Origin of the sequence: Vibrio sp. A2-1, from assembly GCF_021728355.1 — a bacterium.
Classification (GTDB): Bacteria; Pseudomonadota; Gammaproteobacteria; order Enterobacterales; family Vibrionaceae; genus Vibrio; species Vibrio splendidus_K.
The window spans coordinates 748,969-806,639 of record NZ_JAKKCO010000002.1; the positions used below are offsets into that span (position 1 = coordinate 748,969).

Here is a 57,671-nt window from a genome sequence, read left to right on the forward strand (position 1 = left end):
AGAGGTAAAATAGACTTCCCATGCCATGGAAAGAATATCGAATGTAATAACAGGTGGGAGTTGCTCAAACGAAAGAATGTCTTTGCTTATACCAACGAGATCTTTCGGCAAACAAGGGAAAAGTGGTACCTTAAGAAGCGTGTGCATTTGAGACAAACGCTCAAAGAAACCATCTTGAAGCTCTACCTCTTTATCAGCGACGACGCTCATCCATAAAGCTTCATAATCTCGCTGATTCAACGGCTTGAATTCAATTTTATAACCTAAACGACGTAAAAATGCAGGGTCGCTTATTTTCTTGGGATTTAGATTGGTAGAAAAGGCAAGCGTTAGAACAAACGGCATCGTGATTTGCTGGCCATTAGGTAGCGATAAATAATCAAAGGAATATTCCATTGGTACAATCCAACGATTAAGCAAAGCATCGACAGGCATGGGCTGACGACCAAGGTCATCAATGATAAAAATCCCATTATTTGCCATCATTTGTACAGGCGCTAACCAAACACGACTGTTCTCAGAATGATTAACTTCAAGCATATCCATAGTCAGTTCTCCACCCACCTGAATATTCGGCCTTTCACAATTAAGCCAACGCTTGTCGTATTGATCTTTGAGGGAAATACTCTGATCGCTGCCATTACTATCCAACGGTTTATGATGTTGTGCGGAAAATACCTTAATGATATTACCTAATGCATAAACGGCATAAGGAATGAAAACAGACGTATGCAGCGCATTGACAATACGTGAAGCTACAAATGTTTTACCCGTCCCCGCATGCCCATACAGCAACAAGGCACGCCCGGAATTGATTGCTGGCCCCAATACCGAAATCATTTTGTCGACACCATATACATCATTCAGTGCTGCTTCGACATGTGGCCGAGTCACTAGCTCTGCTCTTAGATCCTGCTGCTTGACCACATCACTATATTGAGTAAGTGAAACGGGGGCAGGACCTAAATAAGCATCACGTTTAAAGGCAAGATCAGCTTCTTCAAGTCCTTTCTCAGAAAGGGAATAGCGAACGTGACTATGAGATGCAGATGAGAGAGAAAGGTTAGAGGTTGGTTGAAAAACTTCAATCAATGACTTTGTTCTCAACACAGCCAACGCACTTTCAACAATATGTGTCACAACACACAAATAGTTAGAAAGCTCTAAAACATCCGACTTGGGGTAGGCTGACAGGTGCTTCAACACAAGGTTTTCTATAACAACTTCAGGAACACCCAGCATATCAATAGATGTAGGAACGGCTGGGGCTGAAATTTGAGGCTTCAAAGTTGTTGGAGCAGTACGCCCTATAATATCCATATATTATTCCTCTCCATGAAGCTAACCAACAACAGATTTAAGTAAAGTAGCTATACATCGCCAATCCCATGACAACAGAGGGTGCAAAAGGCATCGTCACCTTATTTGAATACCTAGCGTGCAAACTCGCACTTTCATCTAATACTGGTGCCACTCCACCAAGCACAATCAGCTTATTTTCAAAATAGCCTTTGATGCTAAGACTGTTCGAGTTGGAAAAGTTATATAGCAGGTAGAAAGTCCCGATCACTCCAGAAGAGAGTAAGATAAAATACGACGCATCAAGTAATTGTCCCCACCCGAGATACATCCCCACAATACCTAATAATTTCACATCTCCTGCAGACATAGCTCTTAAAAAATATAAGAGTAATCCAAAACAAAAAAACACCACGAATCCAATGAAGGACATTAAAAAAACATCAAAGGTGTAACTGCGGTTAAACATTGATAAAAAGTACGCAAACAAAAACAGTATCAACATTTTGTTTGGTATACGATGTTTCTCAACATCGTATACCGAAACTGCAATTAGCAATGCCCAAAAAACTGAAGGCTCATTAATCATATATTCTATTTATACACTCGATATAATGCTTTGAAATTTAATCAGTAAGGCTGTTGCCATCCCAGAAAAAACCAATCCAACAGCAAGAACAAGCGAGGCTGCACCAATCACATACTCAACGGTAGTTAACCCCGATTGTCGTTTCCGTCTATTGTCATTCATAACGTCAACCACTAACCAACGTTGGCAACAATAGCGTTCAGTTTAGTTGACAACGTATTTCCCAAACCTGAAAATACAGTTGTTAAACCTAATACTAACAACGCCGCACCGATTACGTACTCGATAACAGTCAACCCTTCTTCATCTTTCATGAATTCTTTACAATTATTCAAAAACTTATCCATGAGAACCTCTCCTTGATTTACGTATCAGGCTTTGTTTACCTGTAAACTAAATCTAGAGGTGAGAGATATATTCGGTTAGGATTTTTTTGCCATTCACTTGCACTTTTTTGTGGTACTTCTAATCTAATTGTTACGTATAGTAATTTAGCTAAATTTAAACCCACATTTAAATATGAAATAGAGTTGGTATTTATATGAAAGTAGTAACACCTTTATTATCAGATAAGGATAGTGACTTTAACGCTGTTATTATCAATAAAATAAGCCACTACTTTCCTATTGAAAACTTTGGACAAGATATATCTATAATCAGTAACTTAGATGTAAGGTTAGTGTTTTTTATATTGAATAAGCCAGATAAACTTCAACTACTTACAATGGCTTTAGCTATTTGCGAGAACCTAAATAAAAGAATAGTTCTTATTTGCTCAGACCCGTTACCTAATATCGTTCGAAATCATAAGAATATATTCTTTATTATCGAAACAAACAGTAAACATCTGACCAGTACATTCGAAGAACTTAAGAGTAAAACACAGCATATCTTCGAGCCTCATTTTGATCTCGACCGAGATACAAACAACAACAATCAATTACCTGCAAAGTTGTTTACCTCTGAAGTCGTTAACTTCGTTATGGACAACATCAACAAAGAAATCAGAGAAACAGAAATCGCAGAAAAGTGTCATTGTTCAACAACCTACTTTTCTAAGAAGTTTCATCTACACTTTGGGGTAAGCTTTAGAGACTTTGTGTGCGATAAACGAATCCTGTTAGCCAAAAAGTTAATCGAAGCCGATACCGAATCAAAAATAGCTGTTATTTCTTACCAATGTGGATACAAGGATGTGTCGTATTTTTCAAGAATCTTTAAGAAAAGGACCGGAGTAACACCCGCAAGTTACAGACGTGCCTGCACGGATAACAGAAAACGCTAATTTTACTCCCTAAAAGAAAAAATCATGGTACATTTAACATGATTTTAACAAAAATAACTTAGCGAAAAACATGGAGTTAGACAATGATTCAGCCTAACGAGTTTAGCCAAGAAAAAGCAACAGCTCTCCCTACACCCAATGACATGATTTTAAAATGGGCAGAAGAACGCCCAGATGAAGTCTATTTAAAACAAATCATCAACCGCCAATTTGTTGAATTTACTTATAAAGAAGTGGCCGACAAAGCACTAAAACTGGCGTCAGCATTAGAAGGATTCGGGGCCCAACCCGGCGATCGAGTCGCTCTCGTTTCAAAAAACTGTGCAGAGTGGTTTATCTGTGATCTTGCCATGATGTTAGGAGATTTTGTCAGCGTCCCAATCTTTCCAACAGCGGGTGCAGACACCATTCAATACTGTATTGAACACAGTGAAAGTAAGATCGTAATTGCAGGTAAGCTTGATGATCCTAAAGCTACTCAAAAAGCACTCGATGATAATCCGAGTCTAATTAGTATCTCGTTACCCTACGATACTGCCGCTAAGTGCCAGCACACTTTTGAGCAACTTATCGAGACACATGAACCCTCAACCAAACGACCTCAGCATCACGATGATAAGCTGATGTCGCTTGTGTATACTTCGGGTACGTCTGGGTTACCGAAAGGCGCAATGCTCACGTATGGTGCCTTTACATGGTCAGTTCAGAGGTTAATCGATCACATTGGTATCCAACCCGGCGATCGCCTGTTTTCTTATCTACCGCTTGCCCATATAACCGAACGAGTGTACATCTTTGGTTCTTCAGTGATGGGTGGGGTGGTTACTGCTTTCCCTGAATCTTTAGACACATTTATTGATGATGTAAAAATGCATCGTCCAACTTTGTTTATTTCAGTTCCTCGTTTATGGACTCTATTCCAACAACGAATCCAAGATAAGCTTCCACAGAAAAAACTGAACTTCTTACTTAAAATTCCGTTCGTGAATAACCTCATTAAGAAGAAACTGGCTGATGGTCTGGGGTTAGACCAAGCTCGCGTTCTTGGCTGTGGCTCAGCTCCGGTATCACCAGCTCTACTTGCATGGTATGAGAGTGTTGGCCTACACATTACCGAAGCTTGGGGAATGACTGAGTCTTTCGCCTACAGCACGATTAACCACCCGTTTAGAGCAGACAAAATTGGCACTGTAGGTAATGCTGGTCCGGGCATTGAACTCAAAATTGCAGAAGACGAAGAGATTTTAGTTCGAAGCAAAGGCATGTTCTCTGGTTATTACAAAAATGACATTGCAACTCAAGAATCTTTTAACTCAGAAGGTTGGCTTCATACGGGTGATATTGGTGATATTGACAGCGAAGGCTATTTAACGATTCGTGGGCGTAAGAAAGATACCTTTAAAACCGCGAAAGGCAAGTTTGTCGCTCCTGTACCAATAGAAAATAAACTCTTTGAGTACAGTCGTGTCGAAATGATGTGTTTGATAGGCTTAGGCTTACCTGGCCCTATCCTGCTCGTAGTACCGCATGACTTCCCTAATTTTGATCGGGCTCGTTACGAAAGAACAAGCAAACGCGTCATTGAAAAAATGAACGAACAGTTAGCTTCGCATGAGAAGATCAAAGGCGTACTGATGATTAAGGAACCATGGAGCATCGATAATGGTGTTCTTACTCCAACTCTCAAGATAAAGCGACACATCCTTGAGCAGAAATACCATGAAGTCGGTCATAACTGGCCGAAAGATAAATTGGTAGTTTGGGAAGAGTAATCAAAATAGAGAAGGAGCCTGTACGGCTCCTTTTTTGTAAGCTCAACTTATAGGTATTTAGTGTAATCAGCCGCATCATTGCTCCCATAGTCCAGACCTATGTCCTCCCTCATTCGACTGCTCAGCGTTTCCGAACTAATAACTTGTCTCGATTTAGCCGTCTTACTCACCTTGGTTATATCATTAACTTTAAGCATCTGATTAACAAATCTGCCGACCCAACAGGTTATTGTTTTCATTTTCTCTCTCTTGTATTCCTTGTTTATTTGTCGCTATTATGGAAATAACCTGTTCGATAAGCGAACAACCATTGTTAACAAGGACTATAAGCTGAGATTATGGACAATAGACTGCGCCACCTTTCTGGTCTCCGTTATTTTGAAGTTGCAGCACGCTTAAATAGCTACAGTAAAGCTGCTGAAGAACTGTTTGTTAGCCAAGCAGCCGTCAGCCAAAAGATCCGCCAGCTAGAAGAACAGCTTGGATGTAAGCTTTTTATTCGTAAAGGACGCGTAATGGCCTTAACACAAGAAGGACGTACCCTTTTTAAGCATGTCTCGGACGGGTTCGAAGAGGTAATCGTAGGATTAAATAAGATCCAATCAGAGCCCCTTCAAGGCGTTCTTGTTGTTAGCAGCCCTCCTTCATTTGCTTCCCGCTGGCTGCTGCCGAGGCTTTGGAAATTCTCAGTCAAACACCCTGAGATTCCAATTAAGGTGCTAACAGCGTCTGATACCCCAAATTTAAAACATGGTGAGATTGATGTGGCTATTCTGCAAGGCGAAGAGCTATGTGTTGAGGAAGGCTTGACTCTTGAGATGCTAATCAACGAACCCATCTATCCTTTTTGCTCACCTGAACTCGCCAACTCTTTAAAGTTCACGTCACCTGAACAATTACTCAAATGTTGGTTAATTCAATTTAATAGCGGATGCTTCCCTTGGGAAGAGTGGTTCAAACAAGCCAACATATCCACTCAAGGCAAAACAATGCAATGGATGGAAGTAGGTACCTTCGATATGGGGTTAACGACTGTCATGGCTGGACATGGGGTCTGCCTTGCTACAGATAGCTTGGCTGGTGATTTTATCGAACGTAACCTACTCGTTAAGCCATTCAATATTGGGATGACTCCCGGTGTTCAGGTCAATCTCTGCTTTGATCCTAGCTCTCCAAGAAAAGAGCGAGTGACTGCGTTTACTCATTGGTTACATGAAGAAGTAAACGAGGTATTGGAGAACTAGCTCTGCCTATCAGCTTCTGAAATAAACAGTTCCCCAATAACTAAATACAGAATAGCAACGTAACTCTTCCACGCCGACAAAGCTATGTTGAGTAAAAGCTATGTTGGGTAAAAACAGCGTTAAATAAAATCTACCTTGAGTAAAAGCTACGCTGCCCTGACTCACTCCCAAAACGATTTCTTCAGTTCTTGATCGACTTGATCCTGCGTAATCCCGACATCTATCAATAAATACTCTGGTAACTCAGACAGCTGCTTTCTGGTTCTACGATTCTGAAGATAACGCTCAAAGTTAGAATAGAATTTCTTAACTGATAACGATGACAAAAATGAATGGTTGGTATTTTCGGTTGCTGTGATCGTATTCATAGCCTTTCTCCTGTTGATCTTTCGCTTTGTTATGGTCAATAATTAACCAACAGAGCAACATCGACAAACGATAGATACTGGCATTCAGTTAAGGAAAACTAATGTGAGAGAACGAACCCCACCATTTCAAGGGATCTATTACTTTTACACTGCAGCTGAAACTGGCAGTTTTAAACTCGCGGCTGAAAAGCTGTTTGTCACGGCAGCCGCCGTCAGCCAACAAGTTCGCCAACTTGAAGAGTGGTTAGGTGCAGACTTGTTTATTCGCCAGCACCGAAAAATAGTACTCACTCACGAAGGTGAAGTACTTTACCTGCAAGCTAAGAAAGGCTTTGCCCACATTCAAGATGGTGTGAGGCGAATTAACCAAGACCCAAACCCTACTCAACTTTCTATTTCAACCGTGCCATCATTTGCCCAACATTGGTTGGTTCCTAGAATTGGTGACTTTCGCGATCGCCACCCTGACCTATCCATGCTGATTGAACCGACCAATAAGCTAGTCACGTTTGAAGATTCTAATGTCGATGTCTGCGTTCGGTATGGTCACGGTAACTACCCAAATATCGAGTCTCGTTGGTTAATGGACGAGGTGGTTTACCCAGTTTGTCACCCGATTTATCAAGAGAAGCATGGGATCCATGACATTGACGATCTGCATAAAGCTGAATTGATTGAAGATCGATGGCCAGATATGGATTGGAATCTATGGCTAGACATTGTTGGAGCGAAGGCTGGACGCTCATCATTGCAATTTGATGGCTCGCATTTTGTTTTAGAAGGTGCATTATCCGTACAAGGCGTTGCTCTTGTGAAGCACAGTTTGGTGTATCGGTATTTGCAGGAAAAGAAACTCGTTCGAATCGGTAACATCGCACTTAAGCCCAAATACAATTACTTCCTATGTGCGCCAGCTGGATACTTTCATCGCGAGAAAATCAAACGCTTTGAAGCTTGGATGCAAAGTCAGGTTCAGTTATTTGGAAATAAAGGTCGAGAAGAACTAACTATTATCGAGACAGATTACCAACTTAAATGGTCTGATAATTCATAAAGCGAAACTGGTATACTGAGCTCAAATAAATGGCGAGAACATCTCATGACACAAGAAAATAACCCGCTTCACGGCATAACACTGCAGAAGCTACTGACTGAATTGGTTGAGCATTACGGTTGGGAAGAGTTGAGTTATATGGTGAATATCAACTGCTTTAAAAAAGACCCAAGCATTAAATCTAGCTTAAAGTTTTTGCGTAAAACAGACTGGGCTCGAGTGAAGGTTGAGTCGATTTACATTGAGCTAAAACAGAACTCTTAGTCTTAGTCTTAGTCTTAGTCTTAGTCTTAGTCTTCCAAGAGTAAGATAACAAAAAGCCCCGCAAGCTTTCACTTGTGGGGCTTTTTTAGTTAATTTAGAAAAGAGCTAATTACTTACCAGCTTCTTTTTCTGCTTTAACTTTAGCGATTACTTCTTCTGCCACGTTCATTGGACATGGAGAGTACTGTGCGAATTCCATAGAGAATTGGCCACGGCCTGAAGTAATTGTACGTAGGTGACCAATGTAACCAAACATTTCTGAAAGTGGTACGTCAGCTTTAATACGAACGCCAGTTACGCCAGCTTGTTGATCTTTGATCATGCCACGACGACGGTTAAGGTCACCGATAACATCACCAACGTGATCTTCTGGAGTAAATACGTCAACGTTCATGATTGGCTCAAGAAGTTGCGCGCCAGCTTTAGGCATAGATTGACGGAATGCACCTTTCGCTGCGATTTCAAATGCGATTGCAGATGAATCGACTGCGTGGAAACCACCATCGTAAAGTTCAACTTCAACGTCTAGCGTAGGGAAGCCAGCTAGTACGCCGTTTTCCATCATGCCACCAAAGCCTTTCTCAACAGCAGGCCAGAATTCTTTAGGTACGTTACCGCCAACAACTTTTGAAGAGAACGTAAAGCCAGAACCAGGTTCGCCAGGCTTGATACGGTAATCGATCTTACCGAATTGACCAGAACCACCAGACTGTTTCTTATGCGTGTAGCTATCTTCAATTGCTTGAGTGATAGTTTCACGGTAAGCAACTTGAGGAGCACCAACTGTTAGGTCAACGCCGTAAGTACGCTTAAGGATATCTACCTTGATGTCTAGGTGAAGCTCACCCATACCTTTCAGGATAGTTTCGCCAGTTTCTTCGTCAGTTTCAACTTGGAAAGATGGATCTTCTGCAACCATTTTACCGATAGCGATACCCATTTTCTCAGAACCGCCTTTATCTTTTGGAGATACAGCGATAGAGATTACTGGAGTTGGGAATACCATTGGCTCAAGCGTTACTTGATCTTTAGGATCACATAGAGTGTGACCTGTTTGCACGTTCTTCATACCAACGATCGCAATGATGTCACCAGCTTGTGCGCTAGTTAGTTCGTTACGGTCATCAGCTTGCATCTCAACCATACGGCCAACACGCTCAGTTTTACCTGTGAATGAGTTAAGAATCGTGTCGCCTTTGTTCAATTTACCAGAGTAAATACGAACGAAAGTTAGAGCACCGAAACGGTCATCCATGATTTTGAATGCAAGCGCTTTAAACGTTTCTTCAGTAGAAACGATAGCGTGGTTGCCAGTTTCTTCACCGTTCTCGTCCATTAGAGGTTGAGGATCAACTTCAGTTGGAGAAGGTAGGTAATCTACAACAGCGTCAAGAATGATTTGAACACCCTTGTTCTTGAATGCAGAACCACAGTAAGTTGGGAAGAACGCTAGGTCACGAGTACCTTTACGGATACAACGCTTGATGTCTTCGATAGAAGGCTCTTCACCTTCCATGTAAGCTTCCATTAGGTCATCGTCTTGCTCTACAGCAGTTTCGATTAGCTCTTCACGGTATTGCTCTACGTCGTCTACCATGTCCGCAGGAACATCTAGAATTTCGTAGTTTTCAGGAAGACCAGTGTCATCCCAAACGTATGCTTTACGGCTTAGAAGGTCTACAACACCCACGAATTCATCTTCGCGGCCGATTGGTAGAACCATAACTAGAGGAGTTGCACCTAGAACGTTTTTAACTTGGTCAACAACGTTGTAGAAATCTGCACCCATACGGTCTAGTTTGTTAACGAAGATCAGACGAGATACTTCTGATTCGTTAGCGTAGCGCCAGTTAGTTTCTGATTGTGGTTCAACACCACCAGAACCACAGAATACACCGATACCGCCATCAAGTACTTTAAGAGAACGGTATACTTCAACTGTGAAGTCAACGTGTCCAGGAGTATCGATAACGTTTAGACGGTGACCGTTCCAGAAACAGCTTACAGCTGCTGATTGGATAGTAATTCCGCGCTCAGCTTCCTGTTCCATGAAGTCAGTAGTTGATTCGCCATCATGTACTTCACCAGTCTTGTGGATCTGACCAGTTAGCTTAAGGATACGCTCAGTGGTAGTTGTTTTACCCGCATCAACGTGCGCGAAAATACCAATGTTTCTGTATTTCGATAAATCTGCCATTGTCTTACTCTGTTAATAGGATATAAAATGCGCGCAGAGTATATCACAATCTGTGAAGACTGATAGCTTTGCATGCATTTGGGACTAAAAAACTTTGCCTTTTTCTAACATATAGAAAAAGGCAATCTGTAGAAACAATCTAAATGATTGTTAAGTTTAGTGCTAACTTAAAGCGAAAATAGCGTTTAAGTAAGACTGAATTTCTGCTGTATAGAGTAGCTGAAGTGAGCTCAATTACAACTCATCAAAAGCATTAATTGCTTCTGATAATTTTTTCACACCGTGGATCTGCATTCCTGGAATGCCCCCTTTTGGCATGTTGGCCGCCGGAACAATCGCTCTCTTAAAGCCATGTTTAAATGCCTCATTTAAGCGCTCTTGCCCGCTCGGTACAGGTCGAATCTCACCCGCTAGGCCTACTTCGCCAAAAACCACCACATCTTTTGGTAATGCGCGGTCTCTGAAACTAGAAAGTAGTGCCATCACCAATGCGAGATCGGCACTGGTTTCGGTTACTTTAACACCACCGACGACATTCACAAACACATCTTGGTCAGCCATTTGTAAGCCGCCATGTTTATGCAGCACGGCTAATAACAGTGAAAGCCTGTTTTGCTCTAGACCAACAGCAACACGACGCGGGTTAGCAAGCTGGGAATAGTCCACCAGCGCTTGGATTTCAACAAGAAGTGGGCGCGTCCCTTCCCAAACCACCATCACTGAACTGCCTGAGGTTTCTTCTTCACCGCGAGACAAGAAAATAGCCGATGGGTTGCTGACTTCTTTTAGGCCTTGGCCTGTCATTGCAAACACACCCAACTCATTGACCGCACCAAAACGGTTCTTGTGACTGCGCAGCGTTCTAAAGCGGCTATCGGTTCCGCCATCTAACAGCACGGAACAGTCAATAATGTGTTCCAGTACTTTTGGCCCCGCTAATGTGCCGTCTTTAGTTACGTGTCCCACCAAGAACACCGCAACGTTGTTCTGTTTCGCATAGCGCGTTAATGCGGTTGCTGACTCACGAACTTGAGCAACACTCCCTGGCGATGATTGAACATCAGCGACATGCATAACTTGGATTGAGTCGATAACCATGATCTTAGGTTGCTCTTTTTCGGCAACCTGACAAATCTTATCAACATTGGTTTCAGAGAGCATTTTGAGATGTTCTTTCGGTAAACCGAGTCGAGAGGCACGCATCGCGACTTGTTGCAGTGATTCTTCACCAGTGACATAAAGTGTTGGCAACTGAGAAGAGAGCTGACACATGGTCTGCAATAACAGCGTTGATTTACCGGCACCAGGGTTACCACCAATCAGAATTGCAGCGCCAGGTACGACACCACCACCGAGCACGCGGTCGAGTTCTTTGAAACCACTGCTAAAGCGAGGGACTTCTTGCAGGTTAATTTCCGATAATGTCTGAACGCTCGATTCTGTTGCCCCACCCGCGTAACCACCACTGAGTCGTTCATTACGCGCAACTTGAGGTGAAGCAGCTAGCCTAACTTCTGTAATCGTGTTCCAAGCACCACATGCATTGCACTGCCCCTGCCAACGTGGAAAGTCAGCACCACAATCATTACACACATAAGCTCGCTTTGCCTTTGCCATAAAACCTCAATAATTTGCTTGGTAACTGGAAATGTTGCTATTTTGTGACCCTGTTGACCGTACGCATGAAAATAAAAGTTGCAGTGGGGCCACGAATACCTAAAGATCAAATACAACTTGTCGATAACAATAATGCACCGTCCATTCTAACAAGAAAAGTATGCAGCAATCTGAAATTCTATCTGTAGCAGAACGACTTATCCCGGCCTACCACGCTGAGGACTTTGAATTCCTTCTTTCTCAAATGACAGAAGGCGAATCGCCGTCTCTAAAGCTGCTTGTTAAAATGGAATTGAATCGTATCATGGCTCCGTGCACAAAGAGCATTGATTTACGCGGACGTATTGACACTGAATGTCGTCAATTTACGTTAGATGGTCGTAAACACTGGCTTGATGATATTGCTTTGAACGCGTATCAACGTGGTACTAAAAAGTTTAAAGGCTATACAGAGGGCGCGTGGGAGTTAGTGATGACTCCGCGAACTCAGCCACTTCGTAATATAGTTAAAACCTCGTCTCAACATAATCAAGATCTCACTAACGCTAATAGCCCGTATGAAGCGGAAGCCATTAACCTCGGTTACGACTTAAAGCGTCAAGAAAACAGACTCAAAATTAGCTCACAGGTTGAGATCACCACATCTAAAGGCCAAAGCCTACACGGTGTGACGGTTGATATTTCCCCGTCGGGTGCAAAATTCAAGGTACCGAGCGCCTTTAAGTACAACCTCGGTGAGATCATCAGCGTTAAGTTCACAGAGCTTATCGAAAAGTCGCAAGAAAACGATGTTTACCAAGCGGTCGAATTCCGCGTTCTGGGCATTGATGAGTCTTACGAGAATAATGCCGTCAAATTCTTAAGAACCATCAAGGTAAGCAATAACAATATTGTAGCCCGCTTGCTTGATGAGTCTTTGAATAGCTCAAGCAAGAAAACTAGCCATGAGAATCAAGATAGAATCATTCGAACTCGTACTCGAGGTATCGAACACACCTATCTCAAACACACCTGTAATCTTCCTCTTTTCTTTAGCGGCAGTGAGCTAAAGCTTGCTCTACTTACGGATAACAACCATCCGCTGTGGCAATACTGGCACGATGAGCGAAACCAACAAGCACTGGGTACCCTGTTCAACGAACAACGAATGAACTTGCTGGCTAAACCTGGCGTAAAGGGAACCAGTAACGTTATTTACTCGTTTACTCATGAGCATCAAGACAAGACCTTGTTCTACTCAATGATGCTTCCTGAAGCCTCTCGTGAGCAAAGACAGTTGTTCTGGCACATCGGTGGTAAACGTAAAAGCTGGAAGGCGTTCAAGTTCTCGGTGTTCGAACTTTCAGACACCGAGCGACAAGCCTTAGCCAAGCACTCGGATACGTTAGCTCAAAGCTCAGCACAACTGACGCATTGTGGGATTTTGCAAGAGATTGGCGATCACGAAAGTGCAGCTGACTATCTATTGAGTGAAAAACCGCGCATTCCAAGCAGTGAACTGAACCGCTTCCGTCACCCGCGTTCTGTAGTGGGAAATATTCAAAGTATCTACTTCGACTCTCAAACTCGTCGCAAAGAACCGAGGTATCAATTTAAGTCACCGTTACAACTCACCTCACAAGATGGCGCTGCGGCTAACGGACATACCTTAGATATATCAAAACGTGGACTCAGCATTGCTCTTGAGCATCCGATGGTACTCAAGATTAATGACCCAGTATTAGTAAACTTCAATGAACTGCAGCTCTACGACAAAAACCTGCCATTAAGCACCGTGCCTTACCACGTGATTCGAGTCAGCCCGAATGGTCGCAACGTGCAGTTGGTTATCGCAGAGAACACGAAGACAATGCGTACTATCGCCTTTCTCAATGGGCTTATCGATCAGAACCAAAGCAAGTTGATTAAGAAGAAAGAGATACTGCCAACACACTCTCTGCTCGAGTCTCTACACAACATTTTGCTGAGCAAGATGGTCAGCAACCCAATATTCATTGATAAACCGGGCTCAACACTGCGTTGTAAGATCATTGGCGTAAACTTTCCGCTGAATAAACACTTAGCACTGCTCGCTAAACTTGGCCATAACCAAAAGTTCTCACTCGAACCTATTTTCAAAGGGCACTCTAACTCGCTGTTGGCTGAACCACTGAAAAGAATTGAAGGTGCTGAGCCTAAACACCATGATGTCTATATTGCTGCGGTTAAGTTTGGCGACAAGATCCAATCCGTACACACGAAGTTGGTCAAAGACTTCGCCTCGGCAAAGGAACGTATCTTATTCATCAAGAAAGCTCAGCATTTAGGTGACGTGTATGTACTACGAGTCACTACTGCACCTATTTTTAATCCGCTAACGAGTTTATTCCAGTCTGATTTAGAAGAGCTCTCACGCATCAGCATGCACCAAGCTAAGAAGCTAGAAAATGAGGTCACAGCTTTTATTGGTTATGGTGAGATAGAAGATATTACCGATGAAGTGTTGATTCGATTGGAGCTGACTCGCTAACCTACAGCAGCGTCTTAACTTGAACATGAAATAGAAAAAGCAGGCTGATAGCCTGCTTTTTTGTATCCGTTATACCGTCTTAAATATGACTAAGGCTTCGCTTGCCAGCTGATTTTTTGCTGCTTAGCTAACACACCCGACAAGATGCAAAGTACCCCGCCTAAACCGGCATAACGCACAGCGGTTTGAGCTTGTTGCTCTACTTTTGGTTTCGCATGGTAGGCGATGCCTAAACCTGCAGAACCCATCATAACCAAGTCATTAGCACCATCACCAACGGCAACAGTGTTATGCAGTTCCAATTCGTACTCTTCAGCCAACTCTACCAAGATATCCGCTTTAGTCTGCGCCGAAACAACATCACCTAAGACTTCACCCGTCAATTTACCATTGATGATTTCAAGCGTGTTTGACTGAGCGTGGTCAAGATCAAGCGTATCTTTCAGATAGTCAGAGAAGTAAGTAAAGCCACCTGAAGCAATTGCCGTCTTCCAACCAAGCTTATTCAGAGTATTCACTAGCTCAACCAAGTCTGGCATGAATGGCAATGATTGACGCACTTGCTCCAAAATAGATTCATCCGCACCTTTCAGTGCGCCTACTCGTTGACGTAGGCTCTGTTCAAAGTCGAGCTCACCTTGCATTGCTCGCTCTGTGATTTCAGAGACTAATTCCCCCACTCCAGCTAGCTTTGCAATCTCATCGATACATTCAATTTGAATCGCTGTGGAATCCATATCCATTACAATCAAACCTGGCTTAGATAGGTCTGGGACCTCGCTAAGGCAAGCATAATCAAGCTTTAAGGCCTGTAGGATTTCTTCGTGTGCTGGTGTTAGGTTGCCTGACATCAAAGCCACTTCATAATGCCCTACCTTCCACGTATCAAGAATGGTGTTGTAAGTGCCTGTGAAAAAATCGATGTCATCGAATGATTGTGGTGATAGATACTCACCGAATACAATCCAGTTGGCTTTGGCTTTAGCGAGTTGAGAAGCGAAACGAGTCTCGGGGAGTCGAGCTAATAATGTCGTATGCCTTTTTATCGGCAGATATTTCTGAGCGTCCATGTGTATGATTCCTAATTAACTATGCTAAACGTTAACCTATTGCAATTTGAAAACGCAAGTCTCAATATGTCTTAATCATAACATTTGTTTATTTCAGGCTTCGTGAAACATGAATGAATCATTGTTCTCAATACGTAACGCTTTACGAATGCTAGCCCTCATTTTGCTGGCTACTATGTTCGTTGTAACGATTAAAAATACAGTCGTGATCAGTAAAGGTAACGAGAAGATCCAAGCAAAGCAGCTAGAAACGCTGACTAAATTGCTTATCTCTCAGGCATCCCTCTCTGCCAGTAAAGCGATCACACAACAAGACCAAGAGCGACTGCTTGATCTCACCAATCAGCTGTCTCAGGATCGCTTGGTATTCGATACCACGATATACGATGCAGAGGGGATTCGACTGGCTTCGAGTGAAAAAGCACTCTCAGTACGCGAAGTTCTAGGCTTAGATACGCCACTTTCAACAGCAAGTATCGGCAGACAGCAATTAGTTGAACCTATCTACTCTCCAGAGAAAGCGATCATTGGATTCATTCGTGTGACCTTTGAAACGGGTAAGATGACGGCGATTTCTGATCACCATTATCGTAAAAGTGATCGCTACATGATCGGCATGGTGTTGATGGGGTTTGTCAGTGGCGTGCTGTTTGTCATGCTCATTCGTAGAAGAAAAACAAAGTCTGGTGAGAACTTGCTGCTTAAGAATGCAAACTCATAGGCTTTGTCATAGGACCTTGGGACCTTGGGCTCTTGGGCTTTTGACCTTGGAATCATGAAATAAAAACCTCGGATTAGGCAAGGTGAATTATTTCGATTGAAATCACATAGCCTTCAGAATCCAAGAAATAGCGCTCAGTAATACATCATTACCAATAAAAAGCCCCGACGCTCAGGCAGCAACGGGGCTTTTTGTTATCTGTTAGCTTATCAAACTATAGAAAAATGATTATTCTTGGTCACCAAGCAGCACAGAGTCTAGTGCGATAACCATCATGTCGTTGAAGGTCGTTTGACGCTCATCTGATGTGGTTTGCTCACCAGTTTTGATGTGATCAGAAACAGTACAAATAGTCAGAGCTTTTGCGCCGTATTCAGCACACACACCATAGATACCTGCAGCTTCCATCTCGACGCCAACAATGCCGTACTTATCCATCACCTCAAACATCTCTGGATCTGGCGTGTAGAACAACTCTGCCGAGAACAGGTTACCCACTTTTACGTCTACACCACGCGCTTTTGCTGCATCTTCTGCCGCACGCACCATTTTGTAATCTGCGATAGCCGCGAAGTCATGACCTTTAAAGCGAATACGGTTCACTTTTGAGTCAGTACACGCGCCCATGCCAATCACCACATCACGCACTTTGATATCTTCACTCACTGCACCACAACTGCCGACACGAATGATCTTTTTCACACCAAAGTCTTTGATCAGTTCAGTCGCGTAAATAGAACAAGATGGGATGCCCATACCGTGTCCCATTACGGAAACCTTACGACCTTTGTAAGTACCCGTGTAACCAAACATATTACGAACATCACACACCTGAACCACTTCTTCTAAGAAGGTTTCAGCGATGTATTTAGCACGTAGCGGATCGCCTGGCATTAGAACTACGTCAGCGAAATCACCCATTTCAGCATTAATATGTGGAGTAGCCATTGAAAATATCCTTAATCTCAAAACAAAAAAGAAGAGAGAGGTTTCCCTCTCTCTTAGTTAACCATTACAGAAAGCTTGTACCGTATCCCATTGGCGATGTGCCAAAGTATGACGCTAAGCTTTGACCGATATCAGCGAAGGTATCACGACGGCCTAGAGAGCCTGCTGGAACCTTGTTACCGTAAACAATCACAGGGATATGTTCACGAGTATGGTCTGAACCCGGCCATGTTGGGTCACAACCGTGGTCTGCAGTTAGGATAAGCACGTCATCTTCTTTCATCATATCGATGATTTCATTGATGCGGCCATCAAAGTACTCAAGCGCAGCTGCGTAACCTGCAACATCACGACGGTGGCCGTATGCTGAGTCGAAATCAACGAAGTTAGTGAACACGATAGTGTTGTCGCCCGCTTCAGTGATCGCTTCTTTAGTTGCTTCAAATAGCGCTGGAATACCTGTTGCTTTGGTTTTCTGAGTGATACCACAACCTGCGTAGATGTCAGAGATTTTACCGATTGAGTGAACGTTGCCGCCCTTCTCATCAACCAGTTTCTGAAGTACCGTCGCCGCTGGTGGCTCAACAGAAAGGTCACGACGGTTACCAGTACGTTCGAATTGACCTTTACCAGCACCAATAAACGGACGAGCAATAACACGACCAATGTTGTAGTCAGCTAGCTCTTCACGAGCAATCTGACAAAGATCTAATAGGTTTTGTAGACCGAATGTCTCTTCATGACAAGCGATCTGGAAAACAGAGTCTGCAGAAGTGTAGAAGATTGGCAGGCCAGTCTTCATGTGTTCTTCACCTAGGTTATCTAGGATTTCTGTACCCGATGAGTGGCAGTTACCTAAGAAGTCAGATAGACCAGCACGCTCAAGGATGCGATCTGTCAGTTCTTTTGGAAAGCTGTTCTCTTTGTCAGTGAAGTAGCCCCAGTCAAACAATACCGGTACACCTGCGATTTCCCAGTGACCTGATGGCGTGTCTTTGCCAGAAGACAGCTCAGCAGCATGACCGTAAGCGCCAATGATCTCAGCGTCTGCGTCCATACCTGGAGCAAAGCGACCTGTAGACTCTTTGTGAGCCATAGCTAAACCAAGCTTAGACAGGTTTGGCAGCGTTAGTGGACCTTTACGATCCGCGTTGTCTGCAAGGCCTTGATCACAATGGTCAGCAATGTGACCCATTGTATCCGAACCTACATCGCCGAATGTGTCAGCATCCGCTGTTTCACCGATACCGAATGAATCTAAAACTAAAATAAATGCTCTTTTCATTTTCTTCACCAACTTATTGCTCTTTGCACCAGAACTCTGTTTATCGGTATACACGAGGTATACCGATACCTGTTATTTACGCGTCTTCAGAACGAATCTGACGGTAAACATCTGGCGTTGCTGTATATTCTCCGCCCACAGTGATTGCATTTTGTAATGCCGTCGCAGCTTCTTGCCACTGTTGTTCATTGCGAGCATGAATCATTGCTAATGGTTTATCGTCGCTTGCTACTTCGCCAAGGCGAATGAAGCTATCAAAACCGACTGCGTAATCAATGCTGTCTGTTGCTACGCGGCGACCACCGCCCATACCAACGACAGCCATACCAATTGCACGCGTATCCATCGCTGATACTACACCGCTTTCGAGTGCGTACACTGGTTTAACAATTTCTGCTTTTTCTAGGTAGTTATCGTAGTTCGTTACGAAATCCACTGGACCACCAAGGCCCGCTACCATCTTACCGAAGCACTCTGCTGCTTTACCGTTATCCAGTACTGCCATCAGTTTTTCACGCGCTTCATCTGAATCTTTTGCTAGGTTACCCAGCACCAACATTTCCGCACACGACGCTAGCGTTATTTCCAACAAACGTGGATTACGGTATTCGCCTGTTAGGAATTGAACCGCTTCACGGACTTCAACTGCGTTACCCGCTGAAGAAGCCAGAACTTGGTTCATGTCCGTTAGGATTGCTGTTGTTTTAGTGCCTGCACCGTTTGCTACTGCAACGATAGATTTTGCTAACTCTTCAGATGCTTCATACGTTGGCATGAATGCGCCTGAACCGACTTTTACGTCCATTACTAGAGAATCAAGACCAGCGGCCAGTTTCTTAGATAGGATTGAAGCGGTGATCAGTGAGATGTTGTCTACTGTTGCTGTGATATCACGAGTCGCATAAACACGCTTGTCAGCAGGTGCTAGGTCACCGGTTTGACCGATGATAGCCACGCCAGCTTCTTTGGTTACGGCACCAAACACATCGTTGGTTGGTGTAATATTGTAACCAGGGATAGATTCTAGCTTGTCTAGCGTACCGCCAGTGTGGCCTAAACCGCGACCAGAGATCATTGGAACAAAACCGCCACATGCTGCCACCATAGGGCCAAGCATCAGAGAGGTTACGTCGCCAACACCACCAGTAGAGTGTTTATCAACGATTGGGCCATCAAAGTTCATGTGGCTCCAGTCAATCACCATGCCTGAATCACGCATTGCACATGTTAGTGCGATACGTTCTGGCATCGTCATTTCATTAAAAAAGATAGCCATTGCGAATGCGGCAATTTGGCCTTCAGAAACCGTGTTTTTAGCGACACCTTGGATGAAAAAGTTAATTTCTTCTGTGGTCAGTACTTCGTTATCACGTTTTCTGCGAATAATTTCTTGAGGTAGATACATTAGTGCCTCCCAAACTCTAGTGAGTATGGTGTGTAGGGAAAGAGGTAATATGGAGTGACTTAACGCCACTCCATCAAACAGACTTAATTGTTATCAATACTCTAAATATTTGGCGTTGCAGTTAGGCGGCCAGCAAGTTCATTCCTATGAGCATAGAAGCTCTATGTGATTAGGAGGAACTTGCGCAGGCAACAACGCTGCGGCGTCAAATATGACGAGTAAATTAGTATGCTGCTGGATCAGCAGTTTCGTCTGTCACTTCTAATGTATTAAGAAGGTTAGTCAGTAGGCTTGAAGCACCAAAACGGTAGTGCATGTTGTCTGCCCACTCAGCGCCTAGTAGCTCATCAGCCATTGCTAGGTAAGCTTGAGCATCTTCAGCTGTACGTACGCCACCAGCTGGTTTGAAACCAACAGTTTTAGCCACGCCCATGTCACGAATAACTTCAAGCATCATGCGCGCGAACTCAGGAGTCGCGTTTACTGGCACTTTACCTGTTGAAGTTTTGATGAAGTCTGCACCTGCTTCGATACAGATCTGAGAAGCTTTTTTGATCAGTGCTTCTTCTTTTAGCTCACCAGTTTCGATGATCACTTTAAGCGTGATGTCACCACAAGCGGCTTTACATTGCTTAACTAGCTCAAAGCCAACTTCTTCGTTGCCAGCAATAAGAGCACGGTATGGGAATACTACGTCAACTTCGTCTGCGCCGTACGCTACCGCTGCTTTCGTTTCTGCAACAGCAATTTCGATGTCGTCATTACCATGAGGGAAGTTAGTTACAGTCGCGATGCGTACTTCTGGAGTACCTTGCTCACGCAACGCCTTCTTAGCGGCTGGGATGAAGCGAGGGTAAATACAGATTGCAGCGGTGTTACCAACTGCAGTCTTCGCGTCATGACAAAGCGCCACTACTTTTTCAGTAGTATCGTCATCATTTAGCGTCGTTAGGTCCATAAGTTTAAGTGCACGTAGAGCTGCTGCTTTTAAATCGCTCATTTCTATCTCCGATCAATATATTCAAATAGTTAACTACTTCGCCACCCATCCAGTATAGATGGATATTTTAGTAATGCTCAGTAGTCACAAATGAACGGACTTGGTTCCCTGAAGACTTGATAACTTTCGCTATCAATTGCAATCCTTGTCACCGCACAGTACCAGTTTGGTCTATGGCACAACAAATCAGTCATGTTGTGTCTAACATCTATAGCGTATCGCTAAGTTTGGCTTAATCCCAGAAGAATAACCTTTAGATAAATCCAAGCAGTTACTTTCTTGCCAACAAGAGACATCCTGTCCCTTAAGCTTATACATTATAGGTATCCATCAATAAATTGTAGTGCTCCTTAGAACGCAAACGGTTTGTATCTCAAAAAAACATTCTAGACCCATTTTCGACTCCAAGCATTTACTCATGCTAATGCTCAAAATCACTAGGCCCAAAAACAAAAAAGCCCCGCAGCAATTTCTTGCTACGGGGCGATATTATTATGGCGTCTATATATCGATTTCTAACTGATTAGAAAGACAGGAAGAAGCCAGCAATTGTTGCTGCCATCAGGTTAGATAGAGTACCAGCTACAACCGCTTTAACACCCATACGTGCGATGTCGTGACGACGGTTTGGAGCAATACCACCTAGACCACCTAGAAGAATCGCAATTGAAGAAAGGTTTGCGAAACCACATAGAGCGAACGAGATAATTGCTTGAGTCTTAACAGACATTACTTGACCAGTCGCTTCAACGATTTGAGCGTTGTCACCGATGTATGGTACGAAGTTTAGGTATGCAACGAATTCGTTAACAACTGTCTTCTGACCAATGAAAGAACCAGCAATAGTTGCTTCTTCCCATGGAACACCAATGATGAATGCTAACGGTGCGAAGATCCAACCTAGAAGAAGTTCTAGAGTTAGGTTTTCCATACCGAACCAACCACCGATGCCACCTAGGATACCGTTGATAAGAGCGATTAGACCGATGAATGCTAGTAGCATTGCACCAACGTTAAGTGCTAGTTGTAGACCAACTGACGCACCGCCAGCAGCTGCATCGATAACGTTAGCAGGCTTGTCGTCGCCACCGTCGATGTCTGAACCTAGGTTCTCGTCAACTTCATCAGTTTCAGGCTTGATGATTTTAGCGAATAGTAGACCACCAGGTGCTGCCATGAATGACGCTGCTACTAGGTACTCTAGAGGTACACCCATAGATGCGTAACCCGCTAGTACACCACCAGCAACAGATGCTAAACCACCACACATTACTGCGAATAGTTCAGAGTTAGTCATTTTAGGAACAAATGGACGAACTACTAGAGGTGCTTCTGTTTGACCAACGAAAATGTTTGCTGCTGCAGACATTGACTCGGCGCGAGAAGTACCTAGAGCTTTCTGAAGACCACCACCAAGAACCTTGATTACAACTTGCATCGCACCAATGTAGTAAAGTACAGAGATAAGAGCAGAGAAGAAGATTAGTGTTGGTAGAACTTGGAATGCAAAGATGAAACCGATACCGTCAACTGAGAAGTTAACAAGGCTACCAAATAGGAAGCCAGTACCATCTTTACCGTAGTCGATCACGTTTGCTACACCAGCAGAGAAACCTGCAAGTAGATCACGACCCCAAGGGATGTAAAGTACGAATGCACCAAGTGCGAATTGGATAGCGAAAGCGCCACCCACTGTTCTGATATTAATTGCTTTGCGGTTGTCGGATAGTAGTACTGCGATTGCAATCAGTGCAACCATTCCGACGAGGCTCATAAACAGGCTCATAGTTTATGACTTCCTTATTAGTTATTTATTGGCGTGTTACAAAATGGGGCTATAAAGCGGAGGCAATTATACTCATGCGACCACTAATAAAGTAATGCCGTCCTCACACTTTCGTACAAGATTCATGTACCATTCATACGCAAATGTGAACCAAATCACAAGCTCAGTGCAATTTACGCAAACGATAAACAAAAACCTTCGATTTCATTCATATATACCGAATGCACGATGGCTATTTTGCCAAATTTTCGCTGCAACCGATTGCTTTGGCTCTTTTCTAAGCAAAAATAGTTCATTTAAGATCGTAACTAAATGTTTGGAATGATTAACATTTCCTTGATTACCATACGTGGGCATATCCGGTGCATCCGTTTCTAATACCAGGCATTCAAGAGGCAGTTTTGCGATGGTTGTGCGTGTTTTTTGTGCTCTGGGGTAAGTGATCGTTCCACCGACACCAATATAGAAACCGAGCTTGATCCACGCCAAAGCTTGCTGTTCACTCCCTGAAAAACCGTGAATCACCCCACCAAAAGTGAACTTGTGCTGCTTTAATAGTTCAATGAGTCGGTTATAAGACTTCCTCTCATGGATGATCAAAGGCAGCTCAAATGCCTTCGCAAGCTCCATTTGTTGGATGAAAAAGCGTTCTTGTTTCTCCCGCTCGACATCGACAAAAAAGTCGAGACCACACTCTCCTATCGCAACGCATTGACTGTTTTTTGATGAGAGTAATTGGCGAAGCTCTGAGAATTGCTCGCCATTGGCTTGCTCTAAAAAGTAAGGGTGAAAACCTAAGGCGTAGTAAACATTAGGGTAAGATTTGGCGATTTTATCGAGCTTCGACCAGTTACTTTGGCCAATAGAAGGAATAAGAATCTTCTCGACTTGCGCTTGTTTCGCTTCTTTAAGATAGCTATCAATACTTTGATCAGGTGTAGCTCCCTGATCAATTACAATATTTTGCTCAAACGCCTTAAAATCCGCATGGCAATGAGTATCAAACAGCGGAAAGTCACTTATTTGCTGTGTCATCTTCCCTACTCTCTGTTTGTTTCCCTTGGGGATCACGACGATAAGCCACGCAGCTGCGCTTGTTCTCAGGCGTTAAACCAAGCTCCTCGCACCACTTATCGTATTTCTTAATCCAAGCTTTTATCCAACTGAACATCATTGCCTCTAACCGCAGCCTCTAAGCCTTAAATAAAACGCATTAAAAAACGCCTATTGCAGAACAATAGACGTTTTTGTTTAACTCGAATAGAGCGCGGAGAAATTAGTGCTCGCGCGTCGCTCGGAACTGAACGTCAGGGAAACGTTCAGAAGCTAGGTTCAAGTTCACCATTGTAGGTGCGATGTAAGACAGGTTATCACCACCATCTAACGCTAGGTTAGCTTGGTTCTTACGTTTGAACTCTTCTAGTTTCTTCGCGTCATCACATTCAATCCAGCGAGCTGTTGCAACGTTAACACCTTCGTAGATAGCTTCTACGTTGTATTCCGCTTTCAAGCGCGCTACAACCACGTCGAACTGAAGTACACCAACCGCACCAACGATCAGGTCGTTGTTCTGCATAGGACGGAATACTTGTACTGCGCCCTCTTCAGAAAGCTGAACCAAACCTTTTAGAAGTTGCTTCTGCTTTAGTGGATCGCGTAGACGAATACGACGGAATAGCTCAGGCGCGAAGTTGGGAATACCAGCGAACTTCAAGCTTTCGCCTTGAGTAAAGGTATCACCAATCTGGATTGTGCCATGGTTATGCAAACCAATGATGTCACCAGCATACGCTTTTTCAGCTCGCGCACGGTCGCCCGCCATGAAAGTTACCGCATCCGAAATACTTACGTTCTTGCCAGTACGAACATGATTCATCTTCATACCTTGGTTGTAAGTACCCGAAACGATACGCATGAATGCGATACGGTCACGGTGTTTTGGATCCATGTTTGCTTGGATCTTAAAGACGAAGCCAGAGAACTTCTCTTCTGTCGCTTCAACATCACGCTCGTTAGCTTGACGAGTTTGAGGACCCGGAGCCCACTTAGTCAAACCATCTAGCATGTGGTCAACACCAAAGTTACCCAATGCTGTACCGAAGTAAACAGGCGTTAGTTCACCAGCAAGGAACAAATCGAGATCAAACTCAGGACATGCGCCAATAACCAATTCAAGCTCTTCACGAACACTGCTCGCCAGATCTTCGCCAACAGCTTCGTCTAGTTCAGGGTTATCTAAACCTTTAATGATGCGAACTTCTTGGATCTCATGGCCATGGCCAGATTCGTACAAGATCGTTTCATCACGATGAATGTGATAAACACCTTTAAACTCTTTACCACAACCGATTGGCCATGAGATTGGAGCACAAGCCATACCTAGCTCGCTTTCCACTTCATCAAGCACTTCCATTGGGTCACGAACGTCACGGTCAAGTTTGTTCATAAACGTTACGATTGGAGTATCACGTAGACGCGTTACTTCCATCAATTTACGAGTACGATCCTCGACACCTTTCGCAGCATCGATAACCATCAAACAAGAGTCAACCGCTGTTAGTGTACGGTACGTATCTTCCGAGAAATCTTCGTGTCCTGGAGTATCGAGTAGGTTTACTAGGCAATCATTGTATGGGAATTGCATTACCGACGTGGTTACCGAAATACCACGTTCTTTTTCCATCTCCATCCAGTCAGATTTAGCGTGCTGGTTAGAGCCACGACCTTTTACGGTACCCGCTTTTTGAATTGCGTTTCCGAATAAAAGAACTTTTTCAGTAATCGTGGTTTTACCCGCATCCGGGTGAGAGATAATTGCAAACGTTCTACGTTTGCTCACTTCTTGTTGGAAAGACATAGTCGCCCTTTGCTGATCTAAAGCGTAAAAAGGGCAAGTAGATAATACTTGCCCTTGAATTCTGTGTGCGGATTATACAGAAAGCGAGTCACTTTCTAAAGGGTCAGTTTACACCCTATTTTGTGGCTAATTCTGTGGTTAGTTATCTAGTCGGCTAAAAGACGTAACACGCCCTAACTAAACGACATAAAAAGATAGCTCATAATGATCGCATCTTCGTTGCCTTGCTTGGTTGGGTAATAGTTACGGCGGCGATCGACTTCATTAAAGCCAGCCTTCTCGTAAAGATTAAAAGCATTCACATTACTTTCGCGAACTTCCAGCCAAGCACTCTCAGCGTCAGCTTGTTCACACATATCAAGAAAGTGCTCAACCAAAGCTTTGCCGTAGCCTTTACCTTGCTGCTTAGGGTCAACCGCTATCGTCAGCAAAGTAACCTCACCGACAATATTCTGAGCATAGAAATAGCCGACAACCTCTCCATCGACTTCTAAAACACGGTGGCTGCCTCCGCGGCTATTAAGATCACGGATCATATTTTCAGACCAAGGATGGGAATGCGCGGTCTGCTCAATCTGCCAAATTGCGTCTAGGTGTTGTTCTGAAGTGGGTAAAAATTGATTAGTCATAAGCACAAATTTGTTGCCATAAGTCGCGGCGATGTTGGTTATTACCGTTAATGTCAGACAGTAATGGAGATTGAAGTGTTTTTGCCTTCAGTTCATGGGCAGATTCGCAACCAGCAAACCATACCCATTCAACCGAACCTAAATCCACAGCAGACAAGTGTTGTGGTTGAAGGTGTAAAGCCTGAGATAAGTCGAGCTTGATACTTTTAAGTACGCGTTCAAACATCACGGCGAGATCTTCCTGAGGTTTTTCAGGCGAAACCAGTAGCAACTTACAGTCGCTCGATAGTGGAATCAATTCAGATTCGTAGCCAACCAAACGCTCCGGGTGACTAAGCTCCCATTGGCTGATGCCCATCTCTTGCAGGTATTGTGCGTGTGTTTGTGACATATCTAGCGGTGTAACCTTAGGTTTGTTGGTATTGCTCTTCTTAGAGCGAACTGAAAAGGAGCTCATTGGGGCTGATACTAACAAAAAATAAAGGAGCATCAAGCTCCTTTATTTAGACTAAATCAGTTTGTATCGGATTACGTGGTAAATCAGCTTATAAGTCGTTGAACTCTGGGCTGTAAGCAATCTCACCAGAATGCCCAGCAAACACACCGTCTACCAACTCAATCGCTTGGAAAGCACCTTCAGGTACATCCCAAACACAACTCAGGCCAAACTCGCTCGCAGCCTTAAAACCAAAGCGGCCGTAGTAAGCAGGATCACCAAGCACAACACAGGCTGGGTAACCGAAATCTACCAATGTAGAAAATGCGTCTTCAACCAGTGATTTGGCAATACCTTGATTGCGGTACTCTTCTTTCACTGCGAGAGGCGCAAGTCCCTGCCAGTTATGATCGTCACCATGGAGAGTGATAGGGCTAAACATCAGGTGACCAACCACCTCGCCCTCATCTGAACAAGCCACCAGCGATAGCGTTAAATGGCTATTCTCACGCAAGCTCATAACCAAATTAGCTTCTGCATCTGTTTCAAAAACAGATTTCAATAAACGATCAATGACAAGTATATCTGCCGGTGCTTCAGTTCGAATAAGCATTCATTACCTCACTTTGTGTATCTGGGGATTGTACTCCCTTCTGCACAAAATCAGCTAATTGATTTAACAAAGTTTTCATAGGAGTCGGCAATACGTCTAAATCTACGCTATCCATCAAGTTTTTGACTTCTAAACCAAGCTCTGTATCGCCCTCAATAGACAGTCTACGTTGAAAGAAAAGCGTATCTGGGTCTTCTTTACGCCCGGCAATCAGCACAAGATCGTTAAGGTTTCCGCTAAAGCTTACATCTTCAACAACCTCGTTATCAGCTACAACTAGTTGCTCATTTTGATAGCTAATACACCAACTTAACCCCATATCTTTTATTGAGACTTTAAGCCACTTGTCTTCTAAGAATTCAAAGTCACCGTCCTCTAAAGCTTCCTTAAAGACATTCTTAAGCGCCTCCAATAAGGCTCTTTTTTGTACTGTTTTAGGCAATAACTGGACTGGAGATCGCAAAATTGATGCGGCATTTTGAACTAGTTGAGTGCGAATCTTGTTTATCACGTGACTTATCCGTAACTTTGTCAATAATATGGAATGCATCATAGATGATGTTGAAATCTCAGTTACTGTTATGTATCAAATTAACTTCGGTTTGATACTCGACCTTTAATATCCTGAAAATCACAGTTATAGTAACTCAGGTCATGAGAATTACAGCGGATCGCTGCACTCACAGGTAAATATCGATAGCCACACAAAAAGTAATAAATATTTATCGATAGTGAATATTCAAGCTCTTGGAGAATTGGTAGTACTTTGATGCCTCCCCAGCAACTACAACATTGGTTTACCCAGCTAACAGCAAACAGTCCGTTCTTTTTTGCGGTACTTGACGCCCAACATAACTATTTTATGGTTAATGAGCGTTACTGCGATATTGCTGGTTTGAGTAAAACCGAGCTTGCTGGCATGAATGACCGCCAAACATTAGGTGAGCAATTCTACCAACATCTTAAGCCTTACTATGAGCGTGCATTCAATGGCGAAACGATTGAGGCCGAAGTCACGCTCAACGAAACTGACCTCGATACCAGCCTTCATTTCAGCCTATCTCCGCTGACGAATGGCAACAAAACCGACTACATTGTCTTTCATGCCTTCGACACATCAGAAAACCAAGTACTTGCCCGTTCTTTAGAAGAATCCGAAGCGAAATTCCACAAGCTATCTCACCTACTCCCTGACGGATTACTGTTAGTTGAAAGTGACTACATCTTGTCATCAAACCCAGCAGCAGCACGCTTGCTCGGCTTTAACTCCACCACCGAGTTAATTGGCGAAGAGTTGGGACGATTATTCATCGATGAACAAACCAAAACAGTCTTCAATAATAACCTCAGTTCTATTATTTCCGAGTCTGGTTTGGTTTGCTTAACGGGTGCCCGATGCGGCTTTGAACGTAAGGTTCAACTCAACATCGACTCCACCACTATTCTTGGAAGTAACACTCAGCTGGTGCTTATCCAAGATGCACAAGAGACCACAAAGCAGTATACGCCGGCAAACAGTGAAGATGCCTACATCGATGCACTGACCAAGCTCTACAACCGAGTTGGGTTCACCAAACGTCTTGAGCAGTTCATTCAAAACGATACGCCAGTTGTGATGCTCTACTTAGATATTGATAACTTTAAGAATATCAATGATTCACTAGGTCATCACATTGGCGATAAAGTGATTAAAGAGGTTGCTTCACGCCTAAAACGTTTACTGCCTCGTCAGGCCGTTATTGGTCATTTAGGCGGGGATGAGTTTGGTATTATCCTGCCAGAACCTGAACATCAGCGAACGCCTGAAATGCTCGCTGAAAAGATCATTTCCCTGATCAATCAACCCTTCGATCTTCACCACTTTAGTAAGCGCTTAGCCTGCTCGATTGGCAGCGTGAGCTTTCCTCAAGATGGCACCGATGCTCGTATCTTGCTACAAAATGCAGACACCGCAATGTATGAAGCGAAAGATCGTGGACGTAACCGCCTGATCAAGTTCAACGAACAGATGAACAAAGAAGCGCGTATGCGATTGTGGTTGGAGATAGAGCTACAAAAAGCACTGCAACAGAATGGACTTGAGGTTTGGTATCAACCTAAGGTCAACGCGCGTGATTTCACCATCAACGGTGCAGAAGCGTTAGTGCGCTGGAAGCACCCAGTAGAAGGCTACATCAGCCCTGCCGCATTCATCCCTGTAGCGGAACGAGCTGGTCTTATCGAACAGCTTGGTCGTGTAGTAATGCGTGAAGTGTTTGCCACGGTTAAGCGTTGGAAGATGCAAGGTATCCTTCCAGGTAGAGTGGCTATCAATTTGTCTCCAGAGCAATTTGGTAACCCGAAACTGATTGATTACGTTGAAAAGTTACTTCGTTCAACAGAGCTTGACCCTAGTGCTATTACGTTTGAGCTGACAGAAAGCGCGGTGATGAGTGATAGTGAACACACACTTCAAATGCTTAACGCTATAAAGAAACTCGGCTTTGCTTTATCTATCGATGATTTTGGTACGGGCTACTCTTCTCTGTCTTATTTGGCTCGATTCCCAATTGATGAGCTTAAGATTGACCGTGCTTTCATCTCTGATATCGATACGCTACCAAAGCAAATCACTGTGATTGAAAACATCATCAACCTGGGTAAATCTCTCGATTTAACTGTAGTGGCAGAAGGCGTCGAAACCAGTGAACAAGCGACCCTGCTTTCTAACCTCAACTGCAGCTCAATCCAAGGCTTCCACTTCTATCGCCCACAACCGAAACAAGACGTCGAAGAGCTGTTTGCCCAAAATCGTCGCCATAAGAACTAGTACACGATTCAACTACCCCCCAGTCAAAAGCCACACCAAAGCACAAAAACATTACTAGTCAGTACCCCAAACGGAGTAAAAGCAGATTTATCCATCTAAACCTGCCTTACATCAATTCCGTCATTCATAATTCTTCATAAAATACTCGCTTCAATTTCATTCTACTGGTAGTGAGCAAATGGAACTCTTATGCCCAGCGGGTAACTTACCTGCTTTGAAAACCGCTATTGATTGTGGTGCGGATGCTGTCTATATCGGATTCAAAGACGATACCAATGCCCGACACTTTGCAGGCCTTAACTTTGCGGGTAAAAAGCTCGATCGTGCTGTGCAATATGTGCATGACCGCAACAAGAAAATTCACGTTGCCTTAAATACTTTTGCTCACCCAAATGGCTTCGAACGTTGGACAAATGCCGTAGACAACGCCGCAGCACTAGGTGTTGATGCGCTGATCATTGCTGATATCGCAGTGCTTGAGTACGCAGCAAACAAATATCCAGAACTAGAATTGCATCTATCGGTTCAAGCTTCTGCGACCAATGCGGCTGCAATCGACTTCTACCACAAGAACTTCAATGTAAAGCGTGTGGTATTGCCTCGCGTATTGTCGATTCATCAGGTCAAACAGCTTTCTCGTAACATCACCTCTGACGTTGACCTTGAAGTATTCGCTTTTGGTAGTTTGTGCATCATGGCGGAAGGTCGTTGTTACCTCTCTTCATACATGACCGGCGAATCACCCAATACCGTTGGTGCTTGTTCTCCAGCAAAATACGTTCGCTGGCAAGAAACAGAAACCGGCCTAGAGTCACGCTTGAATGAGATTCTTATCGACAAGTACGTAGCCGGCGAAAACGCGGGCTACCCAACGCTGTGTAAAGGCCGCTTTGAAGCAGAGATCGATGGTGAGCGTAAACGCTATCACGCACTTGAAGAGCCAACCAGTCTCAACACACTGTCTATGCTGCCTGAGCTATTTGCTGCCAACGTTGCCTCAGTGAAAATTGAAGGTCGCCAACGTAGCCCTGCTTATGTCGAGCAAGTGACTCGTACTTGGCGTGCAGCTATCGACCGCTACTTAGCGAACCCAGAACAATACCAAGTGGAACAAGCTTGGAATGCGACACTGGCGAATGTATCTGAAGGTACACAAACCACGCTTGGCGCTTATCACCGTAAATGGCAATAGAGCCAAATGGAGAACTCAATGAAATACGCATTAGGCCCTCTTCTTTATTTTTGGCCAAAACAAGACGTTGAAAGCTTCTATGAACAAGCGAAATCAAGCTCTGCTGATATCATCTATCTAGGTGAAGCCGTGTGTTCAAAGCGTCGTGAGATGAAAGCAAAACACTGGATGGATATTGCCAAAGAGCTGTCGGCTTCAGGTAAGCAAGTCGTACTTTCCACCATGGCATTGCTAGAAGCACCAAGCGAAGTCAACATCATGAAGAAGTACATTGATAACGGTGACTTTGCGATTGAAGCCAACGACGTGTCTGCGATTCAATTAGCAAGCGAAAGCAAAGTGCCTTTTGTGGTTGGCCCGGCGGTTAACACCTACAACGCACGTACTCTGAACCTGTTCTTGAAACAAGGTATGACGCGTTGGTGTATGCCTGTTGAGCTTTCTCGCGAATGGCTAAGCAACGTAATGACACAGTGCGAAGAGCTTAATATCCGTAATAAGTTCGAAGTAGAAGTATTTAGCCACGGCTACCTACCACTTGCTTACTCAGCACGATGCTTTACCGCTCGCGCAGAAAACAAAGCCAAAGACGATTGCGAAACCTGCTGCATCAAATACCCTACCGGCCTACAGGTCGATAGCCAAGAAGGCCAGTCAGTCTTTAACCTTAACGGTATTCAAACTCAATCAGGTTACTGCTACAACCTAGTCAATGATCTACCGAGCATGCATGACTTGGTTGATGTGGTTCGTTTAAGCCCATTGGGCATCGATACCTTCTCTGAGATCAACAACTTCAAAGCCAATGAGCATGGCCAAAAACCAATGACCATTGAAAGCCGCCAATGCAACGGTTACTGGCACCAACTTGCAGGTTTAGACGTTAAGAACATCTAACTCCTCATTGAATCAATCAGTAACAGATACAAAAAAGGTCTAGCATTCGCTAGACCTTTTATCATTCAGTTTAAGAAAAGCGACCTACGCCGTCGCGGTTTCCAGCGGCGCAACATCGAGCTTCTTTACGTCTTTGTAGAGCATGATCATAACAACTACGCTTAACGCGATATTGGACAATGGATAGGCAATCCAAATCCCCGGCACACCGTACAATTTAGGCATGATGTACAAGAAAGGTAATTGGATAAGCATATTGCCTATCGTTACAAACATCGCCTTGCTGCCTTTGTTCACCGCCTGATAGTAAGCACCCGCTACCACTAAGAAGCCATCAAGCGCCAATGCAAACATGTGTAGTCGAATACCCAACACGGTGTACTCAACTAGCTGAGGTTCATCCGAATTAAAGACGGAAACAAACTCACGTGGGAACGCATTCAGCAACAACACAAACGCCACACCAATCAAGACAGAGCTCACCATCGCAATCTTCAGTAACTTACGAATATTCGCTTGATTGCGAGCACCATGGTTGTAACTCACTAATGGCTGCATGCCGTTGGCGATACCTTCCGCTGTGAGATAATAAACCGTCACTATGTAGCCCAAAATAGCGTAAGCACCAATCATCAGCTGATCGCCATATTGAGAGAACAAGGCATTGTGCAGCGCCACCATCATCGAACCATAAGCGTACATAAAGAAGCTCGAGGTACCAATGGCGAAGATGTCAGGAATCACCGATAACTTCAGTCTCAGTTCACTCCAACGTAAACGTAAGTTTGCTCGACGTGAGAAAAAGTAAGCCAACCCCAAACCCGTTACCACAAACTGAGCAATTGCGGTTGCCAATGCAGCACCCTTCAATTCCCAACCAAGCTGCGCGATAAATAGGTAATCCAATACAATGTTAATCACCGCACCGACAATCATCAGTATGGTGGCCAAGTTAGGACTGTCATCGTTACGCAGTAAAAACGGCATCGCGATAGAGCCTAAAGTGAAGACACTAGCGCCAATCAGAATATGTAAGTATTGCAGGCCTAGTTCATACACTCGCCCTTCAGCACCCTGCCAAAGCAAGAAGTTATCGGCAAACAGAAACAACAATCCAGAAACAATGGGTGTTATCGCCAACAACAATGTTAGGCCGGTTGCTAAGATCTGCTTAGCACCTTTCGTGTCTTTTTCGCCTTGACGGATCGAGACAAGCGCCCCCGTCCCCACTCCCACGAGCATACCAATACCGAGGATCGCCCCAATAACAGGCCACGCGACGTTAATGCCCGCAAGTCCATCGGCCCCCACATAACGGCCAATGAAAATACCATCCACCACTTGGTAAAGGCCATTAACTAACATGGCCGCTACGGTAGGTATTGTGTATCGCCAGAATTGACGACTAATTGAGTTACTCATTTCTTACTCTACTTTCTTCAGTGAGTCGCATACCAATGGGATATGACTCGTAAAACTAGTTAACAAGACTAACTAAATATCTAAATTATTTATTTCAAAGCCTTGTTTAATAATAGGTTCAGCTGGTGGGATTCTTGCTCAGACAAGCGACTTTCCAGTATCTGTGCCATGACCTGATAGATTTTACTTTCTTCTTCCAAACCGAATTCAGCTTTTTGGGTCAAAATCACCAGCTTAGATCTCGCATCTTCAAGAGACGCTTTGCGCTCAACTAGACCTTTTCTTTCTAGCCTTTGAACCATAGTCGTCGCAGAAGGTTTTGTCACCTGCATCTCAATAGCAAGGTCTGTTAGTCGAATAGGCTCTAACGATGCTTGAATGACCTTCAAATAATCGTACTCATTGAAGCTCAACTGGCAGATAGGATCTTCATTAACTTGAGTTCGCCATATCTTAGAAGCAAAGCGTTCAATTTTTTCTAGATTTTGGTCCAGCATAGATTTCCAACCACAGAATTTGCATTTAGTTAGCAAGGCTAACTATTTTAGTGTTGTTTAAATAAAAAGCAATCAAAAACAAGACCCCCGTTTATAAAAAAGGATCATAAAAAAGGGCCATAAAAAAACCGCTGATAGGCAGCGGCTTTTCGGAATCAAAATGTATGCTTACTTAGCGTTAGCTTCTTCTTCGGCCTCAGCCAACTTAACTTGCGCTAAATGCTCGGCTTTAAGCGTAGTGAAGATACGACTTAACTCTAAAAAAGAGTAACGGTGTTCTACGTATTCATACACGTTAAAAGAAACCGCTAACTTGTACAAAGAGATCGCATTCGCGTAATCACCATTCATGTGGTGACGCTTAGCAAGGTAGAAGTACGTTTCCGTCAGACGTTGAGCTAGGAGCGTATTGTCACGAGTCCCGGTTAGGATAGCTTTGAATGCCTGCTCTTCGGTAATATCGTCAAGCATGATCGCAACTAATACCCAGCCCCACTGTTCGTCACGGCTCTCGTAACGCTTTTGAAGATCAAGCTTTGCTTGTTCTGGCGTGAGTTCATGCTGAATGATGTAAAGCCACAGAGCGCGAAACGGATCGCTAGGATCATCAGCGTAGTGCTTCATCATCTCTTCGTTAGCTAAGTCATAACGCTCGCCATAGTAGAGAGCGATAGAGCGATTTCTTTCTGCATATGAGTTTTCAGGATCAAGCTCTAACGTAGAATCAAAAGATTCATAAGCGGCATCAAACTCCCCTACCTGCGTAAAGTAAACACCCAAAAGATTGAAGATATCAGGTTGAGCGGGGTTCAATGAAAGAGACTGATTGAAATCAAGACGCGCTAAATCGCGCAAGCCAACGCTGTCGTAATAATTACCACGCTCGAACAACATTTTAGCTCGAACTTCATCGTTCAAATCTGGGCGTTGTAATAGCTGACTAAGACGCGCTATTTGCACTTCTTGCTGAACACTTGGTTGAAGCGGCACAGCCATTGGTGGATAAACCCAACGTGAGGTGTTATCTGATGTTGTCGCACAACCAGTTAGTACAAGCAGTAAACACATACTCGCGGTTTGAAACCATTTCACAAATAATTACTCCTGTTATGACCGCAATAAAAAAGGGGAGCGATATGCTCCCCTTTATAACATGCTTTTTTACCAATGGGTTAGAAATCACTAAAAAGCGATAGTCCCATTAATAGGCTAAGAATTACTCAGCAGCAGGTGCTTCGCCTTCAGCTGGCGTTTCAACTGCTTCTTTCATGCTCAGACGTACACGGCCTTGACGGTCAATTTCAAGAACCTTAACTGGTACTTCTTGACCTTCAGTTAGGTAGTCAGACACTTTCTCAACACGCTTGTCAGCGATTTGAGAGATGTGTACTAGACCATCTTTACCTGGAAGGATAGTAACGAATGCACCGAAGTCAGCTAGACGAGCAACTTTACCTTGGTAAATGCGGCCAACTTCAACTTCAGCAGTGATCTCTTCGATACGACGGATAGCTTCTTGAGCAGCTGCGCCTTCAGTAGCAGCAATCTTGATTGTGCCATCGTCTTCGATTTCGATTGTAGTACCTGTTTCTTCACAAAGAGCACGGATAACTGCGCCGCCTTTACCGATAACATCTTTGATCTTATCAGAGCTGATTTTCATTGTGTGGATACGTGGAGCGAATTCAGAGATATCTTCACGAGCACCAGAGATAGCTTCATCCATTACAGAAAGGATGTGCTTACGTGCACCTTGCGCTTGGTTAAGAGCAATTTGCATGATCTCTTTAGTGATACCTTCGATCTTGATGTCCATTTGAAGTGCAGTGATACCAGCGTTAGTACCTGCTACTTTAAAGTCCATGTCACCTAGGTGATCTTCGTCGCCAAGGATGTCAGAAAGAACAACGAAATCGTCGCCTTCTTTAACAAGACCCATTGCGATACCTGCAACAGAAGCTTTGATTGGAACACCAGCATCCATAAGCGCTAGAGATGTACCACATACAGAAGCCATTGAAGAAGAACCGTTAGATTCTGTGATCTCCGATACAACGCGAACTGTGTATGGGAATTCGTCAACAGAAGGCATTACTGCTTGGATACCACGTTTAGCAAGCTTACCGTGACCAATTTCACGACGCTTAGGAGAACCAACGAAACCAGTCTCACCTACACAGTATGGAGGGAAGTTGTAGTGTAGAAGGAAGTTGTCTTTCTTCTCACCCATTAGGCTGTCGATGATTTGAGCATCACGTTGTGTACCAAGCGTTGCAGTAACAAGTGCTTGAGTTTCACCACGAGTGAATAGAGAAGAACCGTGTGTACGTGGAAGAACACCAGTACGTACGTCTAGCGCACGAACCATGTCTTTTTCGCGGCCATCGATACGTGGGTTGCCAGCAATGATGCGGCTACGTACTACGTTTTTCTCTAGAGAGCCAAGCATGCCGCGGATTTCGCGCTCATCTAGGTTTTCGTCTTGTGCAATTAGAGCTTCAACAGTGTCGTTCTTGATTGCGCCAACTTGCTCGTAACGCGCCATTTTCTCAGTGATCTGGTACGCATCAGATAGACGAGTTTCAGCTTGCTCAGCAACTTTAGCTTTAAGCTCAGTGTTAACTGCTGGCGCTTCCCAGTTCCAAGATGGAGTTGCAACTTCAGCAGCAAATTCGTTGATTGCTTTGATTACAACTTGTTGTTGGTCGTGACCGTAAACAACAGCTGAAAGCATTTCTTCTTCAGATAGGTTATCTGCTTCAGATTCAACCATTAGTACTGCGCCTTCTGTACCAGACACAACTAGGTCTAGTTTAGAGTTTTCAAGCTCAGTATTTGATGGGTTAAGAACAAGTTCGCCGTCGATGTGACCAACACGTGCAGCACCGATAGGACCATTGAATGGTGCACCAGAGATAGCAAGTGCAGCAGACGTTGCGATCATAGTGATCATGTCTGGGTTTACGTCAGGGTTGATAGAAACAACCGTAGCGATAACTTGAACTTCGTTTTTAAACGCACTTGGGAAAAGTGGACGAATTGGACGGTCAATCAGACGAGCTGTTAGCGTTTCGCCTTCAGAAGGACGACCTTCTCGCTTGAAGAAACCACCAGGGATTTTACCCGCAGCGTATGTACGCTCTTGGTAGTTAACTGTTAGAGGGAAGAAATCTTGGCCTGCAACAGCTTCTTTCTTAGCAACAACAGAAACGAATACTGATGTATCGTCCATAGTCGCCATTACAGCAGCAGTAGCTTGACGTGCCATTACGCCCGTTTCTAGAGTAACGGTGTGGTTACCGTACTGGAACGATTTTACAACTGGTTTTTCAAACATTGTATATCCTTAGCTCTAAAGTCATGACTTTAGATTAAGTGAAGATTGACTCAAGATATTACCAATCGCGACTAGTGAAAAGAGACTTGGGAATGATGCTTCTTTGTATGAGTTCATACGCCGAATTAATACCAAATCCGCCTTTGAATAGTCGCGACCTATTGGCCGACATCTGTGACTGTAACGTCTTGAGAGGTTGATTGCCCAGCGTTGAAAACGCATAGGCGGGCGTAGTATAAACTATTTTTATTAGGAGAGATATTTCCTATCAGAAAAAGCCAGATGATATTCTGTGCATCCAGCCAAACATTTTCTTACGGGCACAAAAAAAGGAGCATAAATGCTCCTTTTCTTCAAACTGTCTTTGCAGACATCGCTATTAGCGACGTAGGCCTAGACGCTTGATTAGGTCTTGGTAACGAGTAAGGTTTTTGCCTTTCAAGTAATCAAGAAGCTTACGACGGCTAGAAACCATACGTAATAGACCACGACGGCTGTGGTGATCGTGTTTGTGCGCTTTGAAGTGACCTTGTAGGTGGTTGATAGAAGCAGTAAGTAGTGCTACTTGTACTTCTGGTGAACCTGTGTCGCCTTCAGATTGTGCGTATTCTGCAACGATTGCTGCTTTAGTTTCTGCATTCAGAGACATAAATCTCTCCTGATAAGAGTAAGTTTATATTTGTAGCAGCCAATCTCTGATTCAGCCGCTACGCGAGCCGAGGATTATAGGGAAGTTTATGAATTGGTGCAATAACAATCGAACACCTTAAAAACTAAAAAAGCGAGCCACTTAATTTAAGAGCCCGCTTTCTGAATTATTTGATCGCTTTAAACACGAACAGCTACTATCTGATTCGACTTAAGCGCTAAGCTTGTGGTTCTTCATCTCTGAAAACAACCAAACGTTTCGGTGCGACACGGCCATCATCAGCAATATGAGCAACACCAACAAACAGCTTTTCTTCACCACTTGTCATGCGAACCGTACCTTCAGTTGGAGCACCAGAAACCTGAACTGGCATACCGTGCTGAACTAGGTCAGTCAGTTCCGCATTCAGATTAACTTCAGGTAGATCTTCCACTGCGGTATCCATTGCCATAAGCAGAGGATCAAGCAACTCTTTAGGCGCAATTTCTTGCGCTTGTGCTTGCTCTAAAATTTCGTTCAGCTGCTCTAACGTAACCATGCGTTCATACGGATACTTTGCCACACCAGTACGACGAAGCATTGTCACGTGAGCACCACAACCTAGCATTTCACCAAGATCGTCGGTAATTGTGCGGATGTAAGTACCTTTAGAACAATGTACTTCCATCTCAACTTCATCACCTTCAAAGCGAAGTAGCTCAATAGAATACACAGTGATCTTGCGAGACTCACGAGGCACCTCGATACCTGCACGTGCATATTCATACAAAGGCTTACCTTGATACTTCAATGCAGAGAACATTGATGGAATCTGGTCGGTTTCACCTTTGAAGCTTGCAATGCAGCGTTCAAGTTGCTCTTGAGTCACGTTGATTTCACGCGTTTCAACCACTTCACCATCAGAATCTGAGGTGTTGGTACGCTCACCAAGCTTCGCGACAACAACGTAGCGCTTATCAGAATCAAGAAGAAACTGAGAGAACTTCGTTGCTTCACCAAGACAAATTGGCAGCATGCCAGTCGCAAGAGGATCCAGAGCACCGGTGTGCCCTGCCTTCTCTGCAAAGTAAATACGCTTTACTTTTTGCAGTGCATCATTAGATGAAATGCCTGTTGGCTTATCTAACAGAATTACCCCGTTTATAGGGCGACCTTTACGACGGCGAGCCATTACTCTTCATCCTTAGACTGAGTTTCGTCAGTGCGGCCAGATTCTTCTTGCTTACGCTTGTCATCGTTCAGTACTTCACTTACTAGGTTAGACATACGCATGCCTTCTACCAATGTGTTGTCGTAAGTAAAACGAACTTCAGGTGTTAGACGGTGACGAATACGCTTGCCAAGAGCCATACGAACTGGCACTTCATGCTCTTTAAGAGCAGCGAGACATGATTCAGGTGTTTGCTCACCGATACATAGGAAAGTCACGAACACTTTTGCGTATGCAAGGTCACGAGACACTTCTACATCTGAAATAGTTACCATACCAATGCGTGAGTCACGAACTTCACGTTGGAGGATAAGTGCGAGCTCTTTTTGAAGCTGCTGAGACACACGTTGTGTGCGGCTAAATTCTTTTGACATTTTCTTTTCTCACTTAGAAAGATGGGGGGCTTGGTAATTACCAGCCCCCCATGGTGTATTCAACAACCGATTACTTATTACCTTTACAGGTAATGTTAGTAACCTTAGTCAATATGTCGAGTCGTACTGACTGATTAGTCTAGAGTACGTTTAACTTCAACAATTTCGAATACTTCGATCTGGTCACCAACGCGAACGTCGTTGTAGTTCTTAACGCCGATACCACACTCGTAACCATTTTTAACTTCTTGAACGTCATCTTTAAAGCGACGAAGTGACTCTAGTTCACCTTCGTAGATAACAACGTTTTCGCGAAGTACGCGGATTGGGCTGCTACGCTTAATCGTACCTTCAGTAACGATACAACCAGCGATTGCACCAAGTTTAGGCGACTTAAATACGTCACGAACTTGAGCAAGACCAATGATCTCTTGACGGAATTCAGGAGCAAGCATACCGCCCATCGCCTGTTTCACTTCGTCGATCAGTTGGTAAATGATTGAGTAGTAACGTAGATCTAGGTTTTCATTCTGAACAGTACCACGCGCAGTTGCGTCAGCACGAACGTTGAAACCAAGGATGATAGCGTTAGAAGCGGCTGCAAGAGTTGCATCAGTTTCCGTAATACCACCAACACCAGAACCTACGATGTTCACTTTAACTTCGTCAGTTGACAGTTTCAGTAGAGAGTCAGCAATTGCTTCTACAGAACCTTGAACGTCAGCTTTAAGTACAACGTTAAGTTCAGCAACTTCACCAGCCGTCATATTCGCGAACATGTTCTCTAGTTTCGCTTTTTGTTGGCGAGCTAGTTTAACATCACGGAATTTACCTTGACGGTAGTTCGCAACTTCACGCGCTTTACGCTCATCGCGTACAACCGTTGCTTCATCACCTGAAGCAGGAACGCCAGAAAGACCTAGAATTTCTACAGGGATAGATGGACCTGCAGTTTCGATGTCTTTACCGTTTTCATCGCGCATTGCACGAACACGGCCGTACTCTTGACCACAAAGAACGATATCGCCTTTGTTAAGAGTACCAGACTGTACTAGTACTGTTGCAACTGGACCGCGGCCTTTATCAAGACGAGATTCAACAACAACACCAGATGCCATGCCTTCTTTAACTGCTGTAAGTTCAAGAACTTCAGACTGAAGAAGGATAGCTTCTAGAAGACCATCGATGTTTGTACCCTGTTTTGCAGAGATGTGAACGAAGATGTTCTCACCGCCCCATTCTTCAGGAATAACGTCGTATTGAGCTAGCTCATTCTTAACGTTGTCTGGGTTTGCACCCTCTTTGTCGATCTTGTTCACAGCAACAATCAGAGGAACACCTGCCGCTTTCGCGTGCTGGATAGCTTCGATTGTTTGTGGCATTACGCCATCATCAGCGGCAACAACAAGTACAACGATATCTGTCGCTTGAGCACCACGAGCACGCATAGCTGTAAACGCCGCGTGTCCAGGAGTATCAAGGAACGTGATCATGCCGTTGTCAGTATCTACGTGGTAAGCACCAATGTGCTGTGTGATACCGCCAGCTTCGCCAGACGCAACGTGTGCTTTACGAATGTAATCAAGTGTAGAAGTTTTACCGTGGTCAACGTGACCCATGATAGTAACAACAGGAGCACGACCTTCTGCGACAGCATCGCTATCACGGTCAGCTAGCACTGCTTCTTCTAGTTCGTTTTCTTTACGTAGGATAACCTTGTGACCCATTTCTTCAGCAACAAGTTGTGCTGTTTCTTGGTCGATCACTTGGTTGATAGTCGCCATAGCGCCCATCTTCATCATTACTTTGATAACTTCAGTTGCTTTAACTGACATTTTGCTAGCCAGTTCAGAAACAACGATAGTTTCGCCAATAGCAACATCAGATTTAGCAACAGTTGCTGACTTATCGAAGCCTTGCTGCATTGAAGTTGGTTTAGCAAGCTTACCTTTACCGCCACGACCACGTTGGTTACGACCACCACGATTGTTGCCAGGTTGAGCTGCTGGAGCAGGTTTCTTCTTGCGACGACGAGGAGCTTTCTCATCTTTTTTATCAGCCGCATCTTCTGCTTCACGAGCATAAGTAGAAGTAGTCACATGGTAATCCGCAGATTTCTCTTGCTCTTTCTTCTTCTTCTCTTCTTCAGACCAACGTTCTTGGTTTTCTTCTGCTAACTTACGAGCTTCTTCAACAAGCTTAGCTGCTTCAGCTTCGGCTTTACGAGTTGCTTCTTGCTCTTGACGAGTTTTAAGTTCATCCGCTTCTTTTTTCGCTTGTGCGTTAGCGTCTGCATTTTTTGAATTCATGTCTTTTTTAGCCTTTTCAGCTTGTGCGCGTTGAGCCTTCTCTTCAGAATCACGTTTTGCATCCGCTTCACGTGTTACTTTTTCTTCGGCTTCGCGCTGTGCTTTCTCTGCAGCATCACGTTTCGCTTGCTCTTCAGCATCGCGTTGTGCTTTCTCTTCCACTTCACGATTAGCTACTTCCTCAGCTTCACGTTTCGCTTCATCTTCAATAGTGCTGCGCTTCACGTAAGTACGCTTTTTACGTACCTCTACTTGAACATCCTTACTCTTACCGCCTCCAGCGGCAACACTTAGCGTGCTGCGGGTCTTGCGTTGAAGAGTTAAACGAGTCGGTTCTGTTTCGCCTGAAGTATCGCCATGCTCCTTTTTAAGGTGCGTTAGCAATGTTTGCTTCTCTGAATCAGTCACTTGATCCGACCCTGCTTTCTTCATTCCTGCATCAGCAAGTTGTTCAATTAAGCGGTCAACTGGCGTACCAATCTCTTCACTCAGTGCTTTAACTGTTAATTGTGTCATACCGCTTTCTCTCCTTGCTGAATTATTCTTCGTCGCCGAACCAACAGATGTTACGCGCAGCCATAATCAGCTCGCCTGCTCGCTCTGCAGTTAGGTCTTCGATGCCTTCTAGTTCATCAACGCCTTGGTCAGCTAGGTCTTCCAATGTCGCAACGCCTTTTGCTGCTAGCTTGTAAGCCATTTCACGCTCAAGACCTTCAAGTGCAAGTAAGTCTTCAGCAGGCTCAACACCATCGAAAGTCTCTTCTTTCGCTAGCGCTAGAGTAGTCAGTGCGTCTTTCGCGCGGTTACGTAGTTCTTCAACGATACCTTCGTCTAGACCATCTACTTCAAGAAGCTCGTTCACAGGAACGTATGCCACTTCTTCAAGTGTAGAGAAGCCTTCTTCAACAAGCATTTGAGCAAAGTCTTCTTCAATGTCTAGGTGCTTCATGAAGTTTTCAATAGAAGCAACTGCTTCTTCTTGGTGCTTCTTCTCTAGATCAGCAACAGTCATTACATTCAGTTCCCAACCCGTTAGTTGAGAAGCTAGACGTACGTTTTGACCGCTACGGCCAATCGCTTGTGCCAGGTTATCGGCTTCAACAGCGATATCCATAGAGTGTGCATCTTCATCAACGATGATTGAAGCAACATCAGCAGGCGCCATTGCGTTAATAACGAACTGAGCTGGGTTATCATCCCAAAGAACGATATCGATACGCTCACCGCCAAGATCATTAGAAACAGCTTGTACACGTGCACCACGCATACCAACACACGCACCAACAGGGTCAATACGTTTGTCGTTTGTTTTCACAGCGATTTTAGCACGAGAACCAGCGTCACGTGCAGCACCTTTAAGTTCAATTAGCTCTTCACCAATCTCAGGCACTTCAACGCGGAATAGTTCAGCTAGCATTTCTGGCTTCGAACGAGTAACGAAAAGCTGGAAACCGCGAGCTTCTGGTTTAACTGCGTAAAGAAGACCACGAACACGGTCACCTGGACGGAAGTTTTCACGAGGAAGTTGGTCGTCACGAAGGATTACCGCTTCAGCGTTGTTACCTAGGTCTAGAATAACTGTGTCACGGTTAACTTTCTTAACTGCGCCAGTTACGAGCTCGCCTTCGTTGTCAATAAACTGTTCAACGATTTGAGCACGTTCTGCTTCACGTACTTTCTGTACGATAACTTGCTTAGCCGTTTGAGTCGTAATACGGTCAAACGTTACTGATTCGATATCATCTTCAATGAAACCGCCAAGTTCGATCTCTGGATCATCGTACTTTGCAGCTTCAATAGAGATTTCTTTTGTTGGGAATTCTACTTCCTCAACAGCTTCCCAACGGCGGAAAGTTTCGAAATTACCCGTTTTACGGTCAATTTCTACACGAACTTCAATTTCTAATTCGCTTTTCTTTTTTGTTGCCGTTGCAAGCGCGATTTCAAGCGCTTCAAAAATACGCTCACGAGGAACTGCTTTCTCATTTGAAACAGCTTCTACTACCGCCAAAATTTCTTTGTTCATTAATCTAGCCTCTTAAGCTCTTCTCTCTAGGAGAACTAAAATTTAGGGATCAGGTTAGCTTTCGCAATATTGCTCAGGACGAATTCTTCTTCTTGTCCTTCAACCAATACTTTCACTGTCTCGCCTTCGATAGATTGGATATCACCTTTCCATTTACGACGGTTGCCGACAGCCATTTTCAAAACGATGCTTACCTCGTGACCAATAAATTGTTGGTAATGCTCTGCTTTGAACAGTGGTCTCTCTAAACCTGGTGAAGACACTTCAAGGTTATAAGCCACTGAAATTGGATCTTCAACGTCCATTACGGCACTTACTTGGTGACTCACCTCAGAGCAATCATCTACATTGATACCATTTGGTGAATCGATGTAAATACGTAGCGTTGAGTGCTCACCAGCACGAATAAATTCTAATCCAACTAACTCATAACCTGATGCTGCTACTGGAGCGTCAAGCATTTCAGTAAGTTGTCTCTCTAAACCAGTCATTTAACCACTCCAGAAACAAAAAAAGGGCTCAAAGCCCAATTTAAATTCCAAGCAAACATTATCATCTAAAGGCATTTACAAATGCTTAGATAACAAAAAACCCCGTATAAGCCGGGGTTTTTGTTGCTGGACCCTTATATGTTAAGTGTCATCACATTCGATATCACACTTAACTCACAGTGAGGTTCACACTGTGCAAACTTGCTACCAATACAAGCTATATAATAGCATTGAAATTGGTTGCGGGAGCCGGATTTGAACCGACGACCTTCGGGTTATGAGCCCGACGAGCTACCAAACTGCTCCATCCCGCGTCCGACTTGTGAGCATTATACGCCCAACAAGATGTTTTACAAGTTTGTAAACATGGTGCCGAGAGAGGGACTCGAACCCTCACACCCTAAGGCACTAGCACCTCATGCTAGCGTGTCTACCAATTTCACCATCTCGGCATCAAATCTTTGCAGCTTATTGTGGAATTTCGTCGCCTTGCGTCGGAACTTCACTCACTGCATCTTCAGCTTGCTGAATTACCTGACCTTGAGTCGGGTCAATCCATTGTGACTCAGTTTTATGTGTAGACATATTACCAAGCACTAAGCTAAGGATAAAAAATGTAGTTGCAAAAACTGCAGTCATTCGGGTAAGGAAATTTCCTGAGCCACCAGCACCAAACACAGTGTTTGAAGCGCCAGCACCGAAAGAGGCTCCCATATCTGCGCCTTTACCTTGTTGAATCAACACTAGGCCAATTACACCAAGCGCTGCCAACAGGTAAATCACAAGTAGAACTGTAAACATTTTTCCACCTATGTTCCTAATTGTTGAGCCAGCGCCGTTCAAAAAACTATTTTCAAGAACAAGGCTAGCGACCTCCTAACTGAAGGCCGAGCAATACTAGCGAATGCGACGATGGCTGACAAGGGGAATTTGCTAAAAAATAAGCCTTTACCAAGCGAATGGTTAAAAAAAGGTCAAAAGCGACACAAAACTCATTTACGTCTCTTTTGACCGTTATATCTCTTGACCGCTATATCTTTTGACCGTGATATAACTCAATCACTTCTAATCACAGGCGCTATTCGTTTCGCCGGTTAAGTAAAAGGTTAAATTAGCAGTTTGCTTTTACTGCATCAGCGATCTTAAGCGCTGAAGATTGAACAAGCTCAGCATCTTCGCCTTCAACCATGACACGCAGTAGTGGCTCGGTACCAGACTTGCGTAATAGCACACGACCTTTCTCGCCAAGCTCTGCTTCTACTTCAACAACCGCTGCTTTTACCGCTTCGGCTTCTAGTGGGTTTGAATCTCCGCTGAAACGAACGTTTTCTAGAACTTGAGGGTATAACGTCATGCCCTGAGACAGCTCATTCAGTGTCATTTCGCTATCAACAACTGAAGCCAACACTTGCAGAGCAGCAACGATAGCATCACCCGTCGTCACTTTATCTAATAGGATAACGTGACCCGAATTTTCTGCCCCGATCTTCCAGCCTTTAGCAAGAAGTTGCTCCATGACGTAACGGTCACCAACAGCAGCACGTACAAATGGAATACCTAATTGCTTAAGGCCATTTTCCATACCAAGGTTGGTCATTAGTGTACCAACAACGCCACCTTTCAACTCACCGCGACGCAGTGCATCACGAGCAATGATGTAAGCAATTTGGTCACCATCAACTTTGTTGCCTAGCTCGTCAACCATGATGATACGGTCACCGTCACCATCAAAGCCTAGGCCTAACGCTGCTTGTTCTTCAAGTACTTTAGCTTGCAGAGCACGCACATCTGTCGCACCCACTTCGTGGTTGATGTTAGTACCATTTGGCTCAACACCCATTGCAATCACTTCAGCGCCCAACTCTTTAAATACCGCTGGCGCAATGTGGTAAGTCGCACCATGTGCGCAATCCACCACAATTTTCATGCCCGCTAACGTCATTTTGTGTGGGAATGTACTTTTACAAAATTCAATATAACGGCCAGCTGCATCATTTAAACGTACAGCTTTACCCAATGCAGAAGATTCCACGCACTCGATATCTTTATCTAGTTCAGCTTCGATAGCCAACTCAATGTCATCCGACAATTTAGTGCCTTCAGAAGAGAAGAACTTAATGCCGTTGTCATAGAAAGGGTTATGCGATGCAGAGATAACGATACCAGCTTCAGCACGGAAAGTTTGTGTTAAGTAAGCAACAGCAGGTGTTGGCATTGGGCCAGTAAACGTAGCCTGAAGACCCGCAGCAGCAAGGCCAGCTTCTAACGCAGACTCAAGCATATAGCCAGAGATACGAGTATCTTTACCAATGATCACTTTCTTGGTGCCCTGCTTCGCAAGAACACGACCTGCAGCCCAGCCAAGCTTCAGAACAAAATCAGGTGTAATCGGGTATTGGCCAACTTTGCCACGTACACCATCTGTGCCGAAGTAACGTCTTTTATCAGACATATTGATTTTCCTTAATTATTATTAGTGATTGTTATTCATCACTTCGATTATCTTCATCGCTTCCAATGTATCTTCAACATCGTGAACGCGAATAATTTGTGCGCCTTTCATTGCTGCGATAGTCGCGCAAGTGACACTGGCTACCATGCAATCTGCTGGGGCCTTGTCCAGTAGCTTAAAGATCATCGATTTTCTCGACATCCCCGCCAAAACTGGCAACCCAAGCGTATGAAATTTTTCAAGGTGCGCTAATAGGTGGTAATTGTGTTCAATGGTTTTACCAAAACCAAAACCAGGGTCCAGAATCAGCTGTTCTTTTGAGATGCCTACAGCCTCACAAGCTTCCACTCTTTCTTGTAAGAATGCTTCAACATCCGTTAGAACGTCGTCGTAAACTGGGCTAGCTTGCATGGTTCTTGGTTGGCCTTTCATGTGCATCAAGCAAACAGGAACATTAGCCTCAGCGGCCGCTTGTAGGGCACCTGGCTCTTGTAAAGCGCGTACATCATTGATCAAATCAGCACCCGCTTCAACAGCTTGGCGCATCACTTCCGCTTTGCTGGTATCAATAGAAATCCAAACATCAAACTTGGCACGAATCGCTTTAATTGCAGGAATAACTCGAGCAAGCTCTTCCTCTAAGGAAACGTCCGGAGCTCCAGGGCGAGTCGATTCACCACCAATATCAATAATGCTAACGCCGGCTTGAATCATTCGTTCAGCTTGCAGCAATGCATTGTCTAATGAGCTGAATTTTCCGCCATCAGAGAAAGAATCAGGCGTGACATTGAGGATACCCATTACATGTGGGCGGTCTAAAACGAGCGTTTTATTATTTGCTTTTAATATCATGAAAGGCAGGTCTTAAAGAGTAAAAAATACCTTGAGCTATAAACAGAAAAACCCTGAGCGTACTCAGGGTTTTAATTTATAGCTTAGCGATTAAGAATCTTTGTTTTGAGTATCATCTGATTCAGATTTAACTTCTTCAACTTTCGATTCTTCTGGGTCGGCTTTAGCTTGTTCTTCTGATTTAGCTTCAGCTTCAGGCTTGGCTTCTTCCTTTGCAGGTTCTGCTTTTGCTTGATCACCCCAACCAGCAGGCTCGCGAATCTCGTCTTTACGTTCCATCAAGTCATCAATCTGACCTGCATCAATCGTTTCAAACTTCATCAGCGCATCTTTCATCGAGTGCATGAGGTCCATGTTCTCTTCAAGAATCTGCTTCGCACGAGCATAGTTACGGTCGATAAGAATACGAATTTCTTCATCGATAAGTCGAGTTGTATCGTCAGAAACATGTTTCGCTTGGCTCATGCCACGACCTAGGAAAACTTCGCCTTCTTCTTCAGCATATAGAAGAGGACCTAGTTTTTCAGAGAAGCCCCACTGCGTTACCATCTTGCGAGCAATATCAGTTGCACGTTCGATATCGTTAGATGCACCAGTCGAAACCTTGTCTTTACCGTAAATTAGTTCTTCAGCAAGACGACCACCGTACAAGCTAGAGATCATTGACTCTAGGTGCTGGCGAGACATGCTTACGCGATCTTGCTCAGGTAGGTACATAGTCACACCAAGTGCACGACCACGTGGAATGATTGACACCTTGTACACTGGATCGTGTTCAGGTACCAAACGACCAACAATTGCGTGACCTGCTTCGTGGTAAGCTGTTGACTCTTTCACTTCTTCAGACATCACCATTGAACGGCGCTCTGCACCCATCATGATCTTATCTTTCGCAAGTTCAAACTCAACCATCGATACATTGCGCTTGTTACCACGAGCTGCAAATAGCGCCGCTTCGTTCACAAGGTTCGCAAGATCTGCACCAGAGAAACCTGGAGTACCACGAGCAATCAGAGATGGTTCAACATCACCTGATAGTGGAACTTTGCGCATGTGCACTTTAAGAATCTGTTCACGACCACGTACATCAGGTAGACCTACCACAACTTGACGGTCAAAACGACCAGGACGAAGTAATGCAGGGTCTAGCACGTCGGGACGGTTAGTCGCAGCGATAACAATAATACCTTCGTTACCTTCGAAACCATCCATCTCAACCAGCATTTGGTTAAGTGTTTGCTCACGTTCATCGTGACCACCACCAACACCAGCGCCACGTTGACGACCTACAGCATCGATTTCATCGATAAAGATGATACAAGGTGCGGCTTTCTTCGCTTGCTCGAACATGTCACGCACACGAGATGCACCAACACCAACAAACATTTCAACGAAATCAGAACCAGAGATAGTAAAGAACGGTACTTTCGCTTCACCAGCAATTGCTTTTGCAAGCAATGTCTTACCAGTACCAGGAGGACCGACCAACAGGATACCTGTCGGGATCTTACCACCCAGCTTTTGGAAGCGACTTGGGTCACGAAGGTAATCCACAAGCTCTTTCACGTCTTCTTTTGCTTCGTCACAACCAGCAACATCAGCAAACATCGTTTTGATTTGTTCTTCGCTCATCATTCGAGCTTTGCTCTTACCAAAAGACATCGCGCCTTTACCGCCGCCGCCGCCTTGCATTTGACGCATGAAGAAAATCCACACACCAATCAGTAAGATCATTGGGAACCATGAGATGAAGATAGTGCCAAGCAGACTCTGCTCTTCAGGTGGTGTACCCTGAACTTTTACGTTTTGATTAATTAAGTCATCAAGTAGCTTTTGATCATAAACAGGCATGTAAGTTACATACTTAGAGCCACCACCACGACGTGTGAAAGTGATTTCGCTGTTATTGAACTGTGCGTCTTGAATCTGGCCTTGGCCAACTTCCTGTACAAACGTGGTGTAATCTACTGCTCTGCCGTTACTTTCCCCAGGGCCGAAGCTCTGGAATACCGACATCAACACTACCGCGATAACAAGCCACAGAATTAAATTTTTTGCCATGTCACTCAAGGTGTAAGCCTCTCGATAACTAATTGTAATTAAAGGTAGGGTACTACAGTTTGTAACCTGTAGCCATGTTGTTAACTCTCACTCTTGGAAGAGAATCGTTAACCTTTGTAACCAGTTGCTACGATAAACACTTCACGAGATCGAGCACGAGAAGAGTCGGGTTTTCTAACTTTGACTGTTTTAAACATCTCACGGACGTCCTTAACATATTGGTCAAACCCTTCGCCTTGGAATACTTTTACAACAAAACTACCATTGGTAGCTAGAACTTGTCGACACATATCCAAAGCTAATTCAACTAAATACATAGCTCTCGGCTGATCCACAGAATTGTTGCCTGCTATATTAGGTGCCATATCCGACATCACGACATCAACCATGTTTGGTTGTATACGTTCCAACAAGGCATCTAGCACAGCTTCTTCGCGGAAATCGCCTTGTAAAAAGCTCACTCCAGCAATCGGATCCATAGGTAGCAAGTCACAAGCAATGATTTGACCGTTGTCTCCGATAATCTTAGCAGCATATTGAGACCAACCGCCAGGCGCTGCGCCCAAATCCACAATGGTCATCCCAGGAGTCAGCAATTTATCTTTCGTTTGAATCTCTTCCATTTTGAAATAAGCACGCGAACGATAGCCTCTTTTTCTTGCTTCATTTGCATACTTGTCGTCGAAGTGTTCCTTCAACCAACGGCCTGAACTGGCCGAGTGTTTCTGTTTGCTCATTGGATACCTAAATTGGAGGAAAGTACTAATTGCTGAATAAATTATAGTCTTCAGCTTTAGATGGCGTTAAAATAGGTTTTTTCAACCCTAATACTAAATAAAATTGGCCGCGTAATGAACCTAAGTACCAAACAAAAGCAGCATCTAAAGGGCCTAGCTCACAGTTTAAAACCTGTAGTGCTAATGGGCGCAAATGGACTTACTGAAGCTGTTCTAGCGGAAATCGAATTAGCTCTAGACCACCACGAACTGATCAAGATTAAAATTGCATCAGAAGACCGTGAGACTAAGCAACTGATTATCGATGCAATTGTACGTGAATCTAAAGCTGAGAAAGTACAGACTATCGGTAAAGTTCTAGTACTGTTCCGTCAGTCAGAAGCACGTAAAATCGAGATTCCACGCAAATAAGCGAGTTTGACATCAAGCTAGCTCCACAATAAGAAAGCCACTGTGCTTACCTTTTAGTGTAGCGTGAGAAACGAAAAAGGTCGCATTAGCGACCTTTTTACTTATCAGAAACAAAGAAAATTCAATTAGATATATTCTACTTTGTCGATTTCGAAGTCCTTGTCACCACCAGGGGTAGAGATCAGTACTTCGTCGCCTTCCATCTTACCGATAAGACCACGTGCAATTGGTGATTTCACCGAAATGCGGCCTGTTTTGATTTCAGCTTCATCTTCAGAAACGATTTGGTAACGGAATTCTTCATCCGTATCTACGTCGATCAGAGTCACTGTCGTACCGAAGATAATCTTACCCGTATTATCCATCTGCGTTACATCGATGATCTGAGCTAACGATAGCTTGTATTCGATATCTCGAATTTGAGCTTCACAGATACCCTGCTCTTCACGAGCGGCGTGGTACTCTGCATTCTCTTTCAAGTCACCGAGTTCACGAGCTTCACCAATAGCTGCTGAAATAATAGGACGTAGCTTAAGTAGGCGATCTAATTCGTCACGTAGCTGCTGAGCGCCACGCACTGTCATTGGAACCTTTTCCATTTTTTACCTCTATGCCAAAGCTTTCTTTGGCCAACATAAATCCACCCAACATAGTTATTGGGTGATAGAAACAAAACGATTTGGCTTAGTGTAAACAAACTTTATGGCTAAATCACCTTTATTCCACTTTGCGTTATAAAAGCTTTATCTAGGTCTAAATTACAGACATCACAAAAATGAATAATAACCCACCCATCAATAAGTCAGCGTTCAAATACCTAAAAAAAACAAAAACAAACCAAATAAACACAGATCACACTTTTATAAAAAAACAATAAAAACAGAAGCTTAAATGACATTAAATATAATAAAACAGTGTTCACAATTTTTATTGATATCATTTTACTAACTGACTATGGAACTTTAGGGGTAAAAAGTACCTCATGAATTGCTCTGGCAAGTTTCACGCTTTTGTTCTAAGCATGATTATGAAGCTTGATTAATACGAGCAATACACAAAAAGGATTCAAATCCTTAATAAATACCTTTATGGACAGTAATTAGGAATTAATAACATGAACAAGACTATGATCGCGCTTGCTGTATCTGCTGCAGCTCTTGCTACTGGCGCTAACGCGGCAGAACTATACAACCAAGACGGCACTTCTCTAGACATGGGCGGTCGCGCTGAAGCTCGCCTATCTATGAAAGATGGCAAAGCGTCTGACGAATCTCGTATCCGTCTTAACTTTCTAGGTAAAGTTGAAATCCAAGACGGTCTATACGGTGTTGGTTTCTACGAAGGTGAGTTCACTACTGCTGACAACGATGACGGTTCTGACCTAGACAACCGTTACACCTACGCAGGTCTAGGCGGCACATTCGGTGAAGTGACTTACGGTAAAAATGACGGCGCTCTAGGCGTAATCACAGACTTCACTGATATCATGGCTTACCACGGTAACTCTGCGGCAGACAAACTGGCTGCTGCTGACCGTACGGACAACATGCTTTCTTACAAAGGTCAATTCCAAGACCTAGGTGTTAAAGCAAGCTACCGCTTCGCTGACCGTGATGGCGTTGATGCTAACGGCGAATTCACTGACAATGGTAAAGATGGTTACTCACTATCTGGTATTTATGCAATCGGCGAAACTGGCCTTAAGCTAGGTGCTGGTTATGCTGACCAAGATAAGAGCAATGAATACATGCTTTCTGGTTCTTACACTATGGGTGACCTATACTTTGCTGGTGTATTTACAGACGGTGAAAAACAACAGAATAATGGTACTAACGACCTAAACTCTGCGGTTGATTACACAGGTTACGAATTAGCAGCGGCTTACACACTAGGCCAAACTGTATTCTCTTCTACGTACAACAATGCTGAAACTGATAGCGAAACGTCTGCAGACAACATTGCAATTGATGCAACTTACTACTTCAAGCCTAACTTCCGTGGCTACGTATCGTACAACTTCAACCTTATCAGCAAAGGTGATAAAATTGGAACTATTGATACTTCAGCATCAACTACCGCAACGTCTGCTCAAGCTGAAGACGAGCTAGCTCTAGGTCTACGTTACGATTTCTAGTTCTGATTACCTAATTGATTAATTAGTTAATTGAGAATCAAAACGCCCGCTCTCTAGCGGGCGTTTTTTATATCTGTATACTTGAAAACATCAGCCATCCAAGAAAATCTTCTATGCGCCTTCTATCCAATCTACTTCTATGTGGCTTATCACTTGGTAGTTACTCAATTAACGCTTTCGCATATACCCCTCTTGATAAACTGCCCGATGGCAGCAGCACAAGCTTAATACTGCAGTCATTGAGTGGCGATTCAAGTGAAATAAATACCGACACTGCTGGCTTTTACCCACCAGCCAGCACTTTAAAACTGGTCACAGCTTTGGCGGCTAAATTGGAACTGGGAGATGACTTTCACTACACAACCAACATAGTTCGTTCTAATAAAGATGTTGTGATCTCATTTAGTGGCGACCCGACGCTACAACGAGAGCAGTTAAAAAGGCTTTTAGCTCAATATGCTAAATCACAATCTAAAACCATTAACGGTAACCTTTATCTCGATAACTCAGCTTATACGGGCTATCAACGAGCGGTGGGTTGGCCTTGGGACATTCTAGGCGTTTGTTACAGCGCACCTTCTAGCGCAATGACCTTAGACAGTAACTGCGCACAAGCCTCTATTTATACAAAAGATAACGGCAGCACTCGAGTCTATATTCCCGCCCACTATCCGATAGACGTGACAACCACCGCGGCCACCGTAACTCGCTCAGGGCAGAAGGCGACACAATGCGACTTAGAGCTCATTACTACTCCAGACAACGCTTACAAGCTCTCTGGTTGCTTAGTTGAGCGTAAGAAACCACTACCGCTCAAGTTTGCGATTCAAAATCCAGAGCTTTATACCTACCAAGTCGTGACCTCACTGCTTAAAGAGCTGAAAATCCAAGTTAAAGGCGATGTGATTGTTGGTAAAAAAGCTAAAGCAGACAAAACTACGTTAGTCGCGAGCCACCATTCTGAAAAGCTTCCTGAACTGCTCGATACCATGTTGAAGAAATCAGACAACCTAATCGCAGACAACCTCACCAAAACACTGGGTGCAACGTTTTATGTCCAGCCTGGTAGTTTCAATAACGGCACCGAAGCGATAAAACAGATATTACTGACCAAGGCCAACATTGACCTAAACAAAGCACAGTTGGTTGATGGCTCAGGGTTATCGAGGAATAATCGCATGACCTCGCAAACTATGGCTCAGGTTCTGCGTTACATCTGGGATAACGACAAACAGCTCAACCTGATTGAGGCTATGCCTACATCTGGCACTAATGGAACGCTCAAGTACCGTCAGAGTATGAGAAAAGCACCAATCCAAGGTAATATTATTGCGAAAAGTGGATCTTTGTACGGTAGCTACAACATGGCAGGTTTTGGTTTAGATAAAGCGGGCAATCCAAACTCTCTGTTTGTACAGTTTGTCCGTGATTACTTCCCTGAAGAGCAAGATCCAGAAAAACCTGTAGAAGCACCAATCACCCAGTTTGAACGAGCTTTCTACAAAGGTGTGGTCGAATTCAGTCAAACACAAAGCAAATCTAAGTAATGTTTAGCTCTCTGTAAGCTTCTACTTAAACAATAAAAATGGCGCTGAAGATCGTATGATCTTCAGCGCCATTTTTGTTTCTAAGGTGTTTTTCTTCGGAAGTGCTTTTTGTTTCCAAAGTTTTTATTTATAGGCGTTAAGCGATACCCAAAAATGAATTCACTACCGTGAAGTAAATCCACATCCCTGAAATGTCGACTACTGAAGCCAAAACAGGGCTCACCAGCACCGCCGGATCTAACTTGAATAACCGAGCAACAATCGGCAATCCAGCGCCAAGCACGGTTGATATTGTCACTTGAATAAACAGAGCGACAGCAATCGCGTAAGCAATCATATTAATGTCATAACCACCCGTTGATTGGTTGTCACTGAACAGTAAGATGCGACCTATCATCACCAAGGCAATCGCAAGTGCCAAGCAGATAGCAACTCTAAATTCTTTCCACAGAACGTTCGCCCATTGGCGCTTCTTCAACTCGCCTGTGGCTAAGGCCCTGATGACCAAAGTCGCGGCTTGTGTTCCGGTGTTACCACCAGCAGCAGCAATTACAGGCATGTAAATTGCCAAAAGTACCAACTGACTGAGGATGTCTTCATACTGGGCAATGATAAGCCCTGAGACGATTCCCAATAGTGCTAACGCAATAATCCAACCAATACGCTGCCTAACATGGCTAAGCACTCCAGTTGAAAGGTAACCTTGTTGAGGCTCAACCTCTGAGTAGATCAGCCCTAGTTGGTGAGCTAGATGTCGTGAGCGCTTCTCAAAGCCCTGCTCTTCTAGCTCACTAAGTAAAGTCTGAATAATACTGAGAGAGCATTGCCCAAGTACTAACACCGCATCTTCAAGTGGCATTCGGTTTAAAAGGTTAATTTGTTGCTCACGCCCATACTGTTGAAATGCATTCGATACAGCTTGGATGTCTTGCTCTGTGTACAAAGCTTCGATAGATAAAAAAGTGTTGTTCATTACCGTCATGGCGAATCTCCCGATTGGCAAAGGTAACGACCATCAAAACAAATAGCATAAGTTTATAGATTTATAGATTAATGCGCACCAAGAGCTGAAAGCTACTGGTGTGTCTACTTGTTAGAATCTAGTGTGTGGAAAAGAATGAGGGGGAAAAACAAAGATACCCTACCCGAACGGCAGGACAATAGATCAATACCGAGACGGGTTATTCTTCTCCATTCAAACTAGGAGGATGGTCGGTATTGTTCATAAAAATCTCCAGAATTACTGTCAATATGACAGCGCGCATAGTGTAGCAATGCACGTTCAAAAACTTCGTCAACTTTCTGTCAATAAATAGGGGGCAATAAAAAAGGCATCCGTAGATGCCTTTCGGTATAACTATCACAATTTAATATATAGATTGATATTATTTGATAGTGATACGAGCAAACTTACGTTTACCAACTTGGTAAACCGCAGTACCAGCTTCAGGTACGAACTTGCTGTCTTCAATCTTCTCGCCTTCAAGCTTAGCAGCGCCTTGCTTGATCATACGCATCGCATCAGAAGTAGAGTTTACAAGACCCGCTTCTTTTAGAACGTTAGCAATCGGTAGGCCGGCTTCGAATTCAAATTCAGGCATCTCATCAGGAACTTGGTTTTTAGCAAAACGGTTAACGAACTCTTGCTCAGCCGCTTCAGCATCCGCTTCACTGTGGAAACGAGCAATGATCTCTTTCGCTAGAAGTACTTTAACGTCACGAGGGTTTTTGCCCGCCTCAACGCCAGCTTTCAGTTCCGCAACTTCTTCAAGTGGACGGAAAGACAGTAGCTCGTAGTAGCTCCACATTAGATCGTCAGAGATAGACATGATCTTACCAAACATCTCGCTTGGTGCTTCGCTAATACCGATGTAGTTGTGCGCAGACTTAGACATCTTCTTAACGCCGTCTAGACCTACAAGTAATGGCATCATCAGTACCGCTTGTGGTTTTTGACCTGCTGCTTTTTGCAGTTCACGACCCATTAGAAGGTTAAACTTCTGGTCAGTACCACCAAGCTCAACATCACTCTCTAGTGCAACAGAGTCGTGACCTTGTAGAAGTGGGTACATGAATTCGTGGATTGCGATCGGTTGACCACCAGCGTAACGCTTTTTAAAGTCATCACGCTCAAGCATACGAGCAACAGTTTGGTTAGAAGCAAGACGAATCATGCCTTCAGCACCAAGCTCAGATAGCCACTCAGAGTTGAAACGAATTTGCGTTTTCGCAGGATCTAGAATCTTGAATACTTGCTCTTTGTAAGTTTCAGCATTCTTCAATACGTCTTCACGGCTTAGCGGTGGACGCGTTGAGTTCTTACCTGATGGATCACCAACCATTGCAGTGAAATCACCAATAAGGAATGTCACTTCATGACCAAGCTCTTGGAAAGCACGAAGCTTGTTAAAGATAACCGTATGGCCTAGGTGAATATCTGGAGCAGTTGGATCGGCACCCAGCTTAATGCGTAAAGGACGACCTTCTTTTAATTTAGCAATCAGTTCGTCTTCTGGAATCAGTTCTTCTACGCCACGTTTGATCTCGGCTAGTGCAGCTTCAATACTCGCCATTCTTGTTCACTCCCACAGATTTGGCAAAAATATAATAATTAGACATCTTACTTGAATAGCGATGTATTTTGAAACCAGTTACACTATTCCGTCGTCGATTTTCATAATATTTACAGAACGAACCGGAACATGTTGTCTATTTTTGCACGCCTTCCTATTTTGCACCGGGCTTTTATCGCATTTTTTAGTGCCGTAATTTTCGTCGCGATCTTCTTACTCCCCGATGTCAGCAGTTTGCGTGACGATACGGGCGCTTTAGTGGTGGGGAAACATTACCCACTGACTATCAATGCATCCGCGCTTGTTAGCTCGAGTGACGCACCGCCGACGGCAGTGCTTAATTGGGAGAAATACACCGTCCGTTCAGGCGAAAGCACCTCTGTCTTATTTGAACGTATTGGCCTCTCATACCGCTTGCTGATCACGCTACTCAATACCAATAATGATATTAAGAAGCAGCTGTCTAACCTAAGACCTGGCGATGTATTGCAGTTTGGTTTTGATGAAAACAACGACCTTATTCAGTTAAAACGACAACTTAGTGCGTTTGAAAGCTTCAAGATCACTAAGTCTGGCAAGTCTTTCTCATCAAGCTTCGACAAAAAAGAAGTGGCCTACCAGTACAACTATGCCGAAGCCAACATCACTTCTAACTTCTGGAATGCAGGCGTCAATGCAGGCCTAACTGCAAACCAAATCATGGAACTGGCGGGTATATTCGGTTGGGATATCGACTTTGCGTT

Annotated in this window: 51 protein-coding genes and 2 tRNA genes (2 of these 53 only partly in view); 14 read left to right on the forward strand and 39 right to left on the reverse strand. The window is 44.0% G+C overall.

Annotated elements, in window-relative coordinates:
• From L3V33_RS10975 to L3V33_RS10985, 3 genes are all read right to left on the reverse strand, one after another.
• Positions 1-1,320, reverse strand: partial view of an AAA family ATPase gene (locus L3V33_RS10975; protein ID WP_081229529.1) — the 5' portion only. 30 nt of this gene lie to the left of the window's left edge; the window shows 1,320 of its 1,350 coding nt (coding positions 1-1,320); its start codon is at positions 1,318-1,320; its stop codon lies off the left edge, out of view.
• 37 nt (positions 1,321-1,357) lie between these two features.
• On the reverse strand, positions 1,358-1,888 hold the full coding sequence (locus L3V33_RS10980) for an A24 family peptidase (RefSeq protein ID WP_114633960.1): 531 nt from the start codon (positions 1,886-1,888) through the stop codon (positions 1,358-1,360).
• A 173-nt stretch (positions 1,889-2,061) separates the two neighbouring features.
• Complete coding sequence (locus L3V33_RS10985; RefSeq protein ID WP_114633961.1) at positions 2,062-2,235, reverse strand: Flp family type IVb pilin; 174 nt, start codon at positions 2,233-2,235, stop codon at positions 2,062-2,064.
• Between the two features lie 194 nt (positions 2,236-2,429).
• On the opposite strand from L3V33_RS10985, the gene L3V33_RS10990 reads away from it, so the two are divergent.
• From L3V33_RS10990 to L3V33_RS11000, 3 genes are all read left to right on the forward strand, one after another.
• A complete protein-coding gene (locus L3V33_RS10990; RefSeq protein WP_114633962.1) occupies positions 2,430-3,173 on the forward strand; it encodes an AraC family transcriptional regulator in 744 nt (247 codons plus the stop codon).
• Between the two features lie 83 nt (positions 3,174-3,256).
• Positions 3,257-4,945: an AMP-binding protein gene (locus L3V33_RS10995; protein WP_114633963.1), complete on the forward strand. Its 1,689-nt coding sequence runs from the start codon at positions 3,257-3,259 to the stop codon at positions 4,943-4,945.
• 338 nt (positions 4,946-5,283) lie between these two features.
• Entirely contained in the window at positions 5,284-6,189 is a 906-nt protein-coding gene (locus tag L3V33_RS11000; RefSeq protein WP_237290377.1) for a LysR substrate-binding domain-containing protein, read from the forward strand.
• A gap of 161 nt (positions 6,190-6,350) precedes the next feature.
• Here the strand turns inward: L3V33_RS11000 and L3V33_RS11005 are convergent, their stop codons facing one another.
• Positions 6,351-6,557, reverse strand: a complete 207-nt coding sequence (locus L3V33_RS11005) for a DUF1127 domain-containing protein (RefSeq protein ID WP_054547531.1) — start codon at positions 6,555-6,557, stop codon at positions 6,351-6,353.
• A gap of 103 nt (positions 6,558-6,660) precedes the next feature.
• On the opposite strand from L3V33_RS11005, the gene L3V33_RS11010 reads away from it, so the two are divergent.
• Both L3V33_RS11010 and L3V33_RS11015 read left to right on the forward strand, forming a co-directional pair.
• A complete protein-coding gene (locus L3V33_RS11010) occupies positions 6,661-7,611 on the forward strand; it encodes a LysR substrate-binding domain-containing protein (RefSeq protein WP_054547530.1) in 951 nt (316 codons plus the stop codon).
• A gap of 45 nt (positions 7,612-7,656) precedes the next feature.
• The gene (locus L3V33_RS11015) at positions 7,657-7,875 is read left to right on the forward strand and encodes a VF530 family protein (protein ID WP_054547529.1); all 219 of its coding nucleotides are present in this window, start codon (positions 7,657-7,659) and stop codon (positions 7,873-7,875) included.
• 109 nt (positions 7,876-7,984) lie between these two features.
• Here L3V33_RS11015 and fusA read toward each other — a convergent pair whose 3' ends face one another.
• On the reverse strand, positions 7,985-10,072 hold the full coding sequence (gene fusA, locus L3V33_RS11020) for an elongation factor G (RefSeq protein ID WP_004734469.1): 2,088 nt from the start codon (positions 10,070-10,072) through the stop codon (positions 7,985-7,987).
• Between the two features lie 234 nt (positions 10,073-10,306).
• Positions 10,307-11,689, reverse strand: a complete 1,383-nt coding sequence (radA, locus tag L3V33_RS11025; RefSeq protein WP_004734470.1) for a DNA repair protein RadA — start codon at positions 11,687-11,689, stop codon at positions 10,307-10,309.
• A 160-nt stretch (positions 11,690-11,849) separates the two neighbouring features.
• Between radA and L3V33_RS11030 the strand changes: the two genes are divergently transcribed.
• Positions 11,850-14,198: a PilZ domain-containing protein gene (locus L3V33_RS11030; protein WP_237290378.1), complete on the forward strand. Its 2,349-nt coding sequence runs from the start codon at positions 11,850-11,852 to the stop codon at positions 14,196-14,198.
• 89 nt (positions 14,199-14,287) lie between these two features.
• On the opposite strand, the gene serB is transcribed toward L3V33_RS11030, so the two are convergent.
• Positions 14,288-15,268 carry a phosphoserine phosphatase gene (serB, locus tag L3V33_RS11035; RefSeq protein ID WP_237290379.1) on the reverse strand — a complete coding sequence of 327 codons (981 nt, stop codon included), beginning with the start codon at positions 15,266-15,268 and terminating at the stop codon, positions 14,288-14,290.
• A 109-nt stretch (positions 15,269-15,377) separates the two neighbouring features.
• Here serB and L3V33_RS11040 point away from each other — a divergent pair, with 109 nt between their 5' ends.
• Positions 15,378-15,989: a YtjB family periplasmic protein gene (locus L3V33_RS11040; RefSeq protein ID WP_017080011.1), complete on the forward strand. Its 612-nt coding sequence runs from the start codon at positions 15,378-15,380 to the stop codon at positions 15,987-15,989.
• Between the two features lie 228 nt (positions 15,990-16,217).
• On the opposite strand, the gene deoD is transcribed toward L3V33_RS11040, so the two are convergent.
• The 12 genes from deoD to L3V33_RS11100 form a co-directional block, all read right to left on the reverse strand.
• Positions 16,218-16,937, reverse strand: a complete 720-nt coding sequence (deoD, locus tag L3V33_RS11045) for a purine-nucleoside phosphorylase (protein WP_004734474.1) — start codon at positions 16,935-16,937, stop codon at positions 16,218-16,220.
• A gap of 64 nt (positions 16,938-17,001) precedes the next feature.
• The gene (locus L3V33_RS11050; RefSeq protein WP_029224167.1) at positions 17,002-18,222 is read right to left on the reverse strand and encodes a phosphopentomutase; all 1,221 of its coding nucleotides are present in this window, start codon (positions 18,220-18,222) and stop codon (positions 17,002-17,004) included.
• A 76-nt stretch (positions 18,223-18,298) separates the two neighbouring features.
• Entirely contained in the window at positions 18,299-19,627 is a 1,329-nt protein-coding gene (deoA, locus tag L3V33_RS11055) for a thymidine phosphorylase (RefSeq protein WP_237290380.1), read from the reverse strand.
• Between the two features lie 223 nt (positions 19,628-19,850).
• A complete protein-coding gene (deoC, locus tag L3V33_RS11060) occupies positions 19,851-20,627 on the reverse strand; it encodes a deoxyribose-phosphate aldolase (RefSeq protein WP_017080007.1) in 777 nt (258 codons plus the stop codon).
• Between the two features lie 523 nt (positions 20,628-21,150).
• A complete protein-coding gene (locus tag L3V33_RS11065) occupies positions 21,151-22,413 on the reverse strand; it encodes a NupC/NupG family nucleoside CNT transporter (RefSeq protein ID WP_004734478.1) in 1,263 nt (420 codons plus the stop codon).
• Positions 22,414-22,617: 204 nt separating this feature from the next.
• Positions 22,618-23,448 (reverse strand): TatD family hydrolase, encoded by an 831-nt coding sequence (locus L3V33_RS11070; RefSeq protein WP_237290381.1) that lies wholly within the window; start codon positions 23,446-23,448, stop codon positions 22,618-22,620.
• Positions 23,429-23,584, reverse strand: coding sequence for a DUF5363 family protein (locus L3V33_RS11075; RefSeq protein ID WP_157936365.1), 156 nt, complete (start codon positions 23,582-23,584; stop codon positions 23,429-23,431). Before L3V33_RS11075 ends, L3V33_RS11070 begins: the two co-directional genes overlap by 20 nt.
• Positions 23,585-23,689: 105 nt before the next feature.
• Positions 23,690-25,270, reverse strand: coding sequence for a peptide chain release factor 3 (gene prfC, locus L3V33_RS11080; protein WP_237290382.1), 1,581 nt, complete (start codon positions 25,268-25,270; stop codon positions 23,690-23,692).
• A 173-nt stretch (positions 25,271-25,443) separates the two neighbouring features.
• Positions 25,444-25,899, reverse strand: a complete 456-nt coding sequence (rimI, locus tag L3V33_RS11085; protein ID WP_004734482.1) for a ribosomal protein S18-alanine N-acetyltransferase — start codon at positions 25,897-25,899, stop codon at positions 25,444-25,446.
• Positions 25,892-26,290, reverse strand: coding sequence for a DNA polymerase III subunit psi (locus L3V33_RS11090; RefSeq protein ID WP_029222295.1), 399 nt, complete (start codon positions 26,288-26,290; stop codon positions 25,892-25,894). The genes rimI and L3V33_RS11090 overlap by 8 nt, the downstream gene beginning before the upstream one ends.
• Positions 26,291-26,444: 154 nt before the next feature.
• Complete coding sequence (locus L3V33_RS11095) at positions 26,445-26,948, reverse strand: N-acetyltransferase (protein ID WP_102487626.1); 504 nt, start codon at positions 26,946-26,948, stop codon at positions 26,445-26,447.
• A complete protein-coding gene (locus L3V33_RS11100) occupies positions 26,932-27,501 on the reverse strand; it encodes an SCP2 domain-containing protein (protein WP_017080003.1) in 570 nt (189 codons plus the stop codon). The genes L3V33_RS11095 and L3V33_RS11100 overlap by 17 nt, the downstream gene beginning before the upstream one ends.
• 216 nt (positions 27,502-27,717) lie before the next feature.
• Here L3V33_RS11100 and L3V33_RS11105 point away from each other — a divergent pair, with 216 nt between their 5' ends.
• The 3 genes from L3V33_RS11105 to L3V33_RS11115 all read left to right on the forward strand — a co-directional run bounded on the left by L3V33_RS11105 (position 27,718) and on the right by L3V33_RS11115 (position 31,846).
• Complete coding sequence (locus tag L3V33_RS11105) at positions 27,718-29,757, forward strand: bifunctional diguanylate cyclase/phosphodiesterase (RefSeq protein WP_017084241.1); 2,040 nt, start codon at positions 27,718-27,720, stop codon at positions 29,755-29,757.
• A gap of 178 nt (positions 29,758-29,935) precedes the next feature.
• A complete protein-coding gene (locus L3V33_RS11110) occupies positions 29,936-30,949 on the forward strand; it encodes a peptidase U32 family protein (protein ID WP_004734487.1) in 1,014 nt (337 codons plus the stop codon).
• A gap of 18 nt (positions 30,950-30,967) precedes the next feature.
• Positions 30,968-31,846 carry a U32 family peptidase gene (locus tag L3V33_RS11115; RefSeq protein WP_162808221.1) on the forward strand — a complete coding sequence of 293 codons (879 nt, stop codon included), beginning with the start codon at positions 30,968-30,970 and terminating at the stop codon, positions 31,844-31,846.
• 84 nt (positions 31,847-31,930) lie between these two features.
• Here the strand turns inward: L3V33_RS11115 and L3V33_RS11120 are convergent, their stop codons facing one another.
• The 17 genes from L3V33_RS11120 to rlmE all read right to left on the reverse strand — a co-directional run bounded on the left by L3V33_RS11120 (position 31,931) and on the right by rlmE (position 50,263).
• A complete protein-coding gene (locus tag L3V33_RS11120; RefSeq protein ID WP_237290383.1) occupies positions 31,931-33,268 on the reverse strand; it encodes an MATE family efflux transporter in 1,338 nt (445 codons plus the stop codon).
• Positions 33,269-33,357: 89 nt separating this feature from the next.
• Positions 33,358-33,765, reverse strand: coding sequence for a MarR family transcriptional regulator (locus L3V33_RS11125; RefSeq protein WP_237290384.1), 408 nt, complete (start codon positions 33,763-33,765; stop codon positions 33,358-33,360).
• A gap of 168 nt (positions 33,766-33,933) precedes the next feature.
• Entirely contained in the window at positions 33,934-34,857 is a 924-nt protein-coding gene (gene nlpI, locus L3V33_RS11130) for a lipoprotein NlpI (RefSeq protein ID WP_237290385.1), read from the reverse strand.
• A 124-nt stretch (positions 34,858-34,981) separates the two neighbouring features.
• Positions 34,982-37,102, reverse strand: a complete 2,121-nt coding sequence (gene pnp / locus L3V33_RS11135) for a polyribonucleotide nucleotidyltransferase (protein WP_086048817.1) — start codon at positions 37,100-37,102, stop codon at positions 34,982-34,984.
• Positions 37,103-37,481: 379 nt separating this feature from the next.
• The gene (gene rpsO / locus L3V33_RS11140) at positions 37,482-37,751 is read right to left on the reverse strand and encodes a 30S ribosomal protein S15 (protein ID WP_004734493.1); all 270 of its coding nucleotides are present in this window, start codon (positions 37,749-37,751) and stop codon (positions 37,482-37,484) included.
• 217 nt (positions 37,752-37,968) lie between these two features.
• The gene (truB, locus tag L3V33_RS11145) at positions 37,969-38,922 is read right to left on the reverse strand and encodes a tRNA pseudouridine(55) synthase TruB (protein ID WP_237290386.1); all 954 of its coding nucleotides are present in this window, start codon (positions 38,920-38,922) and stop codon (positions 37,969-37,971) included.
• Positions 38,922-39,335, reverse strand: coding sequence for a 30S ribosome-binding factor RbfA (gene rbfA, locus L3V33_RS11150; protein WP_004734495.1), 414 nt, complete (start codon positions 39,333-39,335; stop codon positions 38,922-38,924). Before rbfA ends, truB begins: the two co-directional genes overlap by 1 nt.
• Positions 39,336-39,469: 134 nt before the next feature.
• Entirely contained in the window at positions 39,470-42,160 is a 2,691-nt protein-coding gene (infB, locus tag L3V33_RS11155) for a translation initiation factor IF-2 (protein WP_004734497.1), read from the reverse strand.
• Between the two features lie 22 nt (positions 42,161-42,182).
• Positions 42,183-43,670, reverse strand: coding sequence for a transcription termination factor NusA (gene nusA, locus L3V33_RS11160; RefSeq protein ID WP_004734499.1), 1,488 nt, complete (start codon positions 43,668-43,670; stop codon positions 42,183-42,185).
• 35 nt (positions 43,671-43,705) lie between these two features.
• Positions 43,706-44,161: a ribosome maturation factor RimP gene (rimP, locus tag L3V33_RS11165; RefSeq protein ID WP_004734501.1), complete on the reverse strand. Its 456-nt coding sequence runs from the start codon at positions 44,159-44,161 to the stop codon at positions 43,706-43,708.
• Positions 44,162-44,398: 237 nt separating this feature from the next.
• Positions 44,399-44,475 (reverse strand) — tRNA-Met (locus L3V33_RS11170).
• 53 nt (positions 44,476-44,528) lie between these two features.
• Positions 44,529-44,613: transfer RNA gene (locus L3V33_RS11175), tRNA-Leu, on the reverse strand.
• A gap of 16 nt (positions 44,614-44,629) precedes the next feature.
• Entirely contained in the window at positions 44,630-44,962 is a 333-nt protein-coding gene (secG, locus tag L3V33_RS11180) for a preprotein translocase subunit SecG (RefSeq protein WP_004734504.1), read from the reverse strand.
• A gap of 310 nt (positions 44,963-45,272) precedes the next feature.
• Complete coding sequence (gene glmM, locus L3V33_RS11185; RefSeq protein WP_017084246.1) at positions 45,273-46,613, reverse strand: phosphoglucosamine mutase; 1,341 nt, start codon at positions 46,611-46,613, stop codon at positions 45,273-45,275.
• A 21-nt stretch (positions 46,614-46,634) separates the two neighbouring features.
• Entirely contained in the window at positions 46,635-47,465 is an 831-nt protein-coding gene (folP, locus tag L3V33_RS11190; protein WP_237290387.1) for a dihydropteroate synthase, read from the reverse strand.
• Between the two features lie 90 nt (positions 47,466-47,555).
• Complete coding sequence (gene ftsH, locus L3V33_RS11195; RefSeq protein WP_054547518.1) at positions 47,556-49,526, reverse strand: ATP-dependent zinc metalloprotease FtsH; 1,971 nt, start codon at positions 49,524-49,526, stop codon at positions 47,556-47,558.
• 107 nt (positions 49,527-49,633) lie between these two features.
• Complete coding sequence (rlmE, locus tag L3V33_RS11200; RefSeq protein ID WP_004734508.1) at positions 49,634-50,263, reverse strand: 23S rRNA (uridine(2552)-2'-O)-methyltransferase RlmE; 630 nt, start codon at positions 50,261-50,263, stop codon at positions 49,634-49,636.
• A 114-nt stretch (positions 50,264-50,377) separates the two neighbouring features.
• Between rlmE and yhbY the strand changes: the two genes are divergently transcribed.
• Positions 50,378-50,674 carry a ribosome assembly RNA-binding protein YhbY gene (gene yhbY, locus L3V33_RS11205; RefSeq protein ID WP_102534910.1) on the forward strand — a complete coding sequence of 99 codons (297 nt, stop codon included), beginning with the start codon at positions 50,378-50,380 and terminating at the stop codon, positions 50,672-50,674.
• 125 nt (positions 50,675-50,799) lie between these two features.
• Here yhbY and greA read toward each other — a convergent pair whose 3' ends face one another.
• Positions 50,800-51,273 (reverse strand): transcription elongation factor GreA, encoded by a 474-nt coding sequence (gene greA, locus L3V33_RS11210; protein WP_065205118.1) that lies wholly within the window; start codon positions 51,271-51,273, stop codon positions 50,800-50,802.
• Between the two features lie 515 nt (positions 51,274-51,788).
• Here greA and L3V33_RS11215 point away from each other — a divergent pair.
• Both L3V33_RS11215 and dacB read left to right on the forward strand, forming a co-directional pair.
• Positions 51,789-52,808, forward strand: coding sequence for a porin (locus L3V33_RS11215; protein ID WP_237290388.1), 1,020 nt, complete (start codon positions 51,789-51,791; stop codon positions 52,806-52,808).
• Positions 52,809-52,921: 113 nt separating this feature from the next.
• On the forward strand, positions 52,922-54,355 hold the full coding sequence (dacB, locus tag L3V33_RS11220) for a serine-type D-Ala-D-Ala carboxypeptidase (RefSeq protein ID WP_237290389.1): 1,434 nt from the start codon (positions 52,922-52,924) through the stop codon (positions 54,353-54,355).
• Between the two features lie 136 nt (positions 54,356-54,491).
• Here dacB and L3V33_RS11225 read toward each other — a convergent pair whose 3' ends face one another.
• Positions 54,492-55,337: a magnesium transporter gene (locus L3V33_RS11225; protein ID WP_026012370.1), complete on the reverse strand. Its 846-nt coding sequence runs from the start codon at positions 55,335-55,337 to the stop codon at positions 54,492-54,494.
• Between the two features lie 403 nt (positions 55,338-55,740).
• Entirely contained in the window at positions 55,741-56,928 is a 1,188-nt protein-coding gene (tyrS, locus tag L3V33_RS11230) for a tyrosine--tRNA ligase (protein ID WP_004734518.1), read from the reverse strand.
• Between the two features lie 129 nt (positions 56,929-57,057).
• On the opposite strand from tyrS, the gene L3V33_RS11235 reads away from it, so the two are divergent.
• Positions 57,058-57,671, forward strand: the beginning of a protein-coding gene (locus L3V33_RS11235) for a peptidoglycan DD-metalloendopeptidase family protein (RefSeq protein WP_237290390.1). 676 nt of this gene lie beyond the right edge of the window; 614 of the gene's 1,290 nt are visible here — the first part of the coding sequence; the start codon lies at positions 57,058-57,060; the stop codon falls past the right edge of the window.

Coding starts and splice junctions, on each gene's coding strand:
- L3V33_RS11030 (WP_237290378.1), top strand. CDS start 11,850: ATGCAGCAATCTGAAATTCTATCTGTAGCAGAACGACTTATCCCGGCC.
- radA (WP_004734470.1), bottom strand. CDS start 11,689: ATGGCAAAGGCAAAGCGAGCTTATGTGTGTAATGATTGTGGTGCTGAC.
- L3V33_RS11050 (WP_029224167.1), bottom strand. CDS start 18,222: ATGAAAAGAGCATTTATTTTAGTTTTAGATTCATTCGGTATCGGTGAA.
- L3V33_RS11225 (WP_026012370.1), bottom strand. CDS start 55,337: ATGACGGTAATGAACAACACTTTTTTATCTATCGAAGCTTTGTACACA.
- serB (WP_237290379.1), bottom strand. CDS start 15,268: ATGGACGCTCAGAAATATCTGCCGATAAAAAGGCATACGACATTATTA.
- rpsO (WP_004734493.1), bottom strand. CDS start 37,751: ATGTCTCTGAATGCAGAAACTAAAGCAGCAATCGTTGCAGAATACGCA.
- pnp (WP_086048817.1), bottom strand. CDS start 37,102: ATGTTTGAAAAACCAGTTGTAAAATCGTTCCAGTACGGTAACCACACC.
- rlmE (WP_004734508.1), bottom strand. CDS start 50,263: ATGAGCAAACAGAAACACTCGGCCAGTTCAGGCCGTTGGTTGAAGGAA.
- infB (WP_004734497.1), bottom strand. CDS start 42,160: ATGACACAATTAACAGTTAAAGCACTGAGTGAAGAGATTGGTACGCCA.
- fusA (WP_004734469.1), bottom strand. CDS start 10,072: ATGGCAGATTTATCGAAATACAGAAACATTGGTATTTTCGCGCACGTT.
- L3V33_RS11095 (WP_102487626.1), bottom strand. CDS start 26,948: ATGCTTATTCGAACTGAAGCACCGGCAGATATACTTGTCATTGATCGT.
- L3V33_RS11120 (WP_237290383.1), bottom strand. CDS start 33,268: ATGAGTAACTCAATTAGTCGTCAATTCTGGCGATACACAATACCTACC.
- L3V33_RS11005 (WP_054547531.1), bottom strand. CDS start 6,557: ATGAATACGATCACAGCAACCGAAAATACCAACCATTCATTTTTGTCA.
- L3V33_RS11125 (WP_237290384.1), bottom strand. CDS start 33,765: ATGCTGGACCAAAATCTAGAAAAAATTGAACGCTTTGCTTCTAAGATA.
- glmM (WP_017084246.1), bottom strand. CDS start 46,613: ATGTCTGATAAAAGACGTTACTTCGGCACAGATGGTGTACGTGGCAAA.
- L3V33_RS11100 (WP_017080003.1), bottom strand. CDS start 27,501: ATGATGCATTCCATATTATTGACAAAGTTACGGATAAGTCACGTGATA.
- L3V33_RS10985 (WP_114633961.1), bottom strand. CDS start 2,235: ATGGATAAGTTTTTGAATAATTGTAAAGAATTCATGAAAGATGAAGAA.
- deoC (WP_017080007.1), bottom strand. CDS start 20,627: ATGAGCGATTTAAAAGCAGCAGCTCTACGTGCACTTAAACTTATGGAC.
- rimI (WP_004734482.1), bottom strand. CDS start 25,899: ATGACTAATCAATTTTTACCCACTTCAGAACAACACCTAGACGCAATT.
- L3V33_RS11110 (WP_004734487.1), top strand. CDS start 29,936: ATGGAACTCTTATGCCCAGCGGGTAACTTACCTGCTTTGAAAACCGCT.
- L3V33_RS11015 (WP_054547529.1), top strand. CDS start 7,657: ATGACACAAGAAAATAACCCGCTTCACGGCATAACACTGCAGAAGCTA.
- prfC (WP_237290382.1), bottom strand. CDS start 25,270: ATGTCTTTCCAACAAGAAGTGAGCAAACGTAGAACGTTTGCAATTATC.
- ftsH (WP_054547518.1), bottom strand. CDS start 49,526: ATGGCAAAAAATTTAATTCTGTGGCTTGTTATCGCGGTAGTGTTGATG.
- deoA (WP_237290380.1), bottom strand. CDS start 19,627: ATGTATCTACCTCAAGAAATTATTCGCAGAAAACGTGATAACGAAGTA.
- deoD (WP_004734474.1), bottom strand. CDS start 16,937: ATGGCTACTCCACATATTAATGCTGAAATGGGTGATTTCGCTGACGTA.
- L3V33_RS11075 (WP_157936365.1), bottom strand. CDS start 23,584: ATGTTCAGTTGGATAAAAGCTTGGATTAAGAAATACGATAAGTGGTGC.
- L3V33_RS10980 (WP_114633960.1), bottom strand. CDS start 1,888: ATGATTAATGAGCCTTCAGTTTTTTGGGCATTGCTAATTGCAGTTTCG.
- L3V33_RS11000 (WP_237290377.1), top strand. CDS start 5,284: ATGGACAATAGACTGCGCCACCTTTCTGGTCTCCGTTATTTTGAAGTT.
- L3V33_RS11070 (WP_237290381.1), bottom strand. CDS start 23,448: ATGACACAGCAAATAAGTGACTTTCCGCTGTTTGATACTCATTGCCAT.
- L3V33_RS10995 (WP_114633963.1), top strand. CDS start 3,257: ATGATTCAGCCTAACGAGTTTAGCCAAGAAAAAGCAACAGCTCTCCCT.
- folP (WP_237290387.1), bottom strand. CDS start 47,465: ATGATATTAAAAGCAAATAATAAAACGCTCGTTTTAGACCGCCCACAT.
- yhbY (WP_102534910.1), top strand. CDS start 50,378: ATGAACCTAAGTACCAAACAAAAGCAGCATCTAAAGGGCCTAGCTCAC.
- rimP (WP_004734501.1), bottom strand. CDS start 44,161: ATGACTGGTTTAGAGAGACAACTTACTGAAATGCTTGACGCTCCAGTA.
- truB (WP_237290386.1), bottom strand. CDS start 38,922: ATGGCTCGCCGTCGTAAAGGTCGCCCTATAAACGGGGTAATTCTGTTA.
- dacB (WP_237290389.1), top strand. CDS start 52,922: ATGCGCCTTCTATCCAATCTACTTCTATGTGGCTTATCACTTGGTAGT.
- L3V33_RS10990 (WP_114633962.1), top strand. CDS start 2,430: ATGAAAGTAGTAACACCTTTATTATCAGATAAGGATAGTGACTTTAAC.
- secG (WP_004734504.1), bottom strand. CDS start 44,962: ATGTTTACAGTTCTACTTGTGATTTACCTGTTGGCAGCGCTTGGTGTA.
- L3V33_RS11040 (WP_017080011.1), top strand. CDS start 15,378: ATGAATGAATCATTGTTCTCAATACGTAACGCTTTACGAATGCTAGCC.
- L3V33_RS11115 (WP_162808221.1), top strand. CDS start 30,968: ATGAAATACGCATTAGGCCCTCTTCTTTATTTTTGGCCAAAACAAGAC.
- L3V33_RS11105 (WP_017084241.1), top strand. CDS start 27,718: ATGCCTCCCCAGCAACTACAACATTGGTTTACCCAGCTAACAGCAAAC.
- nusA (WP_004734499.1), bottom strand. CDS start 43,670: ATGAACAAAGAAATTTTGGCGGTAGTAGAAGCTGTTTCAAATGAGAAA.
- L3V33_RS11065 (WP_004734478.1), bottom strand. CDS start 22,413: ATGAGCCTGTTTATGAGCCTCGTCGGAATGGTTGCACTGATTGCAATC.
- tyrS (WP_004734518.1), bottom strand. CDS start 56,928: ATGGCGAGTATTGAAGCTGCACTAGCCGAGATCAAACGTGGCGTAGAA.
- L3V33_RS11090 (WP_029222295.1), bottom strand. CDS start 26,290: ATGTCACAAACACACGCACAATACCTGCAAGAGATGGGCATCAGCCAA.
- rbfA (WP_004734495.1), bottom strand. CDS start 39,335: ATGTCAAAAGAATTTAGCCGCACACAACGTGTGTCTCAGCAGCTTCAA.
- greA (WP_065205118.1), bottom strand. CDS start 51,273: ATGGAAAAGGTTCCAATGACAGTGCGTGGCGCTCAGCAGCTACGTGAC.
- L3V33_RS11215 (WP_237290388.1), top strand. CDS start 51,789: ATGAACAAGACTATGATCGCGCTTGCTGTATCTGCTGCAGCTCTTGCT.